The organism is Pseudomonas floridensis (assembly GCF_002087235.1).
Taxonomy (GTDB): Bacteria; Pseudomonadota; Gammaproteobacteria; order Pseudomonadales; family Pseudomonadaceae; genus Aquipseudomonas; species Aquipseudomonas floridensis.
In genome coordinates this window covers 1-57,671 of the sequence record NZ_MUIO01000065.1, presented here as the reverse complement: position 1 = coordinate 57,671, position 57,671 = coordinate 1, and the positions used below count along the sequence as shown (strand labels likewise).

The window sequence follows — 57,671 nt, the reverse complement described above, 5'->3', positions numbered from 1 at the left end:
CGTGGCCAGTCTCAGCCAGAACGCTGCCGATTTCCTCAGTGAAGAATCACGCACCCTGGTCGGCAGGCATGAAGCCGAGGCCCGGTTTGCCGAACTCGATCAGATCAAACTCGATCTGGAACGTCTCGAGGCGCGCTTTGCACGCCTCGCCCAATCCCTCAATACCAGCGATAACGCATGAAGCTGCTTGCCGTCCGCCGTCTGTTTCGCATTCAACGTGTCGTTATCCGCTACCGCCTCGATGACCTGTTGTTCGCCCTGCCCCTGCCGTGGTGGATGCTCGCAGTACGTTTCGTGCTGCCATGGCGCTGGCTGCCGCGCAGCAAGTCGGAGCTGAGTCGCGGCGCACGCTTCCGCCTGGCGTTGCAGGATCTGGGGCCGATTTTCATCAAGTTCGGGCAGTTGCTCTCGACGCGACGCGACCTGTTGCCCGAAGACATCGCCGACGAACTGATGCTGCTGCAGGACCGCGTACCGCCGTTCGATCAGAATCTGGCGATCAAGCTGATCGAAGAACAGCTCGGCGCCAGGATCTGCGACGTGTTCAGCCGCTTCGACGAAACACCTCTGGCCTCCGCTTCGGTCGCCCAAGTGCACGCCGCCCGTCTCAAGACCGGCGAAGAGGTCGTGGTCAAGGTCGTGCGTCCGGGTCTCAAGCCGATCATCGGTCAGGACCTGGCGTGGCTGTTCATCCTGGCCCGCACCGCAGAGCGCGTCTCTGCCGATGCGCGTCTGCTGCACCCGGTGCAGGTGGTGATGGATTACGAGAAAACCATCTACGACGAGCTGGACCTGCTGCGTGAAGCGGCCAACTCCAGTCAGTTGCGCCGTAACTTCGAAGGCTCCGACCTGCTTTACGTGCCTCAGGTCTACTGGGACTGGTGCCGCCCGAAGGTGCTGGTCATGGAGCGCATCTACGGTGTTCAGGTGACCGATCTGGCGACACTGGCCGATCAGCGCACCGACATGAAACTGCTCGCCGAGCGTGGGGTGGAAATCTTCTTCACCCAGATCTTCCGCGACAGCTTTTTCCACGCCGACATGCATCCCGGCAACATCTTTGTCAGCACCGTCAGCCCGTGGAGCCCAAAGTACATCGCCATCGACTGCGGCATCGTCGGCAGCCTGACGCCCGAAGACCAGGATTATCTGGCCCGCAACCTGTTCGCCTTCTTCAAGCGCGATTACCGCCGTGTGGCGCAATTGCACATCGATTCGGGCTGGGTGCCGGCGGAAACCAAACTCAATGAATTCGAAGCAGCGATTCGTACCGTCTGCGAGCCGATTTTCGAGAAGCCGCTCAAGGACATTTCCTTCGGTCAGGTGCTGATGCGCCTGTTCCAGACCGCACGCCGCTTCAATATGGAAGTCCAGCCGCAACTGGTCCTGCTGCAAAAGACGCTGCTCAACATCGAAGGACTGGGTCGCCAGTTGTACCCCGAGCTCGACCTGTGGAGCACCGCGCAACCCTATCTGGAGCGCTGGATGCGCGAGCGCGTCAGCCCTAAAACGCTGGTCAGCAATCTGCAATCGCAGGTCGAGCAACTGCCGCACATCGCCAACATGACTCGCGACCTGCTGGAGCGGCTGTCCCGTCCGCATGCTTCCGATCCGCCGAACCCATGGCGCGACAATAAAGATGGCTGGGCCTTGCGACTGATCGGCTCGGCGCTGCTGGCCGGTGGCGTCATCCAGGGCTGGGTGATCAGCGAGGCCGGTACGCAACTGCCGACCCTCGCCGCCTGGCCTGCAGCGATCATGCTCATTGCCGGGCTGTATCTGATCGTTCGCCGATAGCCAGCAGCGCATGGCGCTGGCACACTGTTCAACCCGCCGGGCCTCAAGTCCGGCTGCCGGAGTAGATATGAAAGACTGGCTGGACGAGATTCACTGGAACAGCGACGGTCTGGTGCCTGCAATTGCTCAGGACCACAAGACCGGCCGCGTACTGATGATGGCCTGGATGAACCGCGAGGCCCTGAGCCTGACGGCTTCCGAGAATCGTGCAATCTATTGGTCGCGTTCGCGTGGCAAACTCTGGCGCAAAGGTGAAGAATCGGGTCATGTGCAAAAGCTGCATGAGCTGCGCCTGGACTGCGATGCCGACGTCATCATTCTGATGGTCGAGCAGATCGGCGGCATCGCATGCCACACCGGACGCGAGAGCTGTTTCTATCGGGTGTATGAAAATTCAGGCTGGAAGACCGTAGACCCGGTGCTGAAAGATCCTGATGCTATTTACCACGCAGGCCACTGAACATGACTGATACGCTGTCCCGCCTGGCCGAGGTGCTGGAATCACGCAAGGATGCCGCTGCCGACAGTTCCTATGTCGCCAGCCTGTATCACAAGGGTTTGAACAAGATTCTGGAAAAACTCGGCGAGGAGTCGGTTGAAACCATCATTGCTGCCAAGGACGCCGCCGTCAGCGGTGATTGCAGCGATGTGATTTATGAAACGGCTGACCTGTGGTTTCACAGCATGGTCATGCTCGCGGCACTGGGTCAGCATCCACAAGCCGTGCTCGATGAACTGGACCGCCGCTTCGGGCTGTCCGGCCATGCGGAAAAAGCCGCACGCACAGCGGACTGACTGTCTCCCCTTTCGAGCTTGAAGAATCTTCTACGAGGACTGTTTCATGGGTATTTTTGACTGGAAACACTGGATCGTCATCCTGATCGTCGTGGTACTGGTTTTCGGTACCAAGAAACTCAAGGGTCTGGGCACCGACGTCGGCGAATCGATCAAAGGCTTTCGCAAAGCCATGAACGATGATGAAAAACCTGCCGACCAGCCTGCACCACAGCCTCAGCAGGCCCAGGCAGCGCCGCAGGGCTCGCCCCTGAACCAGCCGCACACGATCGACGCGCAAGCGCACAAAGTCGAAGAGCCGACCCGCAAAGACCAGGTTTAAGACCATGTTCGGTATCAGCTTCTCTGAACTGCTGCTGGTCGGACTCGTGGCCCTGCTGGTACTGGGCCCCGAGCGACTGCCCGGCGCGGCACGCACCGCAGGCCTCTGGATTGGCCGACTGAAGCGCAGCTTCAACGCGATCAAACAGGAAGTTGAACGTGAAATCGGCGCCGACGAAATTCGTCGGCAGTTGCACAACGAGCACATTCTTTCGCTGGAAGATGAAGCGCGCAAAATGTTCGCTCAGCAACAGCACCCGGAAGTCGAGTACGAGCCGGTCAACCCGCAGCCTGCGTCACCGCAAGCACCTGCGCAGGCCGCATCGCACAATGAGATCGGTCCGGCCGAGCCTGCCGTCAAACCGACGCTGACGCTTGAGAAACCCGCAAAACCTGCTGCCGTATCAGCCCCGGTCGCCACGCCCTCTCCCGCCCACGATTCGTCATTGCCACCGCGAGCCCCATGAGCGCAGATATCCCGGAAAACGATCAGCAAATGCCACTGATCTCGCACCTCACTGAGCTGCGGACACGCCTGTTGCGCTGCGTGGCCGCAGTGTTTCTGATCTTTGCCGGTCTGTTCTACTTCACGCAGAAGATCTACACGCTGGTGTCGGCTCCTTTGCGGGTGTATCTGCCGGAAGGCGCGACGATGATCGCCACCGACGTGGCATCACCCTTCATCACGCCGTTCAAGCTGACCATGATGGTCGCACTGTTCCTGTCCATGCCAGTGATCCTGCATCAGATCTGGGGCTTCATTGCACCGGGCCTGTACAAGCATGAAAAGCGCGTGGCGATTCCATTGCTGGTGTCGAGCATCATCCTGTTTTATGCAGGCATGGCATTCGCCTATTTCCTGGTGTTCCCGCTGATTTTCCACTTCTTCGCCAGCGTAACGCCGGAAGGCGTGTCGATGATGACCGACATCGCCAGCTACCTCGACTTCGTGATGACCCTGTTCTTTGCCTTCGGCGTGGCGTTCGAGATCCCGGTCGCGGTGGTGTTGCTGGTCTGGATCGGCATCGTCGACGTGAAATACCTGAAGAAGATCCGTCCATACGTGATCATCGGCTGCTTCGTGGTCGGCATGATCCTCACCCCGCCGGACATCTTCTCCCAGACCCTGCTGGCCGTGCCGATGTGGCTGCTGTTCGAACTGGGCGTGCTGTGCAGCGGCATGATCAGAAAGCGCGGCGAGCACCCGGACGACGAGGAAGAAACCGACAAGCAAGACCAGCCGCCTGCGACCCAGCCGTGAACCTGCTGTTGCTCGAAGAGGCCGACTTCATTGCGGCCGACCGTGTGGTGTTGCGCGACCGCCGCCTCAAACACATGCAGGAAGTGCATCGCGCCGAGGTAGGCGATAGCTTGCGTGTCGGTCGCATCAACGGCCTGCTTGGCAGCGCCGAACTGCTGCGCCTCGAGGCTCATGAAGCCGAACTGCGCGTCTCGCTGGACGCCGCCCCTCCGGCAAAGCTGCCGCTGACCCTGCTTCTGGCGCTGCCGCGGCCGAAGATGCTGCGCCGGGTTTTCCAGACCGTCGCGACCATGGGCGTGCCGAAAGTCATTCTGCTCAACAGTTACCGAGTGGAAAAAAGCTTCTGGCAGACGCCCTTTCTTGAGGCCGAAGCGATCCGTGAGCAACTGATTCTGGGACTGGAACAGGCTCGCGACAGCGTGCTGCCGGAAATCATCATCGAAAAGCGCTTCAAGCCTTTTGTCGAAGACCGCCTGCCGCAACTGGCCCTCAATACGCTGGGCCTGGTGGGCCATCCAGGCCCTTATCCCGCCTGCCCACGCGCTGTCAGCGAACCGGTCACCCTGGCCATCGGACCGGAAGGCGGCTGGATTCCCTACGAGGTTGACCTGCTCAGCCGCGCCGGTTTGCAGCCGGTGCAACTGGGCGACCGTATCCTGCGGGTCGAGACGGCTGTTACTGCGCTGCTCTCACGTTTGTTCTGATTCAATCCGTGTGCACCCAATCGCTTCAGTTAACTGTCGACTGGCCGATAGGGTTGGACACGCACAGGAATAAGACGTCGAGGAGTGGTCATGTATCGCGGGTTAACTCAAAGTCTCGCTAATGCGAGTGTCAGCTTGAAATTGGCCATCGGCTTCGGCCTGGTGCTGGTGATGACCCTGATGATCTCTACCACGGCATGGTTTAGCACCAATGCCCTGATAGACCGTGGTGATCGGGTCACCGCGATCGCCAATGTCAACGAGTTGACCCTTCAGCTGCGCATCAGCCGCATGCGCTACGAAGCGCTGTTCAATGCCGAGACGGCAGCCGACGTCAAAACCACTCTCGATCAGCTCGATGCGTCCCTGCAGGAAGCCAGAAACCTGCTCCGCTCTCCAGAAAACATTCAATTGCTCGATGGGCAGATTCAGGCCGCCCGCGAGTACCGTCAGTCATTCACCGAGATGACCAAGGCCATTGATACCCGCGAGTCCAGCCGTAGCCAGATGGGCGACAACGCCGACAAGGCAGTGGAGCAGGCCAACAAGATCGAAGCCGAGCTGCTCAAGCAAGACAATATCCTGGCCTTCAACGGCATCGTGGGTGTCAGCAAGTTGATCCAGCAGGCTCGCTTCCAGGTGCGCGGCTACACCTACAGTGGCAAGCCGGAATTCGAAAAGAACGCCAATCAGGCCATCGACGAAGCGATCACAGGCATCAATACCCTGGCGGGCGATATTTCTTCTGAGTTCACCCCGTTACTGCAACAGGCCATCGCAGGTCTGAAAGGCTACCGTGCGGCCGTAGGCCTGTACCGTGACTCTCAGGCCGCCAGCCGGGTTGCGCTGGAGAAAATGACGGCATTGGGCGTGAAAATGCTGGCCACCAGCAGTGACATGATCGAACGTCAGAACAAAAGCCGCGACGTCGAAAGCGAGCATGCCGTCATGATGATCGCGGCCGCAACGGCGCTGGCGCTGTTGTTGAGTGTGCTGGCCGCCTGGATCATTACTCGCCAGATCACCACCCCGCTGCAGCAAACCCTCGAAGTCGTGGAACGCGTTGCGGCAGGCGACCTGAGCCGCAACCTGAGCGTTAACCGCAAGGATGAGCTGGGTAAGCTGCAAAGCACCATTCAGCGCATGACCGTGAGCCTGCGCGAGCTGGTCGGCGGCATTCGCGATGGCGTGACCCAGATTGCCAGCGCCGCCGAGGAGCTGTCAGCGGTCACCGAACAGACCAGCGCAGGCGTCAACAGCCAGAAGGTCGAGACCGATCAGGTGGCCACGGCCATGCACGAGATGACTGCCACCGTTCAGGAAGTCGCTCGTAATGCCGAGGAAGCGTCCGAAGCCGCAGTGGCTGCCGATCAGCAGGCGCGCGAAGGCGAGCGAGTGGTCAACGAAGCCATCACCCAGATCGAGCGTCTGGCATCGGCAGTGGGTAACTCCAGCGAAGCGATGGGCGCGCTGAAGCAGGAAAGCGACAAGATCGGCAGTGTGCTGGACGTGATCAAGTCCGTGGCCGAACAGACCAACCTCTTGGCACTCAACGCCGCCATCGAAGCCGCACGTGCCGGAGAAGCCGGTCGTGGCTTCGCCGTGGTCGCCGACGAAGTGCGCAGCCTGGCGCAGCGCACCCAGAAGTCCACCGAAGAGATCGAAGCGCTGATCGTCCGCCTGCAGAGCGGCACGCAGCAAGCGGCCACCGTCATGGACAGCAGCCGCGAACTGAGCGCCAGCAGTGTTGATCTGACCCGCCGCGCCGGTGGCTCGCTGGAAAACATCACCCGCACCGTCTCGGCCATTCAGGCGATGAACCAGCAGATCGCGGCTGCAGCTGAGCAACAGAGCGCTACTGCCGAAGAGATCAACCGCAGCATCATCAATGTGCGCGACGTCTCGGAACAGACCTCGGCCGCCAGCGAAGAAACTGCGGCGTCCAGCGTTGAACTGGCGCGTCTGGGCACCCACCTGCAAACGCTGGTGAGCCGCTTTACCGTCTGAGTGAAAAACGCTCGGTCCCGCGTGCACGATGCTACGCGGGACCGGTCCGGTACGCAGCAGCGTGACGCCCGTCACCCTTGCAGCCTGCTCGGAAATCTCCTACGACCTGTTCAGGTCACGCGATTCAACTCCTCGCCGATGCGTTCATAACGCAGGTTCCGGACCTTTCGGGACCTGGTTTCGTTCGCATACCGCAGGAGTATTTCAATGCCTGGAAGGATCACACAAACGCTTGGCAACCTGAGCGTCAGACTCAAATTGTCGCTGGGTTTCGGCCTCGTGCTGCTGTTGACGCTGGCAATCACGCTGACTGGCTGGCATGGCCTGGACACCATGATCGATCGCTCGGAATCGCTTTCGGCCATTGACCGGCTCAACAGCCTGACCAAGGACCTGCGCACCGAGCGAATCATCTCTCGCGTGGAAAACATGCCGGAGAACGTTGTGAAGGTGGTGGACCGGCTCAACGAGATCGAAGCCCACCTGCTGGCATTGCGCAGGCAAAGCGACGAAGCAGACGCGCTGGCCAGCCTCGAAGCCCAGAGCCAGTTGATCAGCCACATGGAAAAGACCTTCACCGAACTGGGCCTCGATCGCGACGCCCGTGAGCAGATGCGGATCTTGCTCGAGCAAAAATCCGAGCAGGCCGTAAAGGCCGTGGAACAGGTCGAAGTGCAGGTGCTCAAGGCGGTCAGTCAGGAGCAGGACAACGGGGACCGGCTGGACGAGTTCACCAATCTCTCGCAGCTCAAACAGCAGATTCAGGTGGCCCGCTATCAGGTGCAGGCCTACACCTTCACAGGCAAAGAAGCCGATGAAACCGCCGCGATCACGGCGATTGATGAAGCCCTCAAGGAAATGCAGCAGATCTCTCAGGATCAGGCAGATGAGAACATTCAGGCGCTAACGCCTGCCAGTGAAGCGTTGCAGCAGTACCGTGAACAACTGACCCAATTCAAGGTGATTCAGGTCAAGACCGAAGCGGGTCAGGAAACCCTGGAAGATCTGGGCGACAAGATGCTCGGTGCTGTCGCCGAGCTGAGCCGCCTGCTGGGTGAACGCCGCGACAGCGAAGCGGCCGCCTCCAGAAAGACCCTGACCGCCGTCGCCGGTCTGGCGCTGATGGTCGGGCTGCTTGCAGCCTGGGTCATGACGCAACAGATCACCGCACCGTTGCGCCAGACGCTGACCGCCGCAGCGCGCATTGCACAAGGCGACTTGAGCAAGGACCTGGAAGTCGGCCGTCGCGACGAACTGGGGCAACTGCAGAACAGCATGCAGGCCATGACCGTCAGTCTGCGTGAACTGATTGGCGGCATCGGCGACGGGGTTTCGCAGATCGCCAGCGCCGCCGAACAGCTTTCGGCGGTCACCGAGCAGACCTGCACCGGGGTCAATACGCAGAAAGAGGAGACCGATCAGGTGGCTACTGCCATGAATGAAATGGCGGCCACCGTTCAGGAGGTCGCCCGTAATGCCCAGCAAGCCTCACAGGCTGCCGCGCAAGCGGATCAGCAGGCCCGGCAAGGCGATCAGGTGGTAGGCCAGGCCATCAGCCAGATCGAACAGCTGGCGCTCGAAGTGGTGAACTCAACGCAGGCGATGAACCAGCTCAAGCAGGAAAGCGGCAAGATCGTGGGGGTTCTCGACGTAATCAAATCGGTATCCCAGCAGACCAATCTGCTGGCCCTGAATGCGGCCATCGAAGCGGCACGCGCCGGTGAGGCAGGACGCGGTTTCGCAGTAGTTGCCGATGAGGTGCGCAGCCTGGCGCAGCGCACGCAGAAGTCGACCGAGGAAATCGAAGAGCTGATCGCGGCATTGCAAACCGGCACTCAGCAGGTCGCCACCACGCTGGACAACAGCCGCAGCCTGACGGACAACAGCGTGGACCTGAGCCGCCGGGCCGGAAGCGCGCTGGAACAGATCACCCGCACCGTGGCGACCATCCAGCAGATGAATGAGCAGATCGCCACAGCCAGCGAGGAACAGAGCACGGTTGCCGAGCAGATCAACATGAGCGTGATCAACGTGCGCAACATTTCCGAGCAGACAGCGTCCGCCAGCGACCAGACCGCCAGTTCAAGCGTGGAACTGGCGCGCCTGGGTTCGCATCTGAAAGCACTGGTCGGGAAATTTCGAGTGGTTTGACGCAAGAGGCCGTGAGAGCCATCGCTTTCAGTAAGGTATCCGCTAACCAATAGCGATGGCTGGCACGGATGAACCCTTAACGGCTTTCCTCACTTGGACCTTGAACAGCAGATGCAAAAAAGCCCCTGAAGCAGCACTTCAGGGGCTTTTGCGAACCGGATGGCGTTTAGGCCAGAACCGACTCCGATGCAGGCTTCAACGGCTGCAATGGCAAGAGCGGGGCATGCGGATCGGCTTCGATGGAAGCTCTCCACGCTGCCAGCCACGCTTCGTGACCGTCGCTCCAGACCAGCTCGTGCAAGCGACCAAGGGCCACCGGGTCGCTCAGCAGCATGAGACGCTCGTGGTTGCTGAGTTTTTCCGGACCGACCTTCAGTGCCTGCTCGACGCGCTCCATACGGACCACTTCAATAGGCTTGGCCTGCTTGTGACGAGACGTCGCCAACGCACAGGCCAGCGCATTTTGCTGGGGATCGACCACGGCACGAATGAAGCCCTGTTTCAGCGCATGCCAGCGGTTCTCGTGGGTGTACTGATCAGTGGAGATCAGTTCTTGCGGCGGCTCGAACTCTTCCGGAATCAGGAAGAACTTCTCGTCACGCGCCTTGAGGCCCAGACCGGTACGGCTGGAGATCACCGACACCGGAATCGACAGCATCAGGGATACCACGATTGGCGCCAGCCACCACAGGAAGCTCGGGTTCAACCAGAACACCAGACCGGCCCAGCACGCACCCAGCAACGTCTGCGGACCATGACGCTTGACCGCTTCTATCCACGGCGTGGAGTCATCATCGCGCTGCGGCGAGTTCCAGGTCGCTGCCCAGCCGAGGAACGCGGCCAGTACGAAGCGGGTGTGGAACAACATGCGCACCGGCGCCAACAGCACCGAGAACAGCATTTCCAGCAGCATCGAGACGGTGACCTTGAACTTGCCGCCGTAGCCCTTCGCACCTTTGGCCCAGATCAGAATGACGCTGAGCAGCTTAGGCAGGAACAGCAGAACGATGGTGGTCGAGAACAACGCAACGGCTTTTTCCGGGTGCCATTGTGGCCACAGCGGATACAGCTGACGCGGTTCAAGGAAGTAAGTCGGCTCCATCAGCGTGTTCACGGCCAGCAAGGCAGTGGACAACACCAGGAAGAAGAACCACAACGGCGCCGACAGGTACGACATGACCCCTGTCAGGAATACCGCACGGTGAACCGGGTGCATGCCCTTGACCAGAAACAGCCTGAAGTTCATCAGGTTGCCGTGGCACCAGCGGCGGTCGCGCTTGAGTTCGTCCAGCAGGTTGGGCGGCAACTCTTCGTAACTGCCCGGCAGATCATAAGCAATCCACACGCCCCAACCGGCACGGCGCATGAGCGCAGCTTCGACGAAGTCGTGAGACAGGATCGCACCGGCAAATGCTCCCTTACCGGGCAGCGGCGCCAAGGCGCAGTGCTCGATGAATGGCTTCATCCGGATGATCGCGTTGTGACCCCAGTAGTGGGATTCACCCAACTGCCAGAAGTGCAGACCGGCGGTGAACAGCGGACCGTAGACGCGGGTGGCGAACTGCTGCATGCGGGCATACAGCGTGTCCATGCCAGATGCACGCGGCGCGGTCTGAATGATACCGGCGTCTGGCGTGGCCTCCATCAGGCGAACCAGACTGGTCAGGCATTCGCCGCTCATGACGCTGTCGGCATCGAGCACGACCATGTAGCGGTAATCGCCACCCCAGCGACGGCAGAAGTCGTCGAGGTTGCCGCTTTTGCGCTTGACGCGACGGCGACGACGGCGATAGAAGATCTTGCCGAAACCACCGGTTTCACGGCACACGTCGAGCCAGGCCTGCTGCTCGGCAACGGCGATGTCGGTGTCGTTGGTGTCGCTGAGGACGAAGAAGTCGAAGCGATCCAGGTCACCCGTCGCCGCTACCGACTCGAACGTCGCACGCAGACCGGCGAACACCCGAGGCACGTCTTCGTTGCAGATCGGCATCACCAGAGCGGTTCGCGCGCCGACTTCAATCGGCTCGTTACCTGCGCTGGCGCCCGAGATGCGGTACTTGTCGCGACCGGTGAGCAATTCCAGAAAGCCCATCAACGCGGTCCAGAAACCGGCCGATACCCAGCAGAACAGAATCCCGAACAGCAACAGAATACTGGTCTGCAGCGCGTACGGCATGACCTGCAAGGCCGTCTGCACGAAGGTCTGACGGGTGATTTCGTCCAGCGAAACCAGCGACCAGCCCTGATACGGCAGGATACCTTTCATGTACCAGCCGGCAACGATCGTCTGACCCAGCATCAACAACAGCAGGATATAGCGACGAATCGAACCGACCGTGCGCCAGCGCGACTTGGGCAAGTCACGCGGCAAGTCACTGTGGTCAGGCTTGGGCGGATTGGTCTTGCCGGTCAGGCGACGCCAGCCGCGTACCAGAATGTTGGTACGCCACGGCTCGGGAACGACCTTGGTACGACGGATAGGCGGTGTAGCCTTCAGGCACAGGCGACCACTGGCATCGACGCCGAGCATCTCGGCGTCCTCCAACTGGTCAACCGTGGACAGCGTCAGACGACGACCCACAGAAGCCTGAGCGGCCTCGGCGGGATCGTTGACCGGCTGCGCCGAAAGGCGTTCATGCAACTCGGCGAAGGATGTGCAGCCGGCAAGTTCTGCCCGCTGCTCGTCGCTCATCGGTAAATGCGCCAGGTACTCGTTCAGAGACATTGGCACCGGTAGAGAATTACTCATCGCTCGGCAACTGATAGCTCCAGGTCTCGGTCATGACTTGCAGCGTCTTGGCCGGTTCCGGATGGGTGGGTGCTGCCTCGGTAGCAGGCTGCTGGGTTTCTTTACCGTCCTTGTCCTTGGCGGCGTCGGTTTTCGCGACGTCAGCCTTGGCCGCATCGGGCTTGGCAGCTTCAGGCTTGACTGTCTCGACCTTGACTTCCGGCTTCGGCGCGTCGGCCTTGGCTATCTCGACCTGGTCGTTGGCAGTGTCTTTGACTTCGGTGGAAGCTGCTGGTTTGGCAACATCTTTGGCCAGCGTCTTCTTCTCCTGCTCCTTGGCAACCGCTTTCTTCTCTTCTGCTTTGTCAGCAACGAGCAGTGCAGGTTCCTTGCCGGGCTCGGCCGGGATTTCACGCAACAGGTAAGCGCGCATCTCGGTCGGCTTGCTCGAATCCTTGACCTTGACGCGCAGGGTCAGGCGATAGCCCTTGGTGACCGGGTTGTAGCGCAGGTTGTTCTCGACCAGCTCGACATTGTCGTCGGTGGTGACCTGACTGCGAATGGTCTTGTCTTCCGGCAGAGCGGCCAGAACCGGACCGACGAAGTCGACCAGGAATGCCAGGCTGCCATCCGGCTGACGAATCAGGTTGGACTGACGCACGTCACCGATGGAGCGCTGAGTCTGCTTGACCCAACCCAGATCCGGGGAGTGAATCGAGTTTTCCTGCATGGTCCAGTGGATGCGGTAGTTGAAGTCCATCGGCTCGCCCGGCTTGGCCAGGGTTTCAGGCTTCCAGTAGGCAACGATGTTGTCATTGGTTTCGTCGGCAGTCGGGATTTCGACCAGCTCGACCGTACCTTTGCCCCAGTCACCCTTCGGCTCGATCCAGGCACTTGGACGCTTGTCGTAGCGATCGTCGAGATCTTCGTACTGACTGAAATCACGACCACGCTGCAACAGACCGAAACCACGTGGGTTCTCGACCGAGAAGCTGCTGATGGACAAGTGTTTAGGGTTGTTCAGCGGACGCCACAGCCATTCGCCGTTGGCTGCCTGAATCGACAGGCCGCTCGAGTCGTGAAGTTCGCGACGGTAGTTAGGCACACGCGATGGCTGGTTGGCACCGAACAGGAACATGCTGGTCAGTGGCGCAACGCCCAGCTTGTTGACGTTGTCACGCAGGAACATGCGCGATTTCACGTCAACCAGCGTGTTGGTGCCAGGACGCAGGGTCAACTGGTACGCACCGGTCGCACGTGGCGAGTCGAGCAGCGCGAAAATCACCAGATGGTTGTCATCCGGGCCCGGCTTCTCGATCCAGAATTCCTTGAAACGCGGGAACTCTTCACCCGATGGCGATGCAGTGTCGATGGCCATGCCACGAGCGGACAGGCCGTAGACCTGACCCTTGCCGATCACGCGAAAGTAGCTCGCGCCCAGCATGGTCATGATCTCGTCCTGCTTGTCGTCCTTGTTGATCGGGTACAGCACACGGAAACCGGCATAACCCAGTTTTTCGGTGGACTTGGGATCGATCTTCAGGTCGCCGAAATCGAAACGACTGGCGTCGTACTTGATTTCGTCAACGCTGGTGGCGGTCACTTCGTTGATCTTGACTGGCGTGTCGAAATGCATGCCCTGGTGATAAAACGACACTTTGAACGGCGTCTTGTCGCCGGCCCACTCAGCCTTGTCCTCACGGAAGCGGATTTTCTGATAGTCGGCGAACTTCATGTCGCGCAGTTCGTTGGGCAGATTGCTTCTCGGCGCTTCGAACTTCTGCCCGGCCATTTCTTTGGCCCTGGCGGCTACATCATCGAGATTGAAGGCCCAGAGCTGACCAGCGCTGAACAGGCACACAAGGGCCGAGCTTGCCAGCAGCGCACTGCGCAACCGCTTGACAGGTTTCTTTGGAGCATCACAGGGACTAACAATCACGAGCAACCCTCGCCGAAAACAGATGAAGAAACCAACGGCCAGCTATCGAATGCCGGGTTGGCGAGCATTGTTCCGACTCCAATTGGGCTTAATGATTCCCCAACCAGTGTCAGAACCGCTTTTGTCATGCCAGATGGATCAACCACCGCTGATCTCCGTAGCGCGCGATTATCCAGTAGCTCGCGTCACAACGCATCAGGTATGACAAAGAATTTTATTCCTCTCGAACCTTTGAATCCGGGAGGAGCGAAAGAAATCTTAGCTCAGGTTTCAAGCAAAAATGTCACCGGGCCATCATTCACCAGATGGACCTGCATGTCTGCACCAAACTGGCCCGCAGCCACGCTCGAATGCGCGATCCTGGCCTGACTCAACAGATAGTCGTACAACTCGGCGCCCAGCGCTGGCGGCGCGGCTTTCGAAAAGCTCGGACGCATGCCGCTTTTGGTGTCGGCCGCCAGGGTAAATTGCGAAACCAGCAGCAACCCGCCTTCCACATCGCGCAACGAGAGATTCATCTTGCCGTCGGCATCGCTGAACACCCGGTAGTTGAGCAACTTGTGCAGCAACTTATCGGCGCTGGCCCGGGTGTCTTGAGGCTCTATACCGACCAGCACCAGAATGCCCTGATCGATTGAGCCGACGACCTCGCCAGCCACTTCGACGCGTGCGCCACGCACGCGCTGCAATAAACCTTTCATAGATGCTCTTTCAGATCCGCAACGAGGAGACGACGATATCAGGCTTCTTCTGGCGGCAGGTCGAGCAGACGGCGGGCGACCTGGCCAGCGGCGCGCACCAGCGCATCGGTAATGCCGGGCTCGGATGCAGCATGCCCCGCATCGCGAATCACCTGCAGCTCACTGTTGGGCCATGCCTGATGCAGCTCCCACGCATTGTCCAGCGTGCAGATGACATCGTAGCGTCCGTGGACGATGATGCCCGGCAAATGGGCGATTTTCGGCATGTCGCGGATCAACTGGTTGGCTTCCAGAAACGCGTCATGGGTGAAGTAGTGGCACTCGATGCGCGCAATCGACAAGGCGCGTTGCGGCTCGGAGAACCGGTCGACCACCTGCGGATTGGGCCGCAACGTTGCCGCACGCCCTTCCCAGGTAGACCACGCCTTCGCAGCGTGCATCTGGGCAATCTGATCCGGTCCGGTGAGACGTTTGTGGAAAGCAGCCAGCAGATTGTCGCGTTCATCCAGCGGAATGGGCGCAACATAGTCCTGCCAGTAATCGGGGAACAGGCGGCTGGCACCGGCCTGGTAAAACCAGTCGATATCCTGCTGACGTGCCAGGAATATGCCGCGCAGAATCAGCGCATGAACACGATCCGGGTGAGTCTGTGCGTATGCCAGAGACAGCGTCGAACCCCATGAGCCACCGAACAGCACCCATTTCTCGATGCCGAGGTGTTCGCGAATGCGCTCCAGGTCTTGCACCAGATGCCAGGTGGTGTTGTTTTCGATGCTCGCATGTGGCGTGGAGCGACCGCAGCCGCGCTGATCGAAGGTAATGATGCGATACAGGTTCGGATCGAAGTAGCGGCGGCTCTGGGCATCGCACCCCGAACCGGGCCCGCCGTGAATGAACACCACTGGAAGACCTTCGGGCGACCCGCTTTCATCGACGTAGAGCACATGCGGTTGTTCCACGGCCAGATCGTGCCGGGCGTAAGGTTTGATCTGCGGGTACAAAGTCTGCATAGGTGCTCCATAAGTCCGATTTCAGAGGCTTCTATTATTCTGCCGTTGGGCATCATAAACCCGAAACGAGGAATCAGCATGCTGCACATCATCGATCCGGATGGAACGATCAATGCAAGCGTTTTGCCAATTCGCAAGGCTGGCGAACCAGAGCAGTCGCGCTGGGTCGAAGCGTGAGTTGTGTCTTCAATTATTTCTTTCATTTTCAGGAAATAACTGACGACACGCCTACAGTCTAAGAACTCATCTTTTCATTCGTCAGACTACTTGAGGTCGTACCGATGTCTCAGGAACCACTCGTTCGTGACGCTGATGTGGCTGCTTTCCGCGCCGCAGTGCTCGCCAAACTCACTTACTCAGTGGGCAAGGACCCTGACCATGCGTTTGAGCATGACTGGTTCGAAGCTGTCGCCCTGGCCGCTCGCGACCACATGGTCGAACACTGGATGGACCATACGCGGCAGATTTATCGCAAGGTTCAGAAACGCGTCTATTACCTTTCGCTGGAATTCCTGATTGGCAGATTGCTGTACGACAGCCTGAGCAACCTGGGCCTGCTGGAAATCGCTCGCGAGGCCATGACCGAACTGGGCGTGGACATCGAACGCATCCGCTTGCTGGAGCCCGATGCCGCACTGGGCAATGGCGGCCTGGGTCGTCTGGCGGCCTGCTTCATGGAAAGCATGTCGACCCTCGGCATCGCGGGCCACGGCTATGGCATTCGCTATGAACACGGTCTGTTCCGTCAGGCCGTGGTCGACGGCTGGCAGCAGGAGCAGACGGAGAATTGGCTGGACTTCGGCAACCCGTGGGAATTCGAACGCCCGGAAGTGGTGTACTCGATCGGCTTCGGTGGCAGCGTCGAGACTTTCACGAGTGAAGCCGGTGAAACCCGTCAGGTCTGGCGTCCGGGTGAAACCGTGCGGGCGATCGCCTACGACACGCCTGTTGTCGGCTGGCGCGGCGCGAGCGTGAACACACTGCGTCTGTGGCGAGCCCGCGCCGTGGAAGACCTGCACCTGGAACGCTTCAACGCAGGTGACCACTTCGGCGCTGTGGCGGAAGTGGTACGCGCCGAGAGTATTTCTCGCGTGCTCTACCCGAACGATGCCACCGAAGCCGGTCAGGAACTGCGCCTGCGTCAGGAATACTTCTTCGTCTCGGCGTCGTTGCAGGACCTGCTGCGTCGCCACCTGAACATGCACGCCACGCTGACCGACCTGCCGGAGCATGCGGCCATCCAGATGAACGACACTCACCCGTCCATCGCAGTGGCCGAGCTGATGCGTCAACTGATCGACAACCACAATATTCCATGGGACACCGCCTGGAAGATCACCGTCGGCACACTGGGCTACACCAACCACACGCTGTTGCCCGAGGCGCTGGAAACCTGGTCGGTCGGACTGATGGAGCGGATGCTGCCGCGCCACATGCAGATCATCTACCTGATCAACGCGCAACACATCGACACGCTGCGCGCCAAGGGCATCCACGATTTCGAAGTGCTGCGCTCGGTGTCGCTGATCGAGGAAGACAACGGCCGTCGCGTGCGCATGGGCAACCTGGCGTTCCTGGGTTCGCACAGCGTGAACGGCGTTTCGGCGCTGCACACCCAACTGATGCGCAAGACGGTGTTCGCTGAACTGCACAAGCTGTACCCGGAGCGCATCAACAACAAAACCAACGGCATCACCTTCCGCCGCTGGCTGTTCCAGGCCAACCCGAAACTGACCGAGATGCTGGTCGAGTCGCTTGGCCCGGACGTGCTGGACAACGCTGAAACCCGCCTGATCGAGCTGGAGCCATTCGCCGAAAAATCGTCCTTCCGCAAGCAGATGGCCGATCAACGGCTGCACAGCAAACGCGCGCTGGCAGCGATCATTCACGAGCGTCTGGGCATCGTGGTCAACCCGGCGGCGATGTTCGACGTGCAGGTCAAGCGGATCCACGAGTACAAGCGTCAGTTGCTGAACCTGTTCCACACCGTCGCGCTGTATCAGGCGATTCGTGCCGAGCCGGGCACGGACTGGGTGCCTCGGGTGAAGATATTCGCGGGCAAGGCGGCGGCCAGTTATCACTCGGCCAAGCTGATCATCAAGCTCACCAACGACATCGCCCGCACGGTCAACAACGACCCGACTGTGCGCGGTCTGCTGAAAGTGGTGTTCATGCCCAACTACAACGTCAGTCTGGCGGAAAGCATCATTCCGGCGGCCGACCTGTCGGAGCAGATTTCCACTGCCGGTCTTGAAGCCTCGGGCACCAGTAACATGAAGTTCGGCCTCAACGGCGCACTGACCATCGGTACGCTGGACGGTGCCAACGTGGAAATGAGCGAGCAGATCGGTCTGGAAAACATGTTCATCTTCGGCATGACCTCGCAAGAAGTCGAAGCTCGCAAACAGGCTGGCGACTTCAGTGCGCATGGAGATGTCGCCGCGTCCGGGCGTCTGAACGATGTGCTGCAGGCGATTCGTGGCGGGGTGTTCTCGCCGGATGATCCGAACCGTTATGCCGGTCTGGTCGATCAGTTGCTGGCGTACGACCGCTTCCTGGTCTGCGCAGACTTCGACTCGTACTGGGCCGCGCAGGCCAAGGTCGAAGAACGCTGGCACGACTCCAAGCAATGGTGGCGTTCGGCAGTGCTCAACACGGCACGCATGGGCTGGTTTTCCTCGGACCGGACCATTCGCGAGTACGCCGGAGAAATCTGGAAAGCGCTGGACTGAGGCTTGGCAGTCCACTCCCACTGACGCGCGCACGCCCCGTGGGAGTGGACTTGTCCACGAAGACGATGTGTCAGGCGCTGGTTTTTTTGGTGTTTGTACCGGCCTCTTCGCGGACACGTTGGCTCCCACCGAACCGCTGACGTGGTGCACTGCTACGCCGCCGCTCGACTGACTGTACTGACCCCACGTGTTCGGCCCTATACTGCGCACCGATAAACCTTCACACATCGAAAAGGATGTCGTCGCGTGCTTTGGATTTGTCTGGTCGTAGGCGGTGCGGTGCTGGGCTACTCGCTGAGTTATGACGAGTGGGAAGGCCTGTTCATTGGCGCCGTGATGGGCTGGGGGCTTTGGGCCGGTGTTCGCGTGTACACGCTGGACAAGCGCTCGGCAGAGCAATCGCTTGAATTGCTGGCCACACGCAAGACCGTCGAAGCCCTGCAACAACGCCTGACCCTGCTCGAATACCCACCTGTTTCCGCTGCTCAGCCACCCGCCGAAGCGCAGCAGGCCGCGCCATTGCCCGATGACTCAGTCATTATTGCGGCGCGTACCACCGGCCCAGAGCTGATGTGGGATCTGCCGTTCGAAGTGACGCCCGCCGCGCCCTCCTCTGAACCTACAGCGCCAGTCACCCCCAATCAGATACCAGCGAAAACACCTGCAACGCCCAACGTCTTCGAAAAAGCCCTGTCTGGCGCGCTCGGCTGGCTGATGGGCGGCAATACCGTATTGCGGGTCGGCGTGGTGGTGCTGTTTCTGGGGCTGGCCTTTCTGTTGCGCTACGCCACCGAAGGCATGGTGGTGCCGATTGAAACCCGCTACGCAGGCGTTGCGGCCAGTGCGTTGGCGCTGTTGGGGCTGGGCTGGTGGCTACGCCTGCGCAATGCGCCCTATGCCTTGATGCTGCAAGGCGCGGGCATCGGCGTGCTGTACCTGACCGTGTTCGCCGCTATGAAGCTGCATCCGCTGCTCGATCCGACAATGGGTTTCGCGCTGCTGGTGGCGATCACGGCGTTCTCCGCCGTCCTGGCGTTGACCCAAGACTCCCTGGCGCTGGCCTGCGCTGGCGCACTGGGCGGGTTTTCCGCACCGATTCTGGCCTCCACCGGGCAAGGCAGCCACGTGTCGCTGTTCAGCTACTTTGCCCTGCTCAATGCCGGTATTTTCGCCATCGCCTGGTTCAGAGCCTGGCGCGTTCTGAACCTGATCGGCTTTTTCGGCACCTTCGGCATCGGCTTTGCCTGGGGCCTCAAAGCCTACAGGCCGGAGCTGTTCTGGAGCACCGAGCCGTTCCTGATTCTGTTTTTCCTGATGTACCTGGCGATCGGCCTGCTCTTCGCCCGACGCAAGCTTCAGGAACAGGCAAGCGGCCCACAGGACGACAGCCGCGACGCCCTACTGCGCTGGTCGGCGCGCCAAGGCGATTACGTCGATGGGACTTTGCTGTTCGGCACGCCGATCGTCGGGTTCGGCCTGCAATACGCACTGGTCGAACACCTCGAATCAGGCGCAGCGTTCAGCGCGTTGACGCTCGGCCTGATCTACATGGGGCTGGCGCGCATGCTGGCGGCGCGCGCGCCTGATCGTATGGTATTGCTGATGGAAACCTGCCTGGCGCTGGGCGTGGTGTTCGCCACGCTGGCGATCCCGTTGGGCCTGGGTTCGCAGTGGACGACCTGCGCCTGGGCGGTCGAAGGCGCAGCCATTTTCTGGCTGGGCATGCGCCAGCATCGGGTATTGGCTCGGGTCTTTGGTGTTGTGTTGCAACTGGCGGCAGGCGCGACCCTACTGAACAACCTCGACAACGCCGACGCATCGCCGCTGTTGAACGGTGACTACTGGACCGCGATGATTCTGGCAACGGCCGCCGGGGTCAGCGCCTGGTGCGTGCATCGCTTCAAGGTCCTGACGCTGATGGATCAGCAACTGGCCAGATCGTTGCTGATGATCTGGGGCGCAAGCTGGTGGGTAATTTCGATCCTCAGCGCCGTCCAGTTGCTGGTGGCGGAACCGATGCAGACCACCGCGCTGCTAATGGCTGCGGCCGCAAGCGTTGCACTCTGGACCTTGCTGGCGCTGCTTTTGCGCTGGCCGGACCTGGCCACGCTGTGCGTTATGTTGATGCCACTATGCAGCCTCCTGCTACTGGGCTCGCTAAGCCATTATTACCACCCCGCTGAGAATGGCGGCTGGGCAGGCTGGCTGGCGGTGTTCGCCGTGCACCTGCTGTCACTTCATCGCCTGACCGCAATACTGCCAAGCCTCGCCGCACGGGTGGCACATGTTGTCGGCTGCTGGCTGATCATCGCCGTGCTGGCGCTGGAATTGCGCTTCGGCCTGATGCAGCTTTCCGATCAGTACAACGCGTGGCGCTGGCTGGGCTGGGCCATCATTCCAAGCCTGTACCTGTGGGCGATGACCTCGCAACGCCAGTGGCCCTGGCCAGTGTCGGCTTACTCGGGCGCCTATCGCATCAGCGCTGCCGCACCGCTGGCCGCGCTGATGCTGGCGTGGTTCTGGATCGCGAACATCTTCAGCGACGGAGCGGCCGATCCGCTGCCTTATCTGCCGCTGATCAATCCGCTGGAAATCGGCCTGCTGTTCTCACTGGGCGGCGTCTTCCTGTGGACGCGTGAGTGCCTGCCGAAAATGGGTCTGGGCGAGGCCCCCGCCCGTTACCTGCCGCTGCTGATCGCGGGCGGCTCAGTGTTCGCGCTGGTCACAGCGATGGTCATGCGCACTGCTCATCACTGGGCCGATGTGCCGTGGCACACCGAAAGCCTGCTCGACTCGATGCGCGTGCAGGCCGGGCTGTCGATCGTCTGGACGCTGATGGCGCTGGCGCTGATGATCGGCGGTCATGTGCGCGCCAACCGGCCGGTATGGCTGGGCGGCGCGGCGCTGATCGGGGTGGTGGTGATCAAGCTGTTCTTCATTGAATTGAGCAATCGCGGCGGCATGGAGCGCATCGTCTCATTCATAGGTGTTGGCATTCTGCTACTGGTGGTGGGATATTTCGCACCATTACCGCCGAAACTTCCCGCCACCAAAACTGGCGAGGAACCCGGCCAGGCTCCGATTGCCGAGCCCACCAGCCCATGAGGAAACCGTTCTTGAGTCGCTCCCCCCTGAAAATCGCCGTGCTCGGCCTGACCCTGTGCACGACGATGGCCGCCCATGCTCAAGACAAACCGGCCGATTTCACCAGCCAGACACCGCTGACCCTGAGTGGCGAAGGCCCGTGGTATCGCATCGAACTGCCGCTGTCCGTGCAATTGAGCGCACGCCAGACTGACCTCAGCGACCTGCGGGTCTTCAACGCCGAAGGCCAACCGCAGGCCTACGCCCTCAATCAGAAACAGGCCGCGCCCGAGCAGGAACCCACGCCGATTCCGGTGAAGTGGTTCGCGCTCTACAGCACTCAGGAAGCAGGCGACGCGACACCGGTCATTCGCATAGAACGCGCCAGCAACGGCACCGTGATCGAAGTCCAGCCACAAAGCGATATCGAGGCTGGCGAAGAAGTGCTGCGCGGCTGGCTGCTGGACACCAGCGCAGTCAAGGCGCCGCTTGAACAACTGATCATCGACTGGAGCGCTGAACGCGAGGGCTTCCAGAGTTTCAGCATCGAGGCCAGCGATGACCTTCAACACTGGCGCAGTTGGGGCGATGGGCAAGTTGCCCGCCTGTCGTTCGCCGACGAAGTGGTCGATCAGCGTGAGGTCGGCCTGCCCGGCCAGAGCGCTCGCTACCTGCGCCTGCTGTGGCACTCGCCGCACAGCGCACCGACCTTGATATCCGCACATGTGTTCGCCGCCGAAAGCGAAACCCCGGCCCCGCCGCTGACCTGGTCACCACCGGTCACAGGCAAGGTCGAAACCGCCAATGAATACGTCTGGCAACTACCGGCCGGTTTGCCGGTCGAGCGCGTGAAAATCGACATCGCCCAACCCAACAGCCTGGCACCGGCCACGCTCTACGCACGCAACGATGCGAAAGACCCGTGGCAAGCGGTCAGCAGCGGCTTGCTTTATCGTCTGAATCAGAACGGCGGCGACATGGTCCAGGACCAGCTGCAGTTGTCCGGTCGCGCCTTTCGGCAGCTCAAGCTGGTGGTCGATGATCGTGGTGGTGGTCTGGGCGCCGAAGCGCCAACGCTGAGCGTTGCGATACAGGCCAGTGAGGTGGTGTTCCTGGCGCGTGGCAACGGCCCGTTCACCCTTGCCGTGGGCAATGCCGCCGCCAAGGCCGCCAATCTGTCGCTGGCGACGCTGATTCCCGATTTCACCCCACAGAAGCTGGCGGCGCTCGGCACCGCAAAACCGACCACCGCGACGGTCGCCAATATGGCCGCGCCGCTGCCGGTGGTGCAGGAAAGCGTCGATTTCAAGCGCCTCGCACTCTGGGCGGTACTCGTCTTGGGTGTGCTGTTTCTGGGCTGGATGGCTTTCAGCACCCTGCGCGCGTCGAAACGCTGAATGCACCGCTGCGCGCTGCCGGTTTGCAGCTACGCTGATCCGGCATATGAACTGAAACCGGCATAAGCCAGTCTGATAGCAGTATTACGTCGCCACTCGCGTTAAACTGCGCGGGTTTTCATACCCCCTATTTTCGGAGCTATCCATGTCCCGCGTTACACTAAGTCGCTACTTGATTGAGCAGACCCGCAGCAACAACACTCCTGCCGATCTGCGCTTCCTGATCGAAGTAGTGGCGCGAGCATGCAAGGAGATCAGTCACGCCGTTTCAAAAGGCGCGCTGGGTGGCGTACTCGGCAGCATGGGCACCGAGAACGTGCAAGGTGAAGTGCAGAAAAAGCTCGACGTAATCTCTAACGAAATCCTGCTCGAAGCCAACGAATGGGGCGGTCACCTGGCCGGTATGGCGTCCGAAGAAATGGACAATGCCTACCAGATCCCGGGCAAATACCCGAAAGGTGCCTACCTGCTGGTATTCGACCCACTGGACGGCTCGTCCAACATCGATATCAATGCACCGGTCGGCACCATTTTCTCGGTATTGCGCTGCCCTAACCAGTACCTGAGCCAGAACGAAGCCCTGAATGAAAAGGCTTTCCTGCAGCCAGGCACCGAGCAGGTCGCTGCCGGTTACGCGATCTATGGTCCGCAGACCATGCTGATCCTGACCTTGGGCGACGGCGTCAAAGGTTTCACGCTGGACCGCGAAATGGGCAGCTTCGTGCTGACCCACGAAAACATCACCATCCCTGAGACCACCCAGGAATTCGCCATCAACATGTCCAACCAGCGCCACTGGGAAGCCCCGGTACAGCGTTACGTTGAAGAGTTGCTGCAAGGCGAAGAAGGTCCGCTGAAAAAGAACTACAACATGCGCTGGGTTGCAGCGATGGTCGCCGATGTACACCGCATCCTGACCCGTGGAGGCCTGTTCATGTACCCACGCGACAGCCGCGAGCCGTCCAAGCCGGGCAAACTGCGTCTGATGTACGAAGCCAACCCGATGTCGTTCCTGGTCGAACAGGCGGGCGGCGCGTCCACCGACGGTCACCAGCGCATCCTCGATATTCAGCCTGAAGGCCTGCACCAGCGTGTAGCGGTGTTCCTGGGTTCGAAGGAAGAAGTCGAGCGCGCGACCGCTTACTACAAAGAGTAAGCACAAGGAGCAAGACCGATGCGTGCGCCCTGGTTGCCGCTGCTTGACTGGTGGTTCGGTTCAGCCGAATCGCCGACCGAAGTGGTGAAAGCCAGGAACACGCTTTGGTTCGGCAAGAAAAAAGCCAATGACACCGAAGCCCGTAAACGCTTCGGTGCTCAGGTCGACAAGGCTCTTGCTGGCGGACTGGCCGAATGGGCGGAAAACCCCAAAGGCTGGCTGGCGCTGATCCTGCTGCTCGATCAACTGCCGCGCATGATCTACCGCGAAACGCCACAAGCCTTCGCGGGCGATCAACGGGCCCAGACACTGGTCCGGCATGGCCTGAAGCTGGAGCGCGATCAGCACCTTGAGCCGTTGCAACGCACCTTTATCTATCTGGTGCTGGAACACAGTGAAGACCTCGCTGACCAGAACCGCGCCATCACCTGCTTTTCCAGCCTCCTTCCCCTGATGCCCGCCACCGATCGCGATTATTTCGTGAGCAGCCTGGACTACGCCGAGCGCCATCAAAAGATCATCGCCCGCTTCGGACGCTTCCCGCACCGCAACGCGATTCTGGGCAGAACCTCGACCGACGAAGAAATAGAATTTCTCAAGAAACCCGGCTCAAGCTTCTGATCGGCCAAACAAATCCTTGCGTCAGCCGGGAACCAGATCAGCTTTTTCTCTTCTAAGCTTGCGGTACTGCGCCAGCGTCACGCTGCATCAGCGCTCGTTGCGACGCGACCCCCTTCCGTTCAGGAGCTACATCCATGTCCTTGCGCTATGTCGCTTTACTGTCGTTTTGCGTGTTTCTGGCTGCGTGCAGCAAAATCACTCAGGAAAACTACGCCAAGTTGTCTGCTGGCATGCCCAAGGCTCAAGTCGAGTCCTTGCTGGGCAGCCCGACCGAGTGTTCCGGTGCGCTAGGCATGTCCAGCTGCACATGGGGTGATCAGAACACCTTTATCAGCGTGCAGTACGCAGCCGACAAGGTCGTGTTGTTCTCGGGCCAGGGCCTCAAATAACTCATGATCAAGGTACTTGTACGTTTTGGCATCTGCGTGATGGCCAGCTTTCTGGCCATCGGTTTTGCACACTCGGCTGACAACCTCGAGCCGAGAACCGTCGACAGCGTCGATCTCAAGCAGTATCAGGGCACCTGGTACGAGCTGGCGCGTCTGCCGATGTTCTTCCAGCGAAAGTGCGCGCAATCCGAAGCCCGCTACGTGCTCAAGGATGACGGCAACATCGGCGTGACCAACCGCTGCCGCACGATTGAAGGCAAATGGGAAGAAGCCACTGGCACCGCCTCGCCGCAAGAGCCGGGCAAGACTGACAAGCTGTGGGTCGTGTTCGACAACTGGTTTTCGCGTCTGCTGCCAGGTGTAGCCAAGGGCGACTACTGGGTGCTGGACATAGGCGAAGGCTACAAGACTGCTATCGTCGGCAATCCTGACCGCAAATACCTCTGGCTGCTGTCACGCACCCCTACGGTGTCCGAAGCCGTGAAACAGCAGATGCTGAGCAAAGCCCGCCAGCAGGGCTACGACACGTCCCGCCTGATCTGGCGTGAAGACGACTCGAAGATCGGCAAGGGCGAAAAGTAATACGGCTCGCTGGATTGATATGAGTATCCCCATGCGCTGCATGGGGATGTCTCTCAAAACGCTGCGCGTCTCGCTTCACCCGCCGACCTGTCAGCTGTCCAGCAAGGTTTTCAATACCTGCGCAAACTCTCGACTGCTCTGTTCTTCACCGGCATGTCGCCCTTCTCGTATCACCCAGCGTCCACCCACCGCGACATCGCGAATCTGCCGGTCACTGCCTGCAAACAGCCAGCGATTGAGAATGCCATCGCCAGATGCGGTGGCGAGGTAAGGATCGTTGCCGTCCAATACCAGCCAGTCCGCCCGCTTGCCTACTTCCAGAGCACCGATATCCTGACCCAGCGCCTGCGCACCGCCCGCGAGTGCAGCATCCATCAGCGTTCGGCCCACCCTTGGCTGATCGTCGCGATGCAACCGGTTACGGCGCTGATCACGCAGCCGCTGACCGTACTCCAGCCAGCGCAGCTCTTCGACCACACTGAGTGAAACGTGACTGTCGGAACCAATGCCCCAGCGCCCGCCCTGCGCGAGGTAATCCACCGCCGGGAAGATACCGTCGCCCAGATTCGCTTCAGTGGTCAGGCACAACCCGGCCACCGCGCCACTTTGCGCCATGAGCGTCACTTCGTCGGGCTGGGCATGGGTCGCGTGCACCAGACACCAGCGGTTATCCACAGGCGTATTCTCATACAGCCACTGCAACGGACGTCGACCGCTCCAGTTCAGGCAGTCATCGACTTCCTTCTGCTGCTCGGCAACATGGATATGCACTGGACACGCCGGATCACTGGCGGCCAGCACAGCGCTGATTTGCTCCGGCGTTACCGCGCGCAATGAGTGAAAACACAGACCCAGCCGCTGCGCCGTTTGGCCCGCCACAATCGGTTTCAGATGCGCCTGCAGGTCCAGATAACTGTCGGTGCTGTGGATAAACCGGCGCTGGCCTTCGTTGGGCGTCTGTCCGCCGAACCCCGAATGGCTGTAGAGCACCGGCAGCAGTGTCAGACCGATGCCGACCGAACTCGCCGCCTGACTGATTTGCCGCGCCAGTTCGGCGGGGTCGGCGTAAGGCTTGCCGGCGGTGTCGTGATGCACATAGTGAAACTCGGCGACGGAGGTATAGCCGCCCTTGAGCATCTCGATGTACAGCTGACGAGCGATGACGCCCAGTTGCTGCGGGTCGATGCGACCGACCAGACGGTACATGAGGTCGCGCCAGGTCCAGAAACTGTCATTGGGGTTGCCCGCCACTTCGGCCAGCCCGGCCATGGCGCGTTGAAAGGCGTGAGAGTGCAGATTGGGCATGCCAGGCAGCAACGGACCGTTGACGACTTCGGCGCCCTCTCGGTTCGCATTGGCCTGAATCCGCGTCAGCAGACCTTCCGGACTGACTTCCAGACGCACATCGCTGGCCCAGCCGTCAGGCAGTAACGCACGCTCGGCAAAGAAGGCTGACATTGACTTCGCACCTCATCACTGTAATTTGTATATACATATACAGACGTTTAGCCAGCCGGTAAACCTCCGGCAAACTTGCCGTACCACCGGTTAATGGTTAGCTTGAGCGCCTGAATCATCCCGACAACAAGGACTTCCACGTGCCGACGCCGCCCGCCTCTTCCTCCCTGGCAGCCCAGATGGGCGAAAGTCCCGCACCCTTGTACGCCCGCGTCAAACACATGATCGCCCTGCAGATTCAGAACGGCACCTGGCCGCCGCATCATCGCGTGCCTTCGGAAAGCGAACTGGTGACCCAGCTGGGTTTCAGCCGCATGACCATCAACCGCGCCCTGCGTGAACTGACGGCCGAAGGCCTGTTGGTGCGCATGCAAGGCGTCGGCACGTTCGTGGCCGAGCCCAAGAGCCAGTCGGCGCTGTTCGAAGTGCACAATATCGCCGACGAGATCGCCGCACGGGGCCATCGTCACTCCTGCAAGGTCATCGTCCTCAAGGAGGAAGCCGCCGGTTCCGAACGCGCCCTGGCGCTGGACATGCGCGAAGGTCAGCGCGTGTTCCATTCGCTGATCGTGCATTACGAGAACGACATCGCGGTCCAGATCGAAGACCGTTTCGTCAACGCACAGGTCGCTCCGGATTACCTCAAGCAGGACTTCACTCAGCAGACGCCCTACGCCTATCTGTCACAAGTCGCGCCGCTGACCGAGGGCGAGCACGTGGTGGAGGCGATTCTGGCCGAAGCCGACGAGTGCAGACTGCTGCAAATCGACGCCGGTGAACCGTGCCTGCTGATTCGCCGCCGCACCTGGTCAGGCCGTCAGCCGGTGACCGCGGCGCGCTTGATCCACCCCGGATCCCGTCATCGCCTGGAAGGACGCTTCACCAAATGATCGTAAGTAAAATCCTGCGTGCGGCCGATTACCCACGCATGCCGTGGAAGAACGGCGGCGGCAGCACCGAAGAAATCGCCCGTGATGCCGGTCAGGATCTGGACGGCTTCGGTTGGCGCCTGTCGATTGCCGACATCGAACAGTCGGGCGGTTTTTCGGTGTTCGCCGGTTATCAACGGATCATCACCGTGCTGCAAGGCAGCGGCATGACGTTGTCGGTGGACGGCATTCCCAGCCGTCAGTTGCTGCCCTCCGACCCGTTCGCCTTCAGCGGCGACAGCCATGTGGAATGCACGCTGCTCGACGGGCCGATCCGGGATTTCAATCTGATCTATGCTGCGCATCGGTACAGCGCGCGCCTGCAATGGATCGATGTCCTCCAGCCGCAAAGACTGTTCAGTTCGGCCACGACTTTCCTGCTGTTCAGCATGGCCGAACAGATCGCCCTCAGCGTCAACGACCAGCCTTGGGAAATCCTTGGCAGGCATGACTGCGCTCAGGTCGACAATGACTCTGCATCCGGGCTCATGGACATCGAGCTGCAGTCCTCAGGCGCCAGCCGTTGCTGCCTGATTGAGCTGAATGCCCTGGCCAATGAAGGTATCCTGACGGCCCAATAAAATCAGCGTTTCGTTCAAGGACGACCATGACTCAATTCCCCAACCAGGAAACACCCCGAGCCGTCGCCATCCTCGCCAGCTTTCTTGCCTCCGAATCGGCAGGCGGTATCGTATTGATGGTGGCCGCTCTGGCCGCATTGATCGTCGCCAATTCCCCGCTCAGTGCCGGTTACTTCTCGATTCTCCACAGTGTGTGGCTGGGCCTGTCGGTCGAACTGTGGATCAACGACGGCTTGATGGCGATCTTCTTCCTCATGGTCGGCCTGGAAATCAAACGCGAAGTGCTGGCCGGCGGCCTGGCGACCTGGGGCCAGCGCGCCCTGCCCGGTTTCGCGGCCGCTGGCGGGATGCTGGTTCCGGCGCTGATCTACATCGCCATCAACTGGGGCAACCCGCAGACCATGAGCGGCTGGGCCATTCCCGCCGCCACCGACATTGCGTTCGCGCTGGGCGTGCTGTCGCTGCTGGGCAGTCGGGTGCCGACGTCGCTGAAGGTGTTTCTGGCGGCCCTGGCGATTCTCGACGACCTGGGCGCGGTCACCATCATCGCGTTCTTCTACAGTTCAGGCCTGAACCTGCCCATGCTGGGGGCTGCCTTCGCAACGCTGGCGGTGCTGATCGTCATGAACCGCCTCAACGTCCGTCGCCTGCTGCCCTATTTGTTGCTGGGCGCTGTGTTGTGGTTCTTCGTGTTGCAGTCGGGCGTCCACGCCACGCTGGCCGGTGTGGCATTGGCGCTGTGCATCCCGATGGGCAAGCCTGAAGAGGAAGCGCGTTCGCCGTTGCTGTTTCTCGAAGAGAAGATGCATTACTGGGTCGCGTTCGCCGTGGTTCCGATCTTCGGCTTCGCCAACGCGGGCGTTTCGCTGTCGGGTATCTCGATGGAAAACCTTGTCGATCCGGTGCCGCTGGGTGTCGCGCTGGGGCTGTTCGTGGGCAAGCAGATCGGTGTGTTCCTCGCCGCCGTGCTGGCGATTCGTGCCGGGCTTGCGGTTTTGCCGCAAGGCAGTAACTGGGTGCAGTTGTATGGCGTGGCGATCCTGTGCGGCATCGGTTTCACCATGAGCCTGTTCATCGGCAACCTGGCGTTTCCGGGTCAGCAGCACCTGATCGACGAAGTCAAAGTCGGCGTACTGCTGGGTTCGGGCATCGCAGCGATCACCGGGATTCTCCTGTTGCGCAGCCGTTTCAGTCGGTCCTGAAAAAATATTTTCAAATCACTGCATCCAGATCGTGTTCTCGCGGGTAGTACAGATAGCAGCCACTTCGAGTTGCTGAGCGCGGTTAAACCATCTGGAGATTTCTGCATGAACGCAAAACGCTTGCTCTGCCTTGCAGGTAGTACCCTGGCTTTCACTTGCCTGTCGTCCGTCGCCCTGGCCCAGACCGATCTGCCTGAAAGCGTTCAGGTCCCGGCCGGTCACAAGATCAGCATGCAAACCACCGGGGTCGGCGAAATTACTTACGAGTGCCGCGCCAAAGCCAACATGCCCAACGAGATGGAATGGGCGTTCGTCGGGCCCAAGGCCGTGCTCAATGACAAGAGCGGCAAGCAGGTCGGTACCTATTACGGCCCGCCCGCCACCTGGGAAGCCAAAGACGGCTCGAAAGTGACCGGCACTCAGGTCGCCGTGGCGCCGTCGAGCGCAGGCAACCTGCCGTATCAATTGGTCAAGGCCAACCCTGCTGAAGGCAAAGGTGCCATGAGCGGCGTTGCGTACATTCAGCGTGTCGCCCTGAAAGGCGGCGTCGCACCGACCACCGCGTGCGCTGCCAGCAACAAGGGCGCCAAGGAAGTGGTCAAGTATCAGGCTGATTACGTGTTCTGGGCTGCCAACTGATCAAAGGCTGGCAATCGGGCATCGCGCAGTCAGTAAGCTATGCTGCTGCGCGGGTCCTCGTGATATCAACGGGGCAGTAGTCCACTGATGGCGGATCACCTTGTCCTCACACGAATCCCTCTTTGATTACGAAGCCACGCTGCATGCCTGCGCTCGCGGTGAGCGGCAGGCGCTGCATCGTCTTTATGAACAGGAAAGTGCGCGGCTGCTCGGTGTGGTCATGCGGCTGGTCCGTGACCGGGCACAAGCCGAAGACATTGTGCACGACGCGTTTCTGAAGATCTGGACGAACGCGGCAAGCTTCGATGCAACACGCGGTTCGGCACGCGGCTGGATGTTCAGCGTGACCCGCCATCTGGCGCTCAACAACCTGCGCAACACCGCTCGGGAAGTTCACATTGAGGATGACGGCAGCGAAGATCATCATGAGCCCGCGACGCTGGAAGGCTGGCAGGAAACCGACGACGCTTTCGATTGGCGCGTCAATCCGGGCCGCATCACGTCGTGCCTGGAGCAGCTTGAACCGGTGCGGCGCAATTGCGTGTTTCACGCGTATGTAGACGGCTATTCGCATCAGGAAATCGCGCAGAAAATCGGCGCGCCACTGGGTACGGTCAAAGCCTGGATCAAGCGCAGCCTGACGGCTTTGCGGGAGTGCATGGGATGACCCGACCTTCGGACGACAACATTCACGAGCTGGCGGGCGAGTACGTACTCGGCACACTGTCGGCGCAACAAAGGCTCGACGTGCAACGTCGCCTGCCTCACGAACCCGATCTGCAGGCGGCGATAGACGCCTGGGAACAACGCCTGTTGCCCCTGACCGGGCTGGCCGAACCCATCACACCCTCGCCCGGCCTTTGGGAGCGCATCGAGCGCAACCTGATGGACCGGACCACATCTGCAAAGCCGTCCGAACATGCGGTGCGCTGGTGGGACAACCTGGCAATCTGGCGTGGACTGGCCGGTGCAGGTCTTGCTGCTTCGCTGGTGCTGGGCATGACGCTGCTGACCCGTGACCCTGCGCCGCCGTCGTACGTGGTGGTGCTGGTCGGGCCGCAGGACAAGTCGCCGGGCTGGGTGGTCCAGGCCAGCAACCCGCAGGAAATCCAGTTGATCCCGCTGGGCGCATTCGAAGTCCCGGCCGACAAGGCACTGGAGTTCTGGACCAAAGGCGACGACTGGCAAGGCCCGGTGTCCCTCGGGCTGGTCAAGCCAGGGCAAAGCCTGCACATCCCGCTCGACAAACTGCCGCCGCTGCAACCCAACCAGCTATTCGAACTGACACTGGAAAAATCCACCGGCTCGCCCATTGGTAAACCGACCGGCCCCATTCAGTTCATCGGGCGGGCGGTGAAGGTGATTTAAGGTGCGTGGCTGAATGAACGCCCATCACACACGCGGGAATAATGAATCCGGGTTGTAAGCCTTTATGAGCGTGCATTCCTCCTGCACCAACGTGTTACCCACCGCCCCAAAACCGCGCAAAATTCCGTTTCAGTAACAACTCCGGCTATTGTCTTTATCCGCCTTTAAACATTCCACACGCCTTCGTACATCCCGAAACAAAGCCTTTCCGTGATTTTTCAAACGTGCTCAAGCAGCCATAAGCGAAGTTGGTCTTCAGATTGCATATGCTTGTATGTACAAGTAGAGACAGGTTAATCAAGCCTGCTCTGCGGACTGTATTGGAATGCCCTGCACGGGCCGGTTTGGAATGATCGCTGAGGAATTTTTTGTGACCGAGAATAATCAAGACCTGAAGCAGGACTGGACCCGCCATCGTGAAGGTGAGGTTCGTGCTGCACGCGGTACTCAACTGACGGCCAAGAGCTGGCTGACTGAAGCGCCGCTGCGCATGTTGATGAACAACCTGGACCCGGAAGTGGCCGAGAACCCCAATGAACTGGTGGTGTACGGCGGCATCGGGCGGGCGGCGCGCAATTGGGAGTGCTACGACAAGATCGTCGAAAGCCTCACGCACCTGAATGACGACGAGACGCTGCTCGTGCAGTCCGGCAAGCCGGTCGGCGTGTTCAAGACCCACAGCAATGCGCCACGCGTGCTGATCGCCAACTCCAACCTGGTGCCGCACTGGGCGAGCTGGGAACATTTCAACGAACTCGACGCCAAGGGCCTGGCAATGTACGGCCAGATGACCGCAGGCAGCTGGATCTACATCGGCAGCCAAGGCATTGTGCAGGGCACTTACGAAACCTTCGTCGAGGCCGGTCGCCAGCATTACGACGGCAACCTCAAAGGCCGCTGGGTGCTGACCGCAGGTCTGGGCGGCATGGGCGGCGCACAACCGCTGGCCGCGACACTGGCCGGGGCCTGCTCGCTGAATATCGAATGCCAGCAGAGCCGCATCGATTTCCGCATCAAGACCCGCTACGTCGATGAACAGGCCAGCGATCTGGATGACGCACTGGCGCGTATCGCCAGGTACACCGCCGAAGGCAAGGCGATCTCCATCGCCCTGTGCGGCAACGCGGCCGAGATCCTGCCGGAAATGGTCCGTCGCGGTGTGCGTCCGGACATGGTCACAGATCAGACCAGCGCCCACGACCCGCTCAATGGCTACCTGCCAAAAGGCTGGAGCTGGGACGAGTACCGCGCCCGCTCGGTGAGCGAACCGGCCAATGTGGTCAAGGCCGCCAAGCAGTCGATGGCCGAACACGTCGAAGCCATGCTGGCCTTCCAGAAAGCCGGTATCCCGACCTTCGACTACGGCAATAACATCCGTCAGATGGCCAAGGAAGTAGGCGTTAGCAATGCCTTCGATTTTCCGGGCTTCGTACCGGCCTACATCCGCCCGCTGTTCTGCCGTGGCATTGGCCCGTTCCGCTGGGCCGCGCTGTCGGGCGACCCGCAGGACATCTACAAGACCGACGCCAAGGTCAAGGAGCTGATCCCGGACGACGAGCACCTGCACAACTGGCTGGACATGGCCCGCGAGCGCATCAGCTTTCAGGGTCTGCCCGCCCGCATCTGCTGGGTCGGTCTGGGTCAGCGCGCCAGACTCGGTCTGGCCTTCAACGAGATGGTGCGCAGCGGCGAGCTGTCGGCCCCGGTCGTGATCGGCCGCGACCATCTGGATTCCGGCTCGGTCGCCAGCCCCAACCGCGAAACCGAATCCATGCGCGATGGCTCGGACGCGGTGTCCGACTGGCCGCTGCTCAACGCCCTGCTCAACACCGCCAGCGGCGCGACCTGGGTGTCGCTGCACCACGGTGGCGGCGTGGGCATGGGCTTTTCGCAGCACTCGGGCATGGTGATCGTCTGCGACGGCACCGACGAAGCCGCCGCACGCATCGCCCGTGTGCTGCATAACGACCCGGCCACCGGCGTCATGCGCCACGCGGACGCGGGTTACGACATTGCTATCGAATGTGCCAAAGAGCAGGGCTTGAACCTGCCGATGATCGGACGTTAAAGGCGATGTCGGTCGTCAGGCCGACACACCTCGGGGACGGCGTGAAAACGCCCAAAGGCCGGATGCCTGTTTTGATGAAGCTGCCACCATCCCTTTCAGGCGTAGGAGCATCGACAATGAATATGAAAAAGTCCCTGTTGACCACTCTGGTATCCGCTGGCTTGTTGGCCGGCGCAGGAGCGAGTCAGGCCGCCAGCTGGTGTGAATCGGGCAAGCCGGTGAAATTCGCAGGCCTGAACTGGGAAAGCGCGATGCTGCTGACCGACATCCTGCAGGTTGTGCTGGACAAGGGTTATGGCTGCACCGTGGATGCGTTGCCCGGCAACTCCATTGCCATGGAGAACGCGCTGAGCACCAATGACATTCAGATTTTCGCCGAAGAATGGGTCGGACGAAGCGAAGTCTGGAACAAGGCAGCCGCAGCTGGAAAAGTGGTCGGTGTCGGTGCCCCGGTGGTCGGCGCAGTCGAAGGCTGGTACGTGCCGCGCTATGTGATCGAAGGCGATGCCAAGCGCAAGCTGGAAGCCAAAGCGCCGAACCTGAAGTCGATCAGCGATCTGGCGCAATATTCGGCCGTGTTCAAGGATCAGGAAGAACCGGGCAAGGGCCGTTTCTACAACTGCCCGGCCGGCTGGACCTGCGAACTCGAAAACAGCGAAATGCTCAAGACCTATGGCCTGGAGGACAAGTACACCAACTTCCGTCCGGGCACAGGGCCCGCGCTGGACGCGGCTATTCTGTCCAGCTACAAGCGCGGCGAGCCGATCCTGACGTATTACTGGTCGCCAACGCCGTTGATGGGCCAGGTCGACCTGGTGCGTCTGGAAGAGAAAGCCGGGGTGAACAAGACGATCGATATCAAGGTCGGCGTGTCCAAAGTGTTCCACGATCAGGCGCCTGAGCTGGTTGCCGTGCTGGAGAAGGTCAATCTGCCGATCGACCTGCTCAACCAGAACCTGGGGCGCATGGCCAAGGAGCGGATCGAATCGCCGAAACTTGCCCGGATCTTTCTGAAAGAACACCCGGAAGTCTGGCATCAGTGGGTCAGTGAAGACGCCGCGAAAAAGGTGGACGCCTCGCTGTAAACGACCGGGCAGCCGGTCCAGATCGTCGGCTGCCCTGCCGTTGACCCGATACACCTTATTTGAGAGCCGCTTATGTTTCCTGAAAGCTTCACTTTCTCGATCGCCAACTGGGTCAACGACGGTGTCGACTCGCTGGTGACCCAGTACGGCGATGTGTTCCGGCACATCTCCGACACCCTGCTGTGGGCCATCGTCAATCTGGAAGGCCTGCTGCGCATGGCGCCGTGGTGGCTGATGCTGCTGATCGTTGGCGGCATCGCCTGGCACGCCACACGCAAGATCGTCACCACCGTGGTAATCGTCGGCCTGCTGTTTCTGGTCGGGGCGGTCGGGTTGTGGGACAAGCTGATGCAGACATTGGCGCTGATGCTGGTTGCCACGATCATTGCCGTGCTGATCGGCATTCCTCTGGGCATTCTTTCGGCGCGCAGCAATCGCCTGCGTTCAGTGCTGATGCCGCTGCTGGACATCATGCAGACCATGCCCAGCTTCGTTTACCTGATTCCGGTGCTGATGCTGTTCGGCCTGGGCAAGGTCCCGGCGATCTTCGCCACGGTGATCTACGCCGCGCCGCCGCTGATCCGCCTGACCGACCTGGGCATTCGTCAGGTCGATGGCGAGGTCATGGAAGCCATCAATGCCTTCGGCGCCAACCGCTGGCAACAGCTGTTCGGCGTGCAACTGCCCCTGGCGATGCCAAGCATCATGGCCGGGATCAACCAGACCACCATGATGGCGCTGTCGATGGTGGTGATTGCCTCGATGATTGGCGCTCGTGGTCTGGGCGAGGACGTACTGGTCGGCATCCAGACGCTCAATGTCGGACGCGGGCTGGAAGCAGGTCTGGCCATCGTCATTCTGGCGGTCGTGATCGATCGCATCACGCAGGCCTATGGCCGCCCACGGCATGAGGCGCACAAATGATGAGCGCGGAACCGAACAAGATCGTCGTCAAGAACGTGTACAAGATTTTCGGCAACCGGGAAAAGGAAGCGTTGGCCCTGGTCCGGCAGAACCACAGCAAGGATCAGGTCCTGGCGCAAACCGGTTGCGTGGTCGGCGTGAACGACCTGTCGCTGTCCATCGGCAGCGGCGAGATTTTCGTCATCATGGGCCTGTCAGGCTCAGGCAAATCGACGCTGGTGCGGCACTTCAACCGGCTGATCGATCCTACCAGCGGCGAGATTCTGGTCGATGGCGAAGACATCCTGCGCTACGACATGGAAGCGCTGCGCCAGTTTCGACGGCACAAGATCAGCATGGTGTTCCAGAGCTTCGGCCTGCTGCCGCACAAGACCGTACTGGCCAACGTCGCCTACGGCCTGAAAGTGCGCGGCGAAACCCAGGCGCTGTGCGATGAGCGTGCCCGGCACTGGGTCAATACCGTCGGCCTGAGTGGCTATGAAAACAAATACCCGCACCAGCTCTCCGGTGGCATGCGCCAGCGCGTCGGTCTGGCTCGTGCGCTAGCGGCCGACACCGACATCATCCTGATGGACGAGGCCTTCAGCGCGCTCGACCCTTTGATTCGCGCTGAGATGCAGGACCAGTTGCTGGAGCTGCAGGCCAGCCTGCACAAGACCATCGTGTTCATCACCCACGATCTGGACGAAGCCGTGCGCATCGGCAACCGGATCGCGATTCTCAAGGACGGACGGCTGATCCAGGTCGGCACCCCGAAAGAAATTCTTCACACGCCTGCCGACGATTATGTGGATCGTTTCGTTCAGCGGCGCGTGGCCACCCTTTAAGGACTGTCGCAGATGTCGCGAGCAGAACAGATCGTCATCGGTGATGCCCCGGCGCGCTGGCAGGACGTGGTCGCCGTTGCCCGGCACGGCGCGCAATTGCTGCTGTCGGACGCCGCGTGGTCACGGATCGACAACGCTCAGGACATCGTCCAGCGGATCGTCACCAGCGGCGAACGCGCCTATGGCGTGAATACCGGGCTGGGCGCGCTGTGCAACGTTTCGCTGGAAGGCGAACAGCTCAGCCGTCTGTCGCGCAATACCCTGCTCAGCCACGCTTGTGGTGTCGGCGCGCCGCTGGCCGACGAACAGACGCGGGCCATCATCTGCGCCGCCGTGCTCAATTACAGTCAGGGCAAATCCGGGATTCATCGGCAGGTGGTCGAAGCGCTGCTGGCCCTGCTCAATCATGGCATCACACCGCATGTCCCGGCCCAGGGTTCGGTGGGTTACCTGACCCACATGGCCCATGTCGGCGTCGCGCTGCTGGGCATCGGACAGGTCAGCTATCGCGGACAGATCATGCCTGCGCAGCAGGCCCTGAGCGAAGAAGGCTTGAGCCCGGTGGTTCTCGGTGCCAAGGACGGGCTGTGCCTGGTCAACGGCACGCCGTGCATGACCGGCCTGAGCTGCCTGGCCATTGCCGATGCCGTGCGCCTGACCCAATGGGCCGACGTAATCGGTGCCATGACCTTCGAAGCCCTGCGTGGTCAACTGGACGCGTTCGACGAAACCATTCTCGCCCTCAAGCCGCATCCGGGTATGCAGTCGGTCGGCGCCAACCTGCGCAGCCTGCTGGCAGACAGCGAAGTGCTCGCCAGCAGTCAGGGCATTCGCACTCAGGACGCACTGAGCATCCGCTCGATACCCCAGGTGCATGGCGCGACACGCGACCAGTTGGCGCATGCGATCAGTCAAATCGAGACCGAACTGAACGCCGTCACCGACAACCCCATACTGCTGGGCACGCCTGACGCTTATCGCGTGGTCTCACAGGCCAATCCGCACGGTCAATCGGTGGCAATGGCCGCCGACCTGTTGTGCATGGCCGTCGCCGAACTGGGCTCGATTGCCGAGCGTCGCCTGGATCGCCTGATCAACCCGCTGGTCAGCGGCCTGCCGGCTTTTCTGGTGAGTCAGCCGGGCGTCAACTCGGGAATGATGATCGTCCAGTACGTCGCCGCCTCGCTGTGCGCGGAAAATCGCCAGATGGCGCAGCCTGCGGTTGTGGATAACTACGTCACCTCCGGCCTGCAGGAAGACCATTTGAGCCTGGGCACCAGCGCCGCATTGAAGCTGCACAAGGTGCTGGGCAATGTGAATCAGATTCTGGCCATCGAGTATTTGCTGGCAGCGCAGGCGTTCGAGTTTCTCAAGACCCAGCGTTTCGGCGCCGGGACGAACATCGCCTGGCAACTGTTGCGCGAGCGCGTTCCGGCCTACGACGAAGACCGCTGGCTGGCACCGGACATCGCCAGCTGCGCGGCATTGATCAACGAACCACAAGCGCTGGAAAGGGTTTTCCAGCACTGCCGCGAACATACGGCAATCCAATAAAAAGCGGTCAAGGCCCGGCGTTACCCACGCTGGGCCGACGGCGGCGCGCTCAGGAAGCGTGCACGCCCGACATCAATCAAGGAGTAGCTGCATCGTGACCACCTCATCTGCCAAAACCTTCAACCTGATCCCTGGCCAGTTGACCCTGGCGCAATTGCGCGCCCTCTATCAGCAGCCTGTGAACCTGACGCTCGATGCCAGCGCCGACCAGCAGATCGACGACAGCGTGGCCTGCGTCGAGCGCATTCTGGCCGAGAACCGTACCGCGTACGGCATCAACACCGGTTTCGGTCTGCTGGCGTCGACACGCATCGCCAGCGAAGACCTGGAAAACCTGCAACGCTCGCTGGTGTTGTCCCACGCGGCGGGTGTCGGTCAGCCAATCAGCGATGAACTGGTGCGGGTCATCATGGTGCTCAAGGTCAACAGCCTGAGCCGCGGCTTCTCGGGGATTCGGCGGGTGGTCATCGACGCGCTGATCGCGCTGATCAATGCCGAGGTCTATCCGCACATCCCGCTCAAGGGTTCGGTGGGCGCGTCCGGCGACCTCGCGCCGCTGGCGCACATGTCGCTGGTGCTGCTGGGGGAAGGCAAGGCGCGCTACAAGGGTGAATGGCTCAATGCAGTCGATGCCCTGAAAGTCGCAGGACTGACGCCGCTGACGCTGGCAGCCAAGGAAGGACTGGCGCTGCTCAATGGCACCCAGGTCTCGACCGCCTACGCGCTGCGTGGTCTGTTCGAAGGCGAGGACCTGTTTGCCGCCGCCCTGAGCTGCGGCGCGCTGACGGTCGAAGCGGTGCTGGGTTCGCGCTCGCCGTTCGATGCACGCATTCATGCGGCTCGGGGCCAGCGCGGGCAGATCGATGCCGCCGCCTGCTACCGCGATCTGTTGGGCGAAAGCAGCGAAGTGTCCGAATCACATCGCAATTGCGACAAGGTTCAGGACCCTTACTCGCTGCGCTGCCAGCCACAGGTCATGGGCGCGTGCCTGACTCAGTTGCGTCAGGCTGCCGAGGTGCTGGAAATCGAGGCCAACGCCGTGTCCGACAACCCGCTGGTGTTCGCCGCCGAAAACGACGTGATCTCCGGCGGCAACTTCCACGCCGAGCCGGTCGCGATGGCCGCGGACAACCTGGCACTGGCCATCGCCGAGATCGGTTCGCTCAGCGAGCGACGCATTTCGCTGATGATGGACAAGCACATGTCGCAGTTGCCGCCGTTCCTGGTGGCCAATGGCGGGGTCAATTCCGGCTTCATGATCGCTCAGGTCACAGCCGCCGCCCTGGCCAGTGAAAACAAGGCGCTGGCCCACCCGCACAGCGTCGACAGCCTGCCGACATCCGCCAACCAGGAAGACCATGTGTCGATGGCACCCGCCGCTGGCAAGCGGTTATGGGAAATGGCAGAAAACGTTCGCGGGATTCTTGCCGTAGAATGGCTGGCTGCGTGTCAGGGTCTGGACCTGCGAAACGGCCTGAAAACCTCTCCGAAACTGGAGCAAGCCCGTGCCCTGCTGCGCAGTAAGGTTCCGTCCTACGACAAGGACCGCTTTTTCGCACCGGACATCGAAGCTGCCAGTCAGCTGTTGTCCTCCACTTGCCTGAACCCGTTGGTTCCTGCACGTCTGCTACCGAGTCTGTGATGCACCGCGAGCCTGGCAGGGCTCGCCATGGTCAATCGCTGCGGGAAGCCGGATGCAGGTGTTCTCGCGGCTATTGCCATACCAGTAATGAAATGGACCTGAAATGACGTCACAAGATGGTTTGAAACGCGGGTTATCCGTCCGCCACATTCGCTTCATGGCCTTGGGCTCTGCCATCGGCACAGGGTTGTTCTACGGCTCGGCTTCGGCGATTCAACAGGCTGGCCCCGCTGTTTTGCTGGCCTACCTGATCGGCGGTGCGGCGGTGTTCATGGTCATGCGCGCCCTGGGCGAAATGGCTGTGCATGACCCGGTATCCGGCTCGTTCAGCCATTACGCCACGCGCTACCTCGGCCCACTGGCAGGTTTCGTACTGGGCTGGACCTATGCGTTCGAGATGATCATCGTCTGCTTGGCCGATGTCACGGCGTTCGGCATCTACATGGGCTTCTGGTTTCCGGAAGTGCCGCGCTGGATCTGGGTACTGGGCATCGTGTTCTTGATCGGCGCGCTGAACCTGTGCAACGTCAAAGTCTTTGGCGAAACCGAATTCTGGCTGTCGCTGCTCAAGGTCGGCGCGATCATCGCCATGATTCTGGCAGGCTTCGGCATCATGCTGTTCGGCATCGGCAACTCCACCAGCGGCACCGAGATCGGCATCAGTAACCTGTGGGCCCACGGCGGCTTCATGCCCAATGGTGTCACCGGGCTGATCGCCTCGTTTGCGGTGGTGATGTTCGCCTTTGGCGGTATCGAGATCATCGGCATTACCGCCGGTGAAGCCAAGGACCCGCAACGCACTTTGCCTCGTGCGATCAATGCGGTGCCGCTGCGCATTCTGCTGTTCTACGTGCTGACGCTGTTCGTGCTGATGTCCATCTACCCGTGGCCGCAGATCGGCACTCAAGGCAGTCCGTTCGTGCAGATTTTCGACAATCTGGGCATCGCCTCGGCCGCGACCATTCTCAACATCGTGGTGATTTCCGCCGCCGTGTCGGCGATCAACAGCGACATCTTCGGCGCAGGCCGCATGATGTATGGCCTGGCCCGCGACGGTCAGGCTCCGGCCAGCTTTGCGCGCCTGTCGCGTCAGGGCGTGCCGTGGATGACTGTGCTGGTGATGGGCGTGACTCTGCTGGGCGGCGTGCTGCTCAACTACCTGATCCCGAAAAACGTGTTCCTGCTGATCGCTTCGCTGGCCACCTTCGCCACCGTCTGGGTCTGGCTGATGATTCTGCTGACCCAGGTCGCGATGCGCCGCGCCATGAGCCGCGAAGAAGCCGACCAACTGAAATTCCCGGTGCCGTTCTGGCCCTATGCGCCAGCTGCCGCCATCGTCTTCATGCTGTTCATCTTCGGCGTTCTGGGGTATTTCCCGGACAACCGTGCGGCACTGATCGTCGGCGCGGTCTGGATCGTGCTGCTGGTCATCGCCTACCGTCTATGGGTCAAACCCAAGTCGCTCAACCCTGTCCCTTAGCCTGAGGAGGCCCGGATGAAAACGCTCTGGAAGAACTGTCACATCGCAACCATGGCGCACGGCAAGTACTCGATCATCGAGGATGCCGCCATCGTGACTTCCGGAGCACTCATCGAATGGATCGGGCCTCGCGCGCAATGGATCGAAACGGACGGCGACAGTTGCGTCGACCTGGGCGGTGCGTGGGTCACGCCCGGCCTGATCGACTGCCACACCCACGCCGTGTTTGGCGGCAACCGCAGCAGCGAATTCGAGCAGCGGCTGCAAGGCGTGAGCTACGCGGACATCGCAGCCGCCGGCGGCGGCATCGCCAGCACCGTGCGTGCTACGCGTGCCGCGAGCGAAGACGAGCTGTACATCAGCGCTGAACGCCGGTTGCGGCACCTGCTCAAGGATGGTGTGACGACGATCGAGATGAAGTCCGGTTACGGGCTGGATCTGGAGAACGAGCGCAAGTTGTTGCGGGTGATCCGGCGTCTCGGCAATACCCAGCCAGTCACCGTGCGCAGTACCTGTCTGGCCGCCCACGCACTGCCGCCTGAATATGCCGATCGCGCCGACGACTACATCGCCCACATCTGCAACGAGATGCTTCCGGCACTGGCGGCCGAAGGGCTGGTGGATGCGGTGGACGCGTTCTGTGAATACCTGGCGTTTTCCCCGGCGCAGGTCGAGCAGGTGTTCATCACCGCAGGCCAGCTCGGGCTGCCGGTGAAACTGCACGCCGAACAGCTGTCATCGCTGGGCGGTTCAAGCCTGGCGGCGCGCTACAAGGCTCTGTCGGCGGACCATCTGGAGTTCATGACCGAAGACGACGTCATCGCGATGGCGGCAGCAGGTACGGTTGCGGTGCTGTTGCCGGGCGCTTATTACTTCCTGCGCGAGACGCAGTTGCCGCCGATGGACGCGCTCCGCAGACACGGCGTACCCATCGCGATTTCCACCGACCTGAACCCCGGCACCTCGCCCGGCCTGTCACTGCGCCTGATGCTCAACATGGCCTGCACGCTGTTTCGCATGACGCCCGAGGAGGCACTGGCGGGCGTTACGCTCAATGCCGCCAAGGCGTTGGGCATGAGCGATACCCACGGTTCACTGGAAGTTGGCAAGACGGCGGACTTCGTGGCCTGGAACATTGAACGACCTGCCGATCTGGCGTACTGGCTGGGCGGCGATCTGGACAAGCGCATCGTGCGCCATGGCGTCGAATCACTGGTTTAAAGGAGAGCATTGTGGATAAGGTACTGACTTTCACTCGCGGTCGTATTCCGCTGCTGATCAGCATGCCTCACGCGGGCCTCACGCTCACGCCAGCCGTGGAAGCCGGGCTGGTGGACGAAGCCCTGAGCCTGCCCGATACCGACTGGCACATCCCGCGTTTGTACGACTTCGCTGCAGAACTGGGTGCCAGTACGCTGGCCGCCGAATATTCGCGTTTTGTGATTGACCTGAATCGCCCTGCTGACGACAAACCAATGTATGCCGGTGCGACCACGGGGCTGTTTCCGTCAATCCTGTTCGACGGCGTTCCACTGTTCAAGGAAGGCCAGACGCCGGAGGCTGAAGAGCGGGCCCTTTACCTGGAGCAGATCTGGACGCCTTATCACCAGACGCTGGAGCAGGAGTTGCAACGGCTGCGTGACGAGTTCGGCTACGCACTGTTGTTCGATGCGCACTCGATTCGCGGCCACGTTCCCCACCTGTTCGACGGCCGCCTGCCGGACTTCAACCTCGGAACGTTCAACGGCGCCAGTTGCGACGCCGAGCTGGCCAGCAGACTGGAGCAGGTCTGCGCGTCGGCCAAGGATTACAGCCACGTGCTGAACGGCCGCTTCAAGGGTGGCCACATCACCCGTCATTACGGCGACCCGGCGAACGACATCCACGCCGTGCAACTTGAACTGGCGCAAAGCACCTACATGGACGAATTCGCCCCATTCCACTACCGCCCCGACCTCGCCGAACCAACCCGCAATGTGCTTAAACCACTGCTGGCAACCCTTATTGCCTGGGGCCAGGAGCGGTTTGGCCGCTAAAGCATCTCCCAACCCAGCGGCAACGGACCTGCCCACTCCTACGCACCCGCCCCGGGGAGCGGACTTGTCCGCGAACAAGCTTGTATAGCTACCGAAAAACCAACGCAAGACGCACCGCCTTCGTGGACAAGTCCACTCCTACAAGGCATGCATCACGTCAACGGTCGCGCCGTCCTTAACCGCGGGAGCGGACTTGTCCGCGAAAGGGCCGGTGTAGGCGCCAAAAAAATCAGCATCTGACACACCGCCTTCGCGGACGAGTCCGCTCCTACAGGTCTCTCACCATCTGCGGTACGGAGCAAAACGTCTGGTCACGATGGGTTCCGCCTGCTTATTTTTTGAGCAATCGCAGTCCGTTGAATACCACCAGCAGGCTCACGCCCATGTCGGCGAATACGGCCATCCACATGGTTGCCAGCCCGGCAAAGGTGATGCCGATGAACAGCACCTTGGTGACGATCGCCAGCACGATGTTCTGCTTGAGCACCGCCGCAGTCCTGCGGGATAGGCGAATGAATGCCGGGATCTTGCGAAGATCGTCGTCCATCAGCGCGACATCCGCTGTCTCGATGGCGGTATCCGTTCCCGCCGCCGCCATTGCAAAACCGATCTCGGCCCGAGCCAGCGCTGGCGCGTCGTTAATGCCGTCGCCGACCATGCCGACGCGATGGTTCTGCGTATACAGTGCTTCGATCGCCGCGAGTTTATCCCCGGGCAGCAGGTTGCCCTGCGCCTGATCGATGCCCACTTGATCGGCAATCGCTTTGGCTGTGTGCGGGTTGTCGCCGGTCAGCATCAGGGTCTTGATGCCCAGTTCGTGAAGCTCGGCGATGGCCTGGCGGCTGGTTTCCTTGACGGTATCGGCCACGGCAAACAGCGCCAGCGGGCCGCTGGAATCGAGCAGCAACACGACGCTCTTGCCCTGCATTTCCAGCGCATCGAGACGTGCTTCCAGCTCAGGCGAGCACAGCCCCAACTCCTCCACAAGGCGATGGTTACCCAAGTGGTACTGGCGGCCGTTGATCTCGCCTTTCACCCCGCGCCCACCCAGCGCTTCGAAGCTGGCCACCTCGTGCACGACCGCTCCGGCTTCGGCCGCCTTGGCAATGGCTTGGGAAACCGGGTGATCGGAGCGACCTGCAAGGCTCGCTGCAATGGCGGGCGCGCTATCGGCAATATCGGCATTCAACACCACATAATCGGTTTGCACCGGTTTGCCGTGGGTCAACGTGCCGGTCTTGTCGAGGGCCAGGTAATCCAGCTTCTCGCCCATTTCCAGGTACACGCCGCCCTTGATCAGGATACCCTTGCGCGCCGCAGCCGCCAGGCCGCTGACGATGGTCACCGGCGTCGAAATCACCAGCGCACACGGGCACGCCACCACCAGCAACACCAGCGCACGGTAGATCCAGTCGAACCACGCGCCACCGAAGAACAACGGAGCGACGAGCGCTACCGCCAAGGCCACCACGAACACCACGGGCGTGTAGATGCGCGAGAAGCTGTCGACGAAGCGTTGGGTCGGTGCACGCGAACCCTGTGCAGCCTCGACCGCGTGAATGATGCGCGCCAGCGTCGAATTGTTCGCCGCTGCAGTGACGCGATATTCCAGCGAGCCCGCCTGATTGATGGTGCCCGCGAACACCTTGTCGCCGACGGCCTTTTCGACCGGCAGGCTTTCACCAGTGATCGAGGCCTGGTCGATGGTTGACTGCCCGGACACCACCTCGCCGTCCAGCGCGATGCGCTCGCCCGGTTTTACCCGCACAATGGCCTCCAGTTCGACCTTCTTGGCGTCCACTTCCAGCCAGTTGCCATCGGCCTGACGCACCGTGGCCCGCTCTGGCGTCAACTGCATGAGCCCGCTGATCGCGTTACGCGCGCGATCCAGCGATTTGGCTTCGATCAGTTCGGCCACGGTGAACAGGAACATCACCATCGCCGCCTCAGGCCATTGACCGATCAGCACCGCGCCGGTCACGGCGATGCTCATCAGCGCGTTGATATTGAGGTTGAAGTTCTTGAGCGCGATCCAGCCTTTCTTGTAGGTCGTGAGGCCGCAACTGAAGATCGACACCAGCGCCAGCAACGCAACGACCCAGGTCGGGCCCAGTGAAGCGAAGTGCACCACCTCGGCTCCGAGCGCGGCAACACCGGACAGCGCCAGCGGCCACCAGTGTTTTTTGGGCGCAGGGGCAGCAGCGGTGTCGGAATTCGCACCCTCTTCGATCAGGTCGGCCTGCATGCCGAGCGACCCGATGGCCTCGCGGATCGGGTCGGTGGACGGCAGGTCGTGCCAGACGCCGAGAATACGATTGATCAGGTTGAATTCCAGCTTCTGCACGCCCGCCATCTTGCCCAGTTTGTTCTGAATCAGGGTCTGCTCGGTCGGGCAGTCCATCGCTTCGATTCGGAAACTGCTCAGGCGCGCATCGGCTGACGAGGCATTGTCGAGCGTCACGACCGCAGGCGCAGCCTTGCTGGAGCAGCAGGCATGCGCATGTTCAGCGTGAGCTTCCTGGTGTTCGTCGTGACCGTGTGTCGGGGTAACTTTGCTGATCGGGCCCATCTGGCGCGCTCCTGAGTTCTGCTTGTTGCCAAGTGAACACCCTGTAGCCACTATAGGGTCAAGCGCTAACACGAGATGAAGTCCATGAAGATCGGTGAACTGGCAAAGTTGACGGATACACAGGTCGAAACCGTCCGTTATTACGAACGTGAAGGCCTGCTCCCGGCACCTGCGCGCAGCGATGGCAATTACCGGCTGTACACCCAGGCCCATGTGGAGCGGCTATCGTTCATCCGCAATTGCCGCAGCCTGGACATGACGCTGGAAGAGATTCGCAACCTGCTGAACCTGCGCGACAGCCCGCAGGATCAATGCGAGAGCGTCAACGCGCTGATCGACGAACACATCGAACACGTCAACGCCCGGGTCGCCAGCCTGCAAGCGCTGCAGGAACAATTGCTCGACCTGCGCCAACGTTGCGGCAGCGGCGCAGCCGATCACTGCGCGATTCTGGAACGGCTGGAGGTCACCGGCGCCGTTGCCACGCCGGAAGGTGAGCCGTCACATGTGGGCCGTAGTCACAGCCATTGAGGCTCAACGACTGAACTGATCGCAGCGATGCTTCGCGTCATGATCTGCTGATCACACCGCGTCGAAGCCATCCACATACAGGGTCTGGTAACGCGCCATGGTGTCGCTGAGCCGCTGCCGGAGGTATCCGTTCGTATGGCCCAGCGCATTCAGGATCTGCGCAGACTCGATCAGGTATGACGCTCGCTTGGCGTGTTTCCAGGTCGCAGGTGCTGACTGCAGGTTGGTAATGCGGTCGCACAGTTTGACCGCTGCCGCTTCACGGGAATGCTCGGCGATACCCTGAAAATAACGCTCTTCGGAAAACGGCACGATCAGGTTCTTGCTCAGGCACGCGACCGTCGACGCAACCTGCGCGCCAAAAGCCTCCTGCAACTGCATCGTCGTCACATCAGTGTCTTCCACGACGTCATGCAACAGCGCGGCAGGAAGGGCAATCTCGAATGCGCCCACGGCGTCTTCGCGGTGGGCGAAGATCAGCTCATTGGCCACCATCGCCACGTGGGTCGTGTAAGGGAGATCCGAGCTTGTCATCTTCTGCCCGACGTGAGCGTGTGAAGCGAACAGCCAGGCTTTGTTGTAGAGATGTTGCAGGTCGAGGGTTGGCATCGAACGGTTCCTTTGCTGACGGGGGTCATCACTGCATCTTCGCGTCGGTTGAAGCGGTTTGCGGGCAGACTGGAACTGGACTGTATAAGCGGAGCGAGCACGCTCGCGAAGGCGATAGTCCGGGCGCACTGGCCCTCCCGAGCTACTGGTCCTTTGGCGAGCAACCTCGCTCCCACAAAATCGCGCTTCTTCAGCAGAGTATGATTCGTTTGATAAGACGCGGCTTGCCACAAGGTTTGGCATTTCTCCCGCGAGCCTGGTTTCTCGCGGCAAGCCGGGTACGGGAGGAACGATCAAAAGGCATCCGACTCAAGCCTTCGGTACATCCTCGATACTCTGCTCCGGTTCTGGCTCGGGCTCTTCGGCAGCAGGCGGCTCGGGTGTCAGGTCCAGGAGGTCTGGCCCATCATCCTCGGCGCTCTGCTCCTCACCGGTCTCAGGCTCCACCACCAAGGGCGCCAGCAGACTCGGATCGGTCACCCCGGTCAGCTTCTTGCGCAGGCGCTGCAAATCTCCGACGCTCAGCTTCAACAGCTTGGCCGATTTGGACTTGAGCAGTTGCGTCACGCTCTCCTCTTCCCCCAACTGCGCCATCTGGCCCGCCAGGTTCATGGCCAGCACTTCGCGCTTATAGATGCCGGTGTTGTACTGATACACCGCCGCGATCAGCTCGCGCAGTTCCAGCGGCAGACGCCAGCGGGTGCGCAGTGCTGAGCCGAACGAGGCCGAATACTGTTCCAGCGCCTGATCGATGGCCTGTTCATTCAGCTCGCCGCCTGCCAGCAGCCACTCCTGCAAGCAACCCAAAACTGCCAGATCTCCCAGCGATTGCAGCAGTCCGGCGCAGAAACAGCGTTCGACATCCAGCTCCAGCATGCCACCGAGGATGCGTGCGTAATCCGCCGTGCGTTGCGACAGGGTCCAGAACTGACTGGCCTTGGCCAGCAACGCATCGTTGGTGAGCACCGCCATGCGTTTTTTGGCCAGGCCTGACGCGATGGTCGCCGTCTGCGGCGCGCCGAGGACCGCCATCGCGCCGCCCAAGGTCTGCACAGGCTTTCCCAAGTGCTGAGCCGCCGTATTGGCTGCCGCGATCAACACCGCCGTAATGTGCGGATCGTTGCGCAGCTCCTGCTCCAGCAGCGTCGCATCGAGACCTGCCGACCCCTGACTCAACTGAATCGCCGTCGCAACGTCGACAAACAGCGGCGCGCCATCAGCCACGTCGCGGCGCTTTTCCAGAAACTTCATCAGCGTCAGGCCCGGCGTCAGCGCAGGCATTTCGCCCGGTGCAGACGCACGACGCCCCAGCAACAACCCTTCCAGACGCTGCTTCAGGCCCACGGTATCGAGGGGCTTGGTCAGATAAGCCGTCGGCGCGAGCGGCAGCACTTCACGCACGCTGGCCGCGTCACTGCGGTTGCTGATCAGAATGAACGGGATCGGCGGCTGCCGACGCAGGTTACGAATGCCGCGCAGCAGGCTCAACCCATCGATGGCGGGCAATTCGCGTGCGGCGATAACCAGATCCGGCAGGTGTTTTTTCATCCACTCGATGGCTTGCCTGCCGTCGGTGCACATCTCCAGCTCGATATCCCCACGCACACTCAGCACCAGCTCGCTGAGTGTTTCGCGAACCCACGGATCAGACTCAGCAATCAATACGCGAGGTACCGCGGGCAAAATTACAGCAGTCATCAGGACTCTCCGACATCGATGCGTTCACCTTAGCCAAAGCCTTCGCCCGGATATAGCCAAAACAGTGAAATACCTTCGCCCAGGCGAAAAAAAACCCGTCGAAACGGGCTTTTTTTGTCTGTTTGGTCACAAATCAATCAATCCGCGACCTTAAAGAGGATCAAGCGATTTCCGCGAAACACTCTTCGAGAATGGCCAGACCTTTGCTCAGCAGTTCGTCTTCAGCGGTCAGCGGAACCAGCACGCGCAGGACATTGCCGTAGGTGCCGCACGACAGTAGAATCAGACCCTTGTCACGTGCCTTGGCCACAACCTGAGCCACGGCCGCCGCGTTCGGCTTGTGCGAATCGCCGTCTTCGAACAGCTCGAGCGCAATCATCGCGCCCAGCGCACGAACTTCGCCGATGACCGGGTGCTTGGCCTGGATGGCTTTCAGGCCAGTGACCAGACGCTCGCCGACCGACTTGCAACGCTCCAGCAGGTTCTCTTCTTCAAAGATATCCAGCACCGCCAGTGCCGCCGCGCAGGCCACCGGGCTACCGGCATAGGTGCCGCCCAGACCGCCCGGCGCGATGGCATCCATGTACTCGGCCTTGCCGCACACGCCCGCCAGCGGGAAGCCGCCTGCGATGGACTTGGCGAAGGTGGTCAGGTCGGCGGCAACGCCCATCTGCTCCATCGCGAAGAACGTGCCGGTACGGCCAGCGCCGGTCTGCACTTCGTCAGCGATCAGCAGGATGCCGTGCTTGTCGCACAGCTCGCGCAGACGCAGCATGAAGGCTTTCGGCGCGACGTAGAAACCACCCTCGCCCTGCACAGGCTCGATGATGATCGCGGCAATGTCTTTCGGCTCGGCGTCGTTCTTGAAGATACGCTCGATGCTGGCGATGGAGTCGTCAACGCTCACTCCGTGCAGCTCGCACGGGTACAGTGCGCGGAAGATACCGCCGGGCATCAGGCCCATGCCGGCCGAGTACGGCACGACCTTGCCGGTCAGCCCCAGGGTCATCATGGTGCGGCCGTGGTAAGCGCCGGTGAACGCGATCACGCCGGCACGGCCAGTGGCAGCACGGGCAATCTTGACGGCGTTTTCGACCGCTTCGGAACCGGTGGTCACGAGCAGGGTTTTCTTCTCGAAATCACCCGGCACCCTGGCGTTGATCTTTTCGCACAGCTCGACATACGGCTCGTAGGCCAGCACCTGGAAGCAGGTGTGGCTCAGCCTGGTCAGCTGTTCCTGTACGGCAGCGATGATTTTCGGGTGCAGGTGACCGGTGTTCAGTACCGCGATACCGCCCGCGAAGTCGATGAACTCACGACCTTCAACATCGGTGACGGTAGCGTTCTTCGCCGACGCGGCGAAGATCGGGTGAATCTGACCCACGCCACGCGGGACGGCAGCATGGCGGCGTTGCATAAGGGAGTCGTTTGTCTTGCTCATGTATTCCTCATTCGCCGCTCATCGGTCGGCGCAGTTCAAGGATCAAGCAGCCTGGGTAAACCGCAACAGCATACGATGATCGACTGCTGCAGCCTTCAAGCCACCCCTAAGTTTCGGGTGCCGCAAAAGCCGATGACGCGTCGCTCTCGCGCGCCATCGGCTGCAATATCCCTGGTCGAGCAGTCCGAATCAGACCGACAGGCAGAGGTATTTGATTTCCAGATAGTCTTCGATGCCGTATTTGGAACCTTCACGGCCCAGCCCCGAGGACTTGATGCCGCCGAACGGTGCCAGCTCGTTGGAAATCAGGCCGGTGTTGATACCCACCATGCCGTATTCCAGCGCTTCGGCCACGCGGAACACGCGGCTCATGTTCTGAGCATAGAAGTACGACGCCAGACCAAACTCGGTGTCGTTGGCCATTTCGATCACTTCAGCTTCATCCTTGAAGCGGAACAGCGGCGCCAGCGGGCCAAAGGTCTCTTCACGGGCGACGGCGGCGTCTTTCGACACGTTGACCAGAATAGTCGGTTCGAAGAACGAGCCTTCCATGCTGTTGCCACCGGACAGAACGGTCGCGCCTTTGCTCACCGCATCGGCGATGTGTTCCTTGACCTTGGCCACGGCCTTGTCGTCGATCAGTGGACCGGTGGTGACGCCCTCTTCCAGCCCGTTGCCGATCTTGAGCTTGCCCACCGCAACCTTGAGCTTCTCGGCGAACGCGTCGTACACCGCGTCCTGCACGTAGATGCGGTTGGCGCAGACGCAGGTCTGACCGTTGTTGCGGTACTTGGAGATCATCGCGCCTTCAACCGCCTTATCCAGGTCGGCATCATCGAACACGATAAACGGCGCGTTGCCGCCCAGTTCCAGCGAGACTTTCTTGATGTCCTTGGCGCACTCGGCCATCAACTGGCGACCAATGTCGGTCGAGCCGGTGAAGGACAGCTTGCGCACGATCGGGTTGCCGGTCAGTTCGCCACCGATATCGCCCGCGCTCCCGGTCACCACGCTGAACACACCTGCCGGAATACCCGCACGTTCGGCCAGCTCAGCCAGCGCCAGTGCGGAAAACGGCGTTTGCGAAGCGGGCTTGAGCACCATCGTGCAACCTGCAGCCAGCGCAGGACCGGCCTTGCGGGTGATCATCGCCGCCGGGAAGTTCCACGGTGTGATCGCAGCGGTCACACCAATCGGCTGCTTTAGCACAATCAGACGCTTGTCCGGCTGGTGACCGGGGATCACATCGCCGTAGACACGCTTGGCTTCTTCCGCGAACCACTCAATAAAGGAAGCGGCGTAAGCAATCTCGCCCTTGGCCTCGGCCAGCGGCTTGCCCTGCTCCAGCGTCATGAGCATACCCAGGTCGTCCTGGTTCTCGATCATCAGCTCAAACCAGCGACGTAACTTGTTGCCACGCTCTTTGGCGGTCAGTGCACGCCAGGCCGGCAGCGCCTTGTCAGCCGCTTCGATCGCACGACGCGTCTCGGCCGCGCCCATCTTCGGCACAGTTCCGAGGATCTCGTTGTTGGCAGGGTTGTTGACCTTGATCGACTGGCCACCGTCCGCATCCAGCCACTGGCCGTTGATGTAGGCTTGCTGGCGGAACAGTGTGGAATCTTTGAGCTGCATGTCGGCCTCCTAAACAGCACCGCACAAAGGCGGAGCGAACAAATGAATATCGATGCACCCCATTTGGAAGCCATCGCCGGGAAAACATTCCATCGGCTCCAACGATGCGCAGCGCCTGAAACGCGCGAAGACCGAACAAGAGCGTTTGAAATCTCAAACGAATCCTAGGGACTGCTGGGTTAAAGGACAATAGGCTGTTCGAAAAAAAGAACGGGGTGTTGCGGTGGGATTGAAGGTTTTGCGAGGTTTTTAGACGCGGGATGGATAAAGCGTGCGAAATCGACAACAGCCGCTCGCCAGCATGGACGCCCGCCCATCAGATGAGTATCATGGCGCCCGCGTTGCACCAGTAGCTCAGCTGGATAGAGTACTGCCCTCCGAAGGCAGGGGTCGTGGGTTCGAATCCCGCCTGGTGCGCCATACTAAAATCTAGATGTGTCTTGGACAGTCTACAAAGAACTCCGAAAGCCCGCCTTGTGCGGGCTTTTTTGTTTTTGGCTGGAGGCGTTCCTATATCGCATCGGAATCTATCAAAGCCCGCTCGGACTGGCGCTTGGTATGGGATAGGCATGCAAGACGCGCATCGTCGACAGGACGGTGTACATGTCTGGCACCGGCAAGGCACGGGCTAATGATCGAGGCCAGGCAGGTCGGCAGGTACAAGAGTGGCGTTTGCTGTTCCTTTCCACGGGCGAGAAGACGCTGGCCCAGCACATGGCCGAAGCGAACAAGGAGCTGAAAGCGGGCATGGAAGTACGCATGCTCGCCGTTCCAGCCGATGCCAGCAAAGGTTTGGGCATGTTCGACACCCTCAACGGTTTCGATGATGCAGCGGCGCTGTCCGACGCGCTCAAAGCACGAGTCGCGAAATACTACGGCACACCGCTCACCGCCTTTCTCACAGCGCTGTGTGAGCCCGACAAACGCCACGCTTGGTCCGCCATTCTGCGCCGCACGCTGGAAGGCTTTATCGCCCAATCGTTACCTGCGTCGGCCAGCGGACAAGCTCACCGTGCCGCCGCTCGCTTTGGCCTCGCCGCCGCAGCGGGTGAGCTGGCCACTGCGATGGGGATAACAGGCTGGCCTGATGGGACCGCTACCACCGCAGCTCGGGTGTGCCTCAACGCATGGATGAACGAACGTGGCGGCGTCGGTAACTTCGAGGGTGACGCAATCGTGTCGCGACTGCGCCAGGTCATCGAGCGCTTCGGCGAGAGCCGATTTACCCGCTGGGAATCGGCAGCGGCAAAAATCGACGAACACGGCCCGCGCACCATCGACAGGCTTGGCTTTCGCAAGACGATGGAACACGGTCTGGGCGACTCCTTGCACACCACCAACACGTATTACGTGCTGCCCGAGTCCTGGCGCTCGGAGATCTTCCGGGGCATGAACATCAATGCGGTGAACAAGGAGCTGCTGCAGCGCGGAGTCATTGAGCCGGGGAACGATGGAAAGGCATCGAGTCTGGTCCGCTTGCCCGGCCTGGGCACACAACGTTGTTACATCGTGAAGACGATTCCGGGATTGGCTGAAAGCGAGGCTCGGGCTGCATGAGTGCATCCCTGCGGATCGAGGTAGCGCCGGCTGATTCCCGGCCTCGCCAGCCACTCAACCAACTCCCAATCGAAGTGAATAGAGACCAGACACATGAACGAGATCCAAGAACTGAAAGACCGCCGCGATGACCTGCTGAAAGAGGCCGACCAGTTGCATGCCCAAATGCTGCCTTTTGAAGCTGCGCTGGAAAATGAGCAGTCCATCGAGCCCACCCAAGAGCGCGAACTACGCGACAAGTACAACGAGCTGAAAACGCGTTTCGATGCGCGCAAGCACAATGCGGACCTGTTGGGTCAGAAGATCAATCGCCGCGAGACCCTTATCAACAGCCATTCCCTGATGACGGGTTACATCGAGGCCATGAACACCTGGAAAGCCGATGAGCAGGAGCTGAATGAAAAACGTCAGGGCCTCAGCACCCGTCTTGAACAGATCAAACAACAGGCCGTAGAGGACATGGCCAAAGCCCGGCAGGCTGAAACGAACGCCGCGACTGCGTATGCACAGGCCGTCGCATGGGGCGACACCGAAGGCGAAAAGACCGCCAACGCCGATGCGCAAAAAGCCGCAAAAAACCTGGCAACCGCTGCCGAACATGATCGTCGACAAGGCCTGATCATATCCGCGCTGGAGCAGGAGCTGCTTACCGTAGATCGATACATCGCCGAAGCGCAGGAAAAGCACAAGGGCATAGAACGCGACGCCCTGTGGCTTTCTCAAACAGTGCTGGAAGAGAAATGGAACGAGGCCGCTAAGGCACTCTTCGATGTGGGCGGAAGGCTGTGGGCAAATTACAACCTGCTCGGCCTTGATCAAGTGAGCCTGTTGAAACTGGCGGTTCCGCAGGAAGGTGAAAAGGTCGGGAACTGGACGTGGCATGAACTATTCGACCGGGCGCGCAGATACAGCGCGCAGGACCTGCTCCAGCTCAACGATATTTCGACACCTCAACAGGCTGCATTCGTGAGCCAACTGGGGCAACGAAAGGATGAAAGCAGTGAACAAGCCGCTACAAAACAGCACGAGCTGGGCTGACACGCTCAAGGCTCGGAAAGCTTATCTGGCTGCACTGCTGAAAACCATCAGCGCGACCTCAGCCAAAGTCAGTCAGATACAAATGCTGACGATCAAGGCAATTAAAGCGGAAATGGCGCACATTGAAAGTCAACTGATACGCCGGAAATAGTGCGAGACTTTTAATCGGCACTATCGATCTCAATAACACACGCAACTACAGATAAAGGGGACAGTATGTCCAAACTCGCAGAATACCGTCAGCTGGAAAAACACCTCGCCGAGCAACTCCAGGCGCTGGAAAAGATGAAAGGTGATGATGGACTGAAGAAAGAGATCGAGTTCGAAACGAAGCTGCGCAAGCTGCTTGAGCACTATGGCTTCAGCCTGAAGCACATCGTCAATCTGCTGGACCCCCAGGCATCGGCCCGAGGCCAGATCTCTGACAAACCTGCTGGCACACGCAAACCGCGCGTACTCAAGGTGTACAAAAATCCGAATACCGGTGAAGTGATCGAAACCAAAGGTGGGAATCACAGAGCCTTAAAGGAATGGAAGACAGAATACGGTGCAGAAGTCGTCGAAGGATGGCTGAAGAAATAAAACCGCTTCACCTGAAAAAGGGCCCAGACGGGGCCCTTTTTGATGAAGGCCCTGGATTGTAAGTGAACGCGTTCGCTGGCAGCTCACAGCTGCCCTGACATTTCTCCAGATGCAGTTTATTTCTTAATACTAAATATCGCAGTCTGCTTAAGGCAGAGAGCCGTCAGACCTGTGCCATAAAGCCAAAGTCCATCCAAACTCGAGGAAATCGAGACACACTTTTTCGAACGCCATGACGAACAAGTCTTCCTCGCAAATCCGGATACCAGTTCACTGGACATGAGCTACGGAGGCACCGGGCTGTTGAAGCTTGCGAGCACTAGCAACGCAATTGTGTTTCTGCCTACCAACGTATGCAGCCTGGGCATCACTGGCGTCCGGATTAGTTCTGCCATGCTATACAACCACACATCCGAAATTCCTTTGGCAGGCTATAAAATCAATGATAAGCCGGGCCTCTAACCCGCACATATTCCGGGCGCTTCGGGTTACGCTAATCAAAGTGACGGACGAGAGCTTCTCATACTTCCTCCATTGCTGAATGACGGCTTCTGGCCAAAAGCATCGGTTCCTGAAAAACCGACTTCGGCCAGAAGTAGCCTTTCAAATTAAATAGACTGCATAAGTTTCAGCAATGGGCCGAGGCATCACCGCCTTTACCAAAAGACCTCCAAGGAGCTGGGTCACCATAACCGCGACCTTGCAAAGCAAGACAGCACTGTTAGTCTAGGTCTTCGGCCTCAAAAATCTCTCTTTGATCAGTAATAACATCAAGAGCGCGATAAAGCATTTTGTGAATCTTCAAATGTTCAACGCGTTTAATTTCCCCCCTAGTGACTGAAGCCTGGTCAACGTAGCACCAGATATACGTATCCATAGCCCCCGTTTTCACTCCAACAGCGCCTACCCGATATAGACAAGAAAGTAAACTTGACAGAACTTCGGATTCCTTAACACCTTGGCTGTCGTAGTATTTTTTCACTATGGCCACGCATGGGTCGGACGTATCATGATCATACAGCGATAACATCACATCTTCCAATCTTGCATCTTTGATCATTGAACGTGTGAAAGTTGCTTTTAATCCACGGAGAACTTCTACAGCATCTTCAAAAGATGGGTAAACCTCACTCCACTCTTCCTTCAAAGATTTTAAACGCTTCTCCGAATATTGCGCTTCAGCCGCAAACAAAGATCTCCAAGAGATACGCTCACGATCAGCAGCGATAATAAAGCTCTCGTTGACAAACTGCAGTATGTCACGAGGGCGGCGCAGGGTGCGTTCAATAATAAACTCCATTGCAGTTTGCCCTCCTCCCTTACGAGCTTTCGGAAATACATCGTCGAAGTGCACCAACTGTCTTGTATATTGACTTTTGAAAACCTCATTTATCCGCAACTCTATTAGGCGCGCCAACTCCTCAGGAGACCACCTTAGCTCAAGGAGATATGATTCATATTTCTCCTCTTGAAAACCAGAATCGCGAGTTATGTCAAACACAAGTACCAGCAAATCCTTTCGCAATGCTGCGATTATTTTCGTCTGCCGAATTCGGCGAAATGTTTTAATTTCCTCTATTAAGGCTCGGATAAACCGAACTCTAGTCTCTGTTCCAGCCCACTCTTCATCTAACTGATCAATTAGTATGTAAAACTTTTTCTGAGGATCATCAAAGGAATGTTCAGCCAACAAATCTAAAACTTCGTTGAGCTTACGTATCTGTAAACCATTAACCACAAGACTGGCGCGCTGTTTTATTTCAACTCGTTCTTCGTCAGATAGTTTTTTTGCTCCATCTAGCGAAAGAGCAACATCAGAGTACTTGGCTCCTATTGAGCTTTTTGTATCAGACTCCAGCTTATTTGTTATTATCCGAAGCTGTTCATCCGTATCTAGCCAAAAGCGGTCTCCCCATTCACTGAAGTACTCCAGCGCTTTCTTCCTAGTTACATCCCTGCTAAATTTATTAACGAGACCATCGATGAAACTTCTGCTTTCGAACTCATTTTTTATATCATATCTGAGCTTCAAAAACTCTACAGTCAGTACATGACGCCATAAAAGCTTGTAAAAAAGATCAAGATTAATATTCAGCGCGCAAAAAAACTGAATAATATCGGAGTGTTCTAAAAATCGAACAGAAATATCGTTAGGATCAAGCTTTACAACTTTTTGAGCCGTGGATTGAATCTTGTAAAGTAAAGCGCTTTTGCCCGACCCTGTACGACCTAGAATTATTGACTCAGGAGAATCTACATCCATCAGCCGGTTCAAATAACCGTTGTCGACAAAACACCGATTCAGTAGATCAGCGTCGCCCTCCGCATCAAGAGCACCGATCTTCAGGTTCCGGGTTATTTTCAGGCTTCTATCGTCCATTTTAATCCTTTAAAATTTTATAAAGCTTGGGGGAAAGTCTAGGTCAGGCAAGATCTGAAGATGTCATTTTGACGGTACAAGTAAAGCACGCCTATTGCGCACATGCTATTCAGTGAGGGGCTGGCGGCTGACCTCCCGTCGGCAGCACGCGCTCATCATCGATTGCCTGAAACTCATCGGTAGGGCTCAACCTTCCGACAAGAGAGCCACTATCCCATGTGGCACTCCAGATATATGGCCCAATTGGAAGCAGGACCTAGCCAAAAGGTCGAGCAAATTGATGGTCGCAAGTACTATCTCCAAGGCCTGAGCTACGACGTCCGTAAGTAGGTATCCTTTGGCGCGGCAGAGGTAGCTTTGAGTCGGATAGCGACGGTCATACATCGACCGTTGCTGTACGCTTTTATGGCTTGTCCTCTATGTGAGAGGGGCGAAGATGGCAGCCCGATCGTATCCGCTCCACGAA

General features: G+C 60.0%; 47 protein-coding genes, 1 tRNA gene and 2 pseudogenes (1 of these 50 running past the window's edge). 39 read left to right on the top strand and 11 right to left on the bottom strand.

Annotated elements, in window-relative coordinates; translation table 11 throughout:
- From BZK31_RS16445 to BZK31_RS30605, 11 genes and pseudogenes are all read left to right on the top strand, one after another.
- Positions 1-181, top strand: the final stretch of a protein-coding gene (locus BZK31_RS16445; protein ID WP_083184012.1) for a ubiquinone biosynthesis accessory factor UbiJ. 443 nt of this gene lie to the left of the window's left edge; only the last 181 of its 624 coding nucleotides appear in the window; its start codon lies beyond the left edge, outside the window; the stop codon is at positions 179-181.
- Positions 178-1,797, top strand: coding sequence for a ubiquinone biosynthesis regulatory protein kinase UbiB (gene ubiB, locus BZK31_RS16440; protein WP_083184011.1), 1,620 nt, complete (start codon positions 178-180; stop codon positions 1,795-1,797). The genes BZK31_RS16445 and ubiB overlap by 4 nt, the downstream gene beginning before the upstream one ends.
- 67 nt (positions 1,798-1,864) lie before the next feature.
- A complete protein-coding gene (gene hisI, locus BZK31_RS16435) occupies positions 1,865-2,257 on the top strand; it encodes a phosphoribosyl-AMP cyclohydrolase (RefSeq protein ID WP_003414224.1) in 393 nt (130 codons plus the stop codon).
- A gap of 2 nt (positions 2,258-2,259) precedes the next feature.
- Positions 2,260-2,592 (top strand): phosphoribosyl-ATP diphosphatase, encoded by a 333-nt coding sequence (locus BZK31_RS16430; protein WP_004882690.1) that lies wholly within the window; start codon positions 2,260-2,262, stop codon positions 2,590-2,592.
- Positions 2,593-2,638: 46 nt separating this feature from the next.
- Positions 2,639-2,914, top strand: coding sequence for a twin-arginine translocase TatA/TatE family subunit (locus tag BZK31_RS16425; RefSeq protein ID WP_083184010.1), 276 nt, complete (start codon positions 2,639-2,641; stop codon positions 2,912-2,914).
- A 4-nt stretch (positions 2,915-2,918) separates the two neighbouring features.
- On the top strand, positions 2,919-3,380 hold the full coding sequence (gene tatB / locus BZK31_RS16420; protein ID WP_083184009.1) for a Sec-independent protein translocase protein TatB: 462 nt from the start codon (positions 2,919-2,921) through the stop codon (positions 3,378-3,380).
- Entirely contained in the window at positions 3,377-4,174 is a 798-nt protein-coding gene (gene tatC / locus BZK31_RS16415; RefSeq protein ID WP_083184008.1) for a twin-arginine translocase subunit TatC, read from the top strand. Before tatB ends, tatC begins: the two co-directional genes overlap by 4 nt.
- On the top strand, positions 4,171-4,878 hold the full coding sequence (locus BZK31_RS16410) for a 16S rRNA (uracil(1498)-N(3))-methyltransferase (RefSeq protein WP_083184007.1): 708 nt from the start codon (positions 4,171-4,173) through the stop codon (positions 4,876-4,878). Before tatC ends, BZK31_RS16410 begins: the two co-directional genes overlap by 4 nt.
- A gap of 90 nt (positions 4,879-4,968) precedes the next feature.
- Complete coding sequence (locus BZK31_RS16405; protein WP_083184006.1) at positions 4,969-6,885, top strand: methyl-accepting chemotaxis protein; 1,917 nt, start codon at positions 4,969-4,971, stop codon at positions 6,883-6,885.
- A gap of 207 nt (positions 6,886-7,092) precedes the next feature.
- A pseudogene (locus BZK31_RS30610) lies at positions 7,093-8,178 on the top strand (methyl-accepting chemotaxis protein); the annotation flags it as partial.
- Positions 8,161-9,036, top strand: coding sequence for a methyl-accepting chemotaxis protein (locus BZK31_RS30605; protein ID WP_415639628.1), 876 nt, complete (start codon positions 8,161-8,163; stop codon positions 9,034-9,036). The pseudogene BZK31_RS30610 and the gene BZK31_RS30605, both read left to right, overlap by 18 nt.
- 166 nt (positions 9,037-9,202) lie before the next feature.
- Here BZK31_RS30605 and mdoH read toward each other — a convergent pair whose 3' ends face one another.
- The 4 genes from mdoH to pip form a co-directional block, all read right to left on the bottom strand.
- Complete coding sequence (gene mdoH / locus BZK31_RS16395; RefSeq protein ID WP_083184004.1) at positions 9,203-11,785, bottom strand: glucans biosynthesis glucosyltransferase MdoH; 2,583 nt, start codon at positions 11,783-11,785, stop codon at positions 9,203-9,205.
- Positions 11,778-13,703, bottom strand: a complete 1,926-nt coding sequence (locus BZK31_RS16390) for a glucan biosynthesis protein G (RefSeq protein WP_083184003.1) — start codon at positions 13,701-13,703, stop codon at positions 11,778-11,780. Before BZK31_RS16390 ends, mdoH begins: the two co-directional genes overlap by 8 nt.
- Before the next feature lie 263 nt (positions 13,704-13,966).
- Positions 13,967-14,404: a D-aminoacyl-tRNA deacylase gene (gene dtd / locus BZK31_RS16385; RefSeq protein ID WP_083184002.1), complete on the bottom strand. Its 438-nt coding sequence runs from the start codon at positions 14,402-14,404 to the stop codon at positions 13,967-13,969.
- Between the two features lie 38 nt (positions 14,405-14,442).
- The gene (pip, locus tag BZK31_RS16380; protein WP_083184001.1) at positions 14,443-15,414 is read right to left on the bottom strand and encodes a prolyl aminopeptidase; all 972 of its coding nucleotides are present in this window, start codon (positions 15,412-15,414) and stop codon (positions 14,443-14,445) included.
- A gap of 281 nt (positions 15,415-15,695) precedes the next feature.
- On the opposite strand from pip, the gene BZK31_RS16375 reads away from it, so the two are divergent.
- From BZK31_RS16375 to BZK31_RS16345, 7 genes are all read left to right on the top strand, one after another.
- Positions 15,696-18,146 (top strand): glycogen/starch/alpha-glucan phosphorylase, encoded by a 2,451-nt coding sequence (locus tag BZK31_RS16375; RefSeq protein ID WP_083184000.1) that lies wholly within the window; start codon positions 15,696-15,698, stop codon positions 18,144-18,146.
- A gap of 246 nt (positions 18,147-18,392) precedes the next feature.
- Complete coding sequence (locus BZK31_RS16370; RefSeq protein ID WP_083183999.1) at positions 18,393-21,251, top strand: DUF2339 domain-containing protein; 2,859 nt, start codon at positions 18,393-18,395, stop codon at positions 21,249-21,251.
- Positions 21,252-21,277: 26 nt separating this feature from the next.
- Positions 21,278-22,627: a DUF3999 domain-containing protein gene (locus BZK31_RS16365; protein WP_167378001.1), complete on the top strand. Its 1,350-nt coding sequence runs from the start codon at positions 21,278-21,280 to the stop codon at positions 22,625-22,627.
- Between the two features lie 145 nt (positions 22,628-22,772).
- On the top strand, positions 22,773-23,783 hold the full coding sequence (locus BZK31_RS16360; protein ID WP_083183997.1) for a class 1 fructose-bisphosphatase: 1,011 nt from the start codon (positions 22,773-22,775) through the stop codon (positions 23,781-23,783).
- Positions 23,784-23,801: 18 nt separating this feature from the next.
- Positions 23,802-24,404 carry a DUF924 family protein gene (locus BZK31_RS16355; protein ID WP_083183996.1) on the top strand — a complete coding sequence of 201 codons (603 nt, stop codon included), beginning with the start codon at positions 23,802-23,804 and terminating at the stop codon, positions 24,402-24,404.
- A gap of 134 nt (positions 24,405-24,538) precedes the next feature.
- Positions 24,539-24,793 carry an outer membrane protein assembly factor BamE domain-containing protein gene (gene bamE, locus BZK31_RS16350; protein WP_004882706.1) on the top strand — a complete coding sequence of 85 codons (255 nt, stop codon included), beginning with the start codon at positions 24,539-24,541 and terminating at the stop codon, positions 24,791-24,793.
- A gap of 3 nt (positions 24,794-24,796) precedes the next feature.
- Complete coding sequence (locus BZK31_RS16345) at positions 24,797-25,375, top strand: lipocalin family protein (protein ID WP_083183995.1); 579 nt, start codon at positions 24,797-24,799, stop codon at positions 25,373-25,375.
- 90 nt (positions 25,376-25,465) lie between these two features.
- Here BZK31_RS16345 and BZK31_RS16340 read toward each other — a convergent pair whose 3' ends face one another.
- Positions 25,466-26,833, bottom strand: a complete 1,368-nt coding sequence (locus BZK31_RS16340; protein WP_083183994.1) for a formimidoylglutamate deiminase — start codon at positions 26,831-26,833, stop codon at positions 25,466-25,468.
- A gap of 179 nt (positions 26,834-27,012) precedes the next feature.
- On the opposite strand from BZK31_RS16340, the gene hutC reads away from it, so the two are divergent.
- The 15 genes from hutC to hutG all read left to right on the top strand — a co-directional run bounded on the left by hutC (position 27,013) and on the right by hutG (position 43,168).
- Entirely contained in the window at positions 27,013-27,723 is a 711-nt protein-coding gene (gene hutC / locus BZK31_RS16335) for a histidine utilization repressor (protein ID WP_208617208.1), read from the top strand.
- Positions 27,720-28,343, top strand: coding sequence for a HutD/Ves family protein (locus tag BZK31_RS16330; protein WP_083183992.1), 624 nt, complete (start codon positions 27,720-27,722; stop codon positions 28,341-28,343). Before hutC ends, BZK31_RS16330 begins: the two co-directional genes overlap by 4 nt.
- A gap of 26 nt (positions 28,344-28,369) precedes the next feature.
- Complete coding sequence (nhaA, locus tag BZK31_RS16325; protein WP_083183991.1) at positions 28,370-29,545, top strand: Na+/H+ antiporter NhaA; 1,176 nt, start codon at positions 28,370-28,372, stop codon at positions 29,543-29,545.
- 105 nt (positions 29,546-29,650) lie between these two features.
- Positions 29,651-30,184: a DUF3455 domain-containing protein gene (locus BZK31_RS16320; protein ID WP_083183990.1), complete on the top strand. Its 534-nt coding sequence runs from the start codon at positions 29,651-29,653 to the stop codon at positions 30,182-30,184.
- Between the two features lie 100 nt (positions 30,185-30,284).
- Entirely contained in the window at positions 30,285-30,851 is a 567-nt protein-coding gene (locus BZK31_RS16315; RefSeq protein WP_083183989.1) for a sigma-70 family RNA polymerase sigma factor, read from the top strand.
- Entirely contained in the window at positions 30,848-31,552 is a 705-nt protein-coding gene (locus tag BZK31_RS16310) for an anti-sigma factor (RefSeq protein ID WP_083183988.1), read from the top strand. The genes BZK31_RS16315 and BZK31_RS16310 overlap by 4 nt, the downstream gene beginning before the upstream one ends.
- Positions 31,553-31,901: 349 nt before the next feature.
- Positions 31,902-33,620, top strand: a complete 1,719-nt coding sequence (hutU, locus tag BZK31_RS16305; protein WP_167377999.1) for a urocanate hydratase — start codon at positions 31,902-31,904, stop codon at positions 33,618-33,620.
- A 116-nt stretch (positions 33,621-33,736) separates the two neighbouring features.
- Positions 33,737-34,705 carry an ABC transporter substrate-binding protein gene (locus tag BZK31_RS16300; RefSeq protein ID WP_083183987.1) on the top strand — a complete coding sequence of 323 codons (969 nt, stop codon included), beginning with the start codon at positions 33,737-33,739 and terminating at the stop codon, positions 34,703-34,705.
- 72 nt (positions 34,706-34,777) lie between these two features.
- The gene (locus tag BZK31_RS16295; protein WP_083183986.1) at positions 34,778-35,629 is read left to right on the top strand and encodes an ABC transporter permease; all 852 of its coding nucleotides are present in this window, start codon (positions 34,778-34,780) and stop codon (positions 35,627-35,629) included.
- Positions 35,626-36,456 (top strand): quaternary amine ABC transporter ATP-binding protein, encoded by an 831-nt coding sequence (locus tag BZK31_RS16290; protein ID WP_083183985.1) that lies wholly within the window; start codon positions 35,626-35,628, stop codon positions 36,454-36,456. Before BZK31_RS16295 ends, BZK31_RS16290 begins: the two co-directional genes overlap by 4 nt.
- A 12-nt stretch (positions 36,457-36,468) precedes the next feature.
- Positions 36,469-38,010: an HAL/PAL/TAL family ammonia-lyase gene (locus tag BZK31_RS16285; protein WP_083183984.1), complete on the top strand. Its 1,542-nt coding sequence runs from the start codon at positions 36,469-36,471 to the stop codon at positions 38,008-38,010.
- Positions 38,011-38,104: 94 nt separating this feature from the next.
- On the top strand, positions 38,105-39,652 hold the full coding sequence (gene hutH, locus BZK31_RS16280) for a histidine ammonia-lyase (RefSeq protein WP_083183983.1): 1,548 nt from the start codon (positions 38,105-38,107) through the stop codon (positions 39,650-39,652).
- Positions 39,653-39,755: 103 nt separating this feature from the next.
- The gene (locus tag BZK31_RS16275; protein WP_083183982.1) at positions 39,756-41,132 is read left to right on the top strand and encodes an amino acid permease; all 1,377 of its coding nucleotides are present in this window, start codon (positions 39,756-39,758) and stop codon (positions 41,130-41,132) included.
- Positions 41,133-41,147: 15 nt separating this feature from the next.
- A complete protein-coding gene (gene hutI, locus BZK31_RS16270; protein ID WP_083183981.1) occupies positions 41,148-42,353 on the top strand; it encodes an imidazolonepropionase in 1,206 nt (401 codons plus the stop codon).
- A gap of 11 nt (positions 42,354-42,364) precedes the next feature.
- On the top strand, positions 42,365-43,168 hold the full coding sequence (hutG, locus tag BZK31_RS16265) for an N-formylglutamate deformylase (protein WP_083183980.1): 804 nt from the start codon (positions 42,365-42,367) through the stop codon (positions 43,166-43,168).
- Between the two features lie 331 nt (positions 43,169-43,499).
- Here hutG and BZK31_RS16260 read toward each other — a convergent pair whose 3' ends face one another.
- Complete coding sequence (locus BZK31_RS16260) at positions 43,500-45,737, bottom strand: heavy metal translocating P-type ATPase (protein WP_083183979.1); 2,238 nt, start codon at positions 45,735-45,737, stop codon at positions 43,500-43,502.
- A gap of 84 nt (positions 45,738-45,821) precedes the next feature.
- On the opposite strand from BZK31_RS16260, the gene cadR reads away from it, so the two are divergent.
- The gene (gene cadR / locus BZK31_RS16255; RefSeq protein ID WP_083183978.1) at positions 45,822-46,268 is read left to right on the top strand and encodes a Cd(II)/Pb(II)-responsive transcriptional regulator; all 447 of its coding nucleotides are present in this window, start codon (positions 45,822-45,824) and stop codon (positions 46,266-46,268) included.
- Positions 46,269-46,319: 51 nt separating this feature from the next.
- Here cadR and BZK31_RS16250 read toward each other — a convergent pair whose 3' ends face one another.
- The 4 genes from BZK31_RS16250 to gabD form a co-directional block, all read right to left on the bottom strand.
- A complete protein-coding gene (locus BZK31_RS16250; protein ID WP_083183977.1) occupies positions 46,320-46,877 on the bottom strand; it encodes an HD domain-containing protein in 558 nt (185 codons plus the stop codon).
- Between the two features lie 309 nt (positions 46,878-47,186).
- Positions 47,187-48,575: an HDOD domain-containing protein gene (locus tag BZK31_RS16245; protein WP_083183976.1), complete on the bottom strand. Its 1,389-nt coding sequence runs from the start codon at positions 48,573-48,575 to the stop codon at positions 47,187-47,189.
- A 160-nt stretch (positions 48,576-48,735) separates the two neighbouring features.
- The gene (gabT, locus tag BZK31_RS16240) at positions 48,736-50,016 is read right to left on the bottom strand and encodes a 4-aminobutyrate--2-oxoglutarate transaminase (RefSeq protein ID WP_083183975.1); all 1,281 of its coding nucleotides are present in this window, start codon (positions 50,014-50,016) and stop codon (positions 48,736-48,738) included.
- Positions 50,017-50,205: 189 nt separating this feature from the next.
- Positions 50,206-51,648 (bottom strand): NADP-dependent succinate-semialdehyde dehydrogenase, encoded by a 1,443-nt coding sequence (gene gabD / locus BZK31_RS16235; RefSeq protein WP_083183974.1) that lies wholly within the window; start codon positions 51,646-51,648, stop codon positions 50,206-50,208.
- A 343-nt stretch (positions 51,649-51,991) separates the two neighbouring features.
- Between gabD and BZK31_RS16230 the strand changes: the two genes are divergently transcribed.
- The 5 genes and pseudogenes from BZK31_RS16230 (at position 51,992) to BZK31_RS16205 (ending at position 54,825) form a co-directional block, all read left to right on the top strand.
- Positions 51,992-52,068: transfer RNA gene (locus BZK31_RS16230), tRNA-Arg, on the top strand.
- A 159-nt stretch (positions 52,069-52,227) separates the two neighbouring features.
- A pseudogene (locus BZK31_RS29070) lies at positions 52,228-53,205 on the top strand (DUF927 domain-containing protein); the annotation flags it as partial.
- A 93-nt stretch (positions 53,206-53,298) separates the two neighbouring features.
- Entirely contained in the window at positions 53,299-54,243 is a 945-nt protein-coding gene (locus BZK31_RS16215) for a chromosome segregation protein SMC (RefSeq protein WP_167377997.1), read from the top strand.
- Positions 54,206-54,394 (top strand): hypothetical protein, encoded by a 189-nt coding sequence (locus tag BZK31_RS16210; RefSeq protein ID WP_167377995.1) that lies wholly within the window; start codon positions 54,206-54,208, stop codon positions 54,392-54,394. Before BZK31_RS16215 ends, BZK31_RS16210 begins: the two co-directional genes overlap by 38 nt.
- Before the next feature lie 65 nt (positions 54,395-54,459).
- On the top strand, positions 54,460-54,825 hold the full coding sequence (locus BZK31_RS16205) for a histone-like nucleoid-structuring protein, MvaT/MvaU family (protein ID WP_083183972.1): 366 nt from the start codon (positions 54,460-54,462) through the stop codon (positions 54,823-54,825).
- A gap of 721 nt (positions 54,826-55,546) precedes the next feature.
- On the opposite strand, the gene BZK31_RS16200 is transcribed toward BZK31_RS16205, so the two are convergent.
- The gene (locus BZK31_RS16200; RefSeq protein ID WP_083183971.1) at positions 55,547-57,205 is read right to left on the bottom strand and encodes a P-loop ATPase, Sll1717 family; all 1,659 of its coding nucleotides are present in this window, start codon (positions 57,203-57,205) and stop codon (positions 55,547-55,549) included.
- Positions 57,206-57,671: the final 466 nt, after the last annotated feature.

Excerpts from the sequence above, each read along its gene's own strand:
- BZK31_RS16330 (WP_083183992.1), top strand. The coding sequence starts at position 27,720 with ATGATCGTAAGTAAAATCCTGCGTGCGGCCGATTACCCACGCATGCCG.
- BZK31_RS16430 (WP_004882690.1), top strand. The coding sequence starts at position 2,260 with ATGACTGATACGCTGTCCCGCCTGGCCGAGGTGCTGGAATCACGCAAG.
- BZK31_RS16425 (WP_083184010.1), top strand. The coding sequence starts at position 2,639 with ATGGGTATTTTTGACTGGAAACACTGGATCGTCATCCTGATCGTCGTG.
- nhaA (WP_083183991.1), top strand. The coding sequence starts at position 28,370 with ATGACTCAATTCCCCAACCAGGAAACACCCCGAGCCGTCGCCATCCTC.
- gabT (WP_083183975.1), bottom strand. The coding sequence starts at position 50,016 with ATGAGCAAGACAAACGACTCCCTTATGCAACGCCGCCATGCTGCCGTC.
- BZK31_RS30605 (WP_415639628.1), top strand. The coding sequence starts at position 8,161 with ATGCAGGCCATGACCGTCAGTCTGCGTGAACTGATTGGCGGCATCGGC.
- tatC (WP_083184008.1), top strand. The coding sequence starts at position 3,377 with ATGAGCGCAGATATCCCGGAAAACGATCAGCAAATGCCACTGATCTCG.
- BZK31_RS16275 (WP_083183982.1), top strand. The coding sequence starts at position 39,756 with ATGACGTCACAAGATGGTTTGAAACGCGGGTTATCCGTCCGCCACATT.
- BZK31_RS16360 (WP_083183997.1), top strand. The coding sequence starts at position 22,773 with ATGTCCCGCGTTACACTAAGTCGCTACTTGATTGAGCAGACCCGCAGC.
- BZK31_RS16340 (WP_083183994.1), bottom strand. The coding sequence starts at position 26,833 with ATGTCAGCCTTCTTTGCCGAGCGTGCGTTACTGCCTGACGGCTGGGCC.
- BZK31_RS16215 (WP_167377997.1), top strand. The coding sequence starts at position 53,299 with ATGAACGAGATCCAAGAACTGAAAGACCGCCGCGATGACCTGCTGAAA.
- BZK31_RS16250 (WP_083183977.1), bottom strand. The coding sequence starts at position 46,877 with ATGCCAACCCTCGACCTGCAACATCTCTACAACAAAGCCTGGCTGTTC.
- BZK31_RS16300 (WP_083183987.1), top strand. The coding sequence starts at position 33,737 with ATGAATATGAAAAAGTCCCTGTTGACCACTCTGGTATCCGCTGGCTTG.
- BZK31_RS16355 (WP_083183996.1), top strand. The coding sequence starts at position 23,802 with ATGCGTGCGCCCTGGTTGCCGCTGCTTGACTGGTGGTTCGGTTCAGCC.
- ubiB (WP_083184011.1), top strand. The coding sequence starts at position 178 with ATGAAGCTGCTTGCCGTCCGCCGTCTGTTTCGCATTCAACGTGTCGTT.
- hutC (WP_208617208.1), top strand. The coding sequence starts at position 27,013 with ATGGGCGAAAGTCCCGCACCCTTGTACGCCCGCGTCAAACACATGATC.
- BZK31_RS16285 (WP_083183984.1), top strand. The coding sequence starts at position 36,469 with ATGTCGCGAGCAGAACAGATCGTCATCGGTGATGCCCCGGCGCGCTGG.
- BZK31_RS16260 (WP_083183979.1), bottom strand. The coding sequence starts at position 45,737 with ATGGGCCCGATCAGCAAAGTTACCCCGACACACGGTCACGACGAACAC.
- BZK31_RS16375 (WP_083184000.1), top strand. The coding sequence starts at position 15,696 with ATGTCTCAGGAACCACTCGTTCGTGACGCTGATGTGGCTGCTTTCCGC.
- BZK31_RS16200 (WP_083183971.1), bottom strand. The coding sequence starts at position 57,205 with ATGGACGATAGAAGCCTGAAAATAACCCGGAACCTGAAGATCGGTGCT.
- pip (WP_083184001.1), bottom strand. The coding sequence starts at position 15,414 with ATGCAGACTTTGTACCCGCAGATCAAACCTTACGCCCGGCACGATCTG.
- BZK31_RS16205 (WP_083183972.1), top strand. The coding sequence starts at position 54,460 with ATGTCCAAACTCGCAGAATACCGTCAGCTGGAAAAACACCTCGCCGAG.
- cadR (WP_083183978.1), top strand. The coding sequence starts at position 45,822 with ATGAAGATCGGTGAACTGGCAAAGTTGACGGATACACAGGTCGAAACC.
- dtd (WP_083184002.1), bottom strand. The coding sequence starts at position 14,404 with ATGAAAGGTTTATTGCAGCGCGTGCGTGGCGCACGCGTCGAAGTGGCT.
- hutU (WP_167377999.1), top strand. The coding sequence starts at position 31,902 with ATGATCGCTGAGGAATTTTTTGTGACCGAGAATAATCAAGACCTGAAG.
- BZK31_RS16290 (WP_083183985.1), top strand. The coding sequence starts at position 35,626 with ATGATGAGCGCGGAACCGAACAAGATCGTCGTCAAGAACGTGTACAAG.
- BZK31_RS16345 (WP_083183995.1), top strand. The coding sequence starts at position 24,797 with ATGATCAAGGTACTTGTACGTTTTGGCATCTGCGTGATGGCCAGCTTT.
- mdoH (WP_083184004.1), bottom strand. The coding sequence starts at position 11,785 with ATGAGTAATTCTCTACCGGTGCCAATGTCTCTGAACGAGTACCTGGCG.
- BZK31_RS16320 (WP_083183990.1), top strand. The coding sequence starts at position 29,651 with ATGAACGCAAAACGCTTGCTCTGCCTTGCAGGTAGTACCCTGGCTTTC.
- BZK31_RS16310 (WP_083183988.1), top strand. The coding sequence starts at position 30,848 with ATGACCCGACCTTCGGACGACAACATTCACGAGCTGGCGGGCGAGTAC.
- gabD (WP_083183974.1), bottom strand. The coding sequence starts at position 51,648 with ATGCAGCTCAAAGATTCCACACTGTTCCGCCAGCAAGCCTACATCAAC.
- bamE (WP_004882706.1), top strand. The coding sequence starts at position 24,539 with ATGTCCTTGCGCTATGTCGCTTTACTGTCGTTTTGCGTGTTTCTGGCT.
- hutI (WP_083183981.1), top strand. The coding sequence starts at position 41,148 with ATGAAAACGCTCTGGAAGAACTGTCACATCGCAACCATGGCGCACGGC.
- BZK31_RS16245 (WP_083183976.1), bottom strand. The coding sequence starts at position 48,575 with ATGACTGCTGTAATTTTGCCCGCGGTACCTCGCGTATTGATTGCTGAG.
- BZK31_RS16295 (WP_083183986.1), top strand. The coding sequence starts at position 34,778 with ATGTTTCCTGAAAGCTTCACTTTCTCGATCGCCAACTGGGTCAACGAC.
- hisI (WP_003414224.1), top strand. The coding sequence starts at position 1,865 with ATGAAAGACTGGCTGGACGAGATTCACTGGAACAGCGACGGTCTGGTG.
- tatB (WP_083184009.1), top strand. The coding sequence starts at position 2,919 with ATGTTCGGTATCAGCTTCTCTGAACTGCTGCTGGTCGGACTCGTGGCC.
- BZK31_RS16405 (WP_083184006.1), top strand. The coding sequence starts at position 4,969 with ATGTATCGCGGGTTAACTCAAAGTCTCGCTAATGCGAGTGTCAGCTTG.